The 54,357-nt window shown below is 66.7% G+C and carries 66 protein-coding genes and 1 pseudogene (2 of these 67 only partly in view); 52 read left to right on the plus strand and 15 right to left on the minus strand.

Annotated features, from left to right (window positions below; genetic code table 11):
* The 3 genes from WG924_RS22490 to WG924_RS22500 all read left to right on the plus strand — a co-directional run.
* A protein-coding gene (locus tag WG924_RS22490) for an SLC13 family permease (RefSeq protein ID WP_345935291.1) crosses the window boundary here: on the plus strand, positions 1–969 show its 3' portion. Its footprint begins 420 nt before the window's first position; 969 of the gene's 1,389 nt are visible here — the last part of the coding sequence; its start codon lies beyond the left edge, outside the window; it ends in the stop codon at positions 967–969.
* Positions 970–1,097: 128 nt separating this feature from the next.
* Complete coding sequence (locus WG924_RS22495) at positions 1,098–1,667, plus strand: MarR family winged helix-turn-helix transcriptional regulator (protein WP_345935292.1); 570 nt, start codon at positions 1,098–1,100, stop codon at positions 1,665–1,667.
* Between the two features lie 271 nt (positions 1,668–1,938).
* Complete coding sequence (locus WG924_RS22500; protein WP_345935294.1) at positions 1,939–3,018, plus strand: Glu/Leu/Phe/Val family dehydrogenase; 1,080 nt, start codon at positions 1,939–1,941, stop codon at positions 3,016–3,018.
* A 46-nt stretch (positions 3,019–3,064) separates the two neighbouring features.
* Here WG924_RS22500 and WG924_RS22505 read toward each other — a convergent pair whose 3' ends face one another.
* Together WG924_RS22505 and WG924_RS22510 are read right to left on the minus strand one after the other, a co-directional pair.
* Entirely contained in the window at positions 3,065–3,472 is a 408-nt protein-coding gene (locus WG924_RS22505) for a LysR substrate-binding domain-containing protein (RefSeq protein WP_345935295.1), read from the minus strand.
* Between the two features lie 528 nt (positions 3,473–4,000).
* On the minus strand, positions 4,001–4,231 hold the full coding sequence (locus WG924_RS22510; protein WP_345935296.1) for a helix-turn-helix domain-containing protein: 231 nt from the start codon (positions 4,229–4,231) through the stop codon (positions 4,001–4,003).
* Between the two features lie 173 nt (positions 4,232–4,404).
* Here WG924_RS22510 and WG924_RS22515 point away from each other — a divergent pair, with 173 nt between their 5' ends.
* On the plus strand, positions 4,405–4,623 hold the full coding sequence (locus WG924_RS22515; protein WP_345935297.1) for a hypothetical protein: 219 nt from the start codon (positions 4,405–4,407) through the stop codon (positions 4,621–4,623).
* A 61-nt stretch (positions 4,624–4,684) separates the two neighbouring features.
* Here WG924_RS22515 and WG924_RS22520 read toward each other — a convergent pair whose 3' ends face one another.
* The 3 genes from WG924_RS22520 to WG924_RS22530 form a co-directional block, all read right to left on the minus strand.
* Positions 4,685–4,948, minus strand: a complete 264-nt coding sequence (locus WG924_RS22520) for a helix-turn-helix domain-containing protein (RefSeq protein ID WP_345935298.1) — start codon at positions 4,946–4,948, stop codon at positions 4,685–4,687.
* Between the two features lie 264 nt (positions 4,949–5,212).
* On the minus strand, positions 5,213–6,016 hold the full coding sequence (locus WG924_RS22525; protein ID WP_345935299.1) for a DNA adenine methylase: 804 nt from the start codon (positions 6,014–6,016) through the stop codon (positions 5,213–5,215).
* A 72-nt stretch (positions 6,017–6,088) separates the two neighbouring features.
* Positions 6,089–6,796: a S24 family peptidase gene (locus WG924_RS22530; RefSeq protein ID WP_345935300.1), complete on the minus strand. Its 708-nt coding sequence runs from the start codon at positions 6,794–6,796 to the stop codon at positions 6,089–6,091.
* 84 nt (positions 6,797–6,880) lie between these two features.
* On the opposite strand from WG924_RS22530, the gene WG924_RS22535 reads away from it, so the two are divergent.
* From WG924_RS22535 to WG924_RS22735, 41 genes are all read left to right on the plus strand, one after another.
* Positions 6,881–7,159, plus strand: a complete 279-nt coding sequence (locus tag WG924_RS22535; RefSeq protein WP_345935301.1) for a helix-turn-helix domain-containing protein — start codon at positions 6,881–6,883, stop codon at positions 7,157–7,159.
* 65 nt (positions 7,160–7,224) lie between these two features.
* Positions 7,225–8,076, plus strand: a complete 852-nt coding sequence (locus tag WG924_RS22540; RefSeq protein ID WP_345935302.1) for a ParB/RepB/Spo0J family partition protein — start codon at positions 7,225–7,227, stop codon at positions 8,074–8,076.
* Positions 8,076–9,047 carry a phage Gp37/Gp68 family protein gene (locus tag WG924_RS22545; protein ID WP_345935303.1) on the plus strand — a complete coding sequence of 324 codons (972 nt, stop codon included), beginning with the start codon at positions 8,076–8,078 and terminating at the stop codon, positions 9,045–9,047. Before WG924_RS22540 ends, WG924_RS22545 begins: the two co-directional genes overlap by 1 nt.
* The gene (locus WG924_RS22550) at positions 9,038–9,256 is read left to right on the plus strand and encodes a hypothetical protein (protein WP_345935304.1); all 219 of its coding nucleotides are present in this window, start codon (positions 9,038–9,040) and stop codon (positions 9,254–9,256) included. Before WG924_RS22545 ends, WG924_RS22550 begins: the two co-directional genes overlap by 10 nt.
* A gap of 3 nt (positions 9,257–9,259) precedes the next feature.
* The gene (locus WG924_RS22555; protein ID WP_345935305.1) at positions 9,260–9,484 is read left to right on the plus strand and encodes a hypothetical protein; all 225 of its coding nucleotides are present in this window, start codon (positions 9,260–9,262) and stop codon (positions 9,482–9,484) included.
* Positions 9,477–9,830 carry a hypothetical protein gene (locus tag WG924_RS22560; RefSeq protein ID WP_345935306.1) on the plus strand — a complete coding sequence of 118 codons (354 nt, stop codon included), beginning with the start codon at positions 9,477–9,479 and terminating at the stop codon, positions 9,828–9,830. Before WG924_RS22555 ends, WG924_RS22560 begins: the two co-directional genes overlap by 8 nt.
* Before the next feature lie 8 nt (positions 9,831–9,838).
* A complete protein-coding gene (locus WG924_RS22565) occupies positions 9,839–12,076 on the plus strand; it encodes a Mu transposase C-terminal domain-containing protein (RefSeq protein WP_345935307.1) in 2,238 nt (745 codons plus the stop codon).
* A 37-nt stretch (positions 12,077–12,113) separates the two neighbouring features.
* Positions 12,114–12,890, plus strand: coding sequence for an AAA family ATPase (locus WG924_RS22570; protein ID WP_345935308.1), 777 nt, complete (start codon positions 12,114–12,116; stop codon positions 12,888–12,890).
* Complete coding sequence (locus tag WG924_RS22575; RefSeq protein ID WP_345935309.1) at positions 12,890–13,414, plus strand: hypothetical protein; 525 nt, start codon at positions 12,890–12,892, stop codon at positions 13,412–13,414. Before WG924_RS22570 ends, WG924_RS22575 begins: the two co-directional genes overlap by 1 nt.
* Complete coding sequence (locus WG924_RS22580; RefSeq protein ID WP_345935310.1) at positions 13,408–13,977, plus strand: hypothetical protein; 570 nt, start codon at positions 13,408–13,410, stop codon at positions 13,975–13,977. Before WG924_RS22575 ends, WG924_RS22580 begins: the two co-directional genes overlap by 7 nt.
* Positions 13,970–14,161: a hypothetical protein gene (locus WG924_RS22585; RefSeq protein ID WP_345935311.1), complete on the plus strand. Its 192-nt coding sequence runs from the start codon at positions 13,970–13,972 to the stop codon at positions 14,159–14,161. Before WG924_RS22580 ends, WG924_RS22585 begins: the two co-directional genes overlap by 8 nt.
* 43 nt (positions 14,162–14,204) lie before the next feature.
* Complete coding sequence (locus WG924_RS22590; protein WP_345935312.1) at positions 14,205–14,393, plus strand: hypothetical protein; 189 nt, start codon at positions 14,205–14,207, stop codon at positions 14,391–14,393.
* Complete coding sequence (locus tag WG924_RS22595; protein ID WP_345935313.1) at positions 14,383–14,787, plus strand: hypothetical protein; 405 nt, start codon at positions 14,383–14,385, stop codon at positions 14,785–14,787. The genes WG924_RS22590 and WG924_RS22595 overlap by 11 nt, the downstream gene beginning before the upstream one ends.
* 5 nt (positions 14,788–14,792) lie before the next feature.
* Positions 14,793–15,458 (plus strand): DUF3164 family protein, encoded by a 666-nt coding sequence (locus WG924_RS22600; RefSeq protein ID WP_345935314.1) that lies wholly within the window; start codon positions 14,793–14,795, stop codon positions 15,456–15,458.
* A gap of 9 nt (positions 15,459–15,467) precedes the next feature.
* Positions 15,468–15,902, plus strand: a complete 435-nt coding sequence (locus tag WG924_RS22605) for a phage protein GemA/Gp16 family protein (RefSeq protein ID WP_345935315.1) — start codon at positions 15,468–15,470, stop codon at positions 15,900–15,902.
* A complete protein-coding gene (locus WG924_RS22610) occupies positions 15,899–16,306 on the plus strand; it encodes a hypothetical protein (protein ID WP_345935316.1) in 408 nt (135 codons plus the stop codon). Before WG924_RS22605 ends, WG924_RS22610 begins: the two co-directional genes overlap by 4 nt.
* An 88-nt stretch (positions 16,307–16,394) precedes the next feature.
* Positions 16,395–17,030, plus strand: a complete 636-nt coding sequence (locus WG924_RS22615) for an N-acetylmuramoyl-L-alanine amidase (protein WP_345935317.1) — start codon at positions 16,395–16,397, stop codon at positions 17,028–17,030.
* A 1-nt stretch (position 17,031) separates the two neighbouring features.
* The gene (locus WG924_RS22620) at positions 17,032–17,328 is read left to right on the plus strand and encodes a hypothetical protein (RefSeq protein ID WP_345935318.1); all 297 of its coding nucleotides are present in this window, start codon (positions 17,032–17,034) and stop codon (positions 17,326–17,328) included.
* Between the two features lie 56 nt (positions 17,329–17,384).
* Positions 17,385–17,633 (plus strand): hemolysin XhlA family protein, encoded by a 249-nt coding sequence (locus WG924_RS22625; protein ID WP_345935319.1) that lies wholly within the window; start codon positions 17,385–17,387, stop codon positions 17,631–17,633.
* Positions 17,620–18,123, plus strand: coding sequence for a DUF1804 family protein (locus tag WG924_RS22630; protein ID WP_345935320.1), 504 nt, complete (start codon positions 17,620–17,622; stop codon positions 18,121–18,123). The genes WG924_RS22625 and WG924_RS22630 overlap by 14 nt, the downstream gene beginning before the upstream one ends.
* Complete coding sequence (terL, locus tag WG924_RS22635; protein WP_345935321.1) at positions 18,120–19,775, plus strand: phage terminase large subunit; 1,656 nt, start codon at positions 18,120–18,122, stop codon at positions 19,773–19,775. The genes WG924_RS22630 and terL overlap by 4 nt, the downstream gene beginning before the upstream one ends.
* Positions 19,772–21,157 (plus strand): phage portal protein family protein, encoded by a 1,386-nt coding sequence (locus WG924_RS22640; RefSeq protein ID WP_345935322.1) that lies wholly within the window; start codon positions 19,772–19,774, stop codon positions 21,155–21,157. The genes terL and WG924_RS22640 overlap by 4 nt, the downstream gene beginning before the upstream one ends.
* 59 nt (positions 21,158–21,216) lie before the next feature.
* The gene (locus tag WG924_RS22645) at positions 21,217–22,758 is read left to right on the plus strand and encodes a PBECR2 nuclease fold domain-containing protein (protein ID WP_345935323.1); all 1,542 of its coding nucleotides are present in this window, start codon (positions 21,217–21,219) and stop codon (positions 22,756–22,758) included.
* Between the two features lie 92 nt (positions 22,759–22,850).
* Positions 22,851–23,438: a phage virion morphogenesis protein gene (locus tag WG924_RS22650; RefSeq protein ID WP_345935324.1), complete on the plus strand. Its 588-nt coding sequence runs from the start codon at positions 22,851–22,853 to the stop codon at positions 23,436–23,438.
* Positions 23,439–23,674: 236 nt separating this feature from the next.
* On the plus strand, positions 23,675–24,835 hold the full coding sequence (locus WG924_RS22655) for a hypothetical protein (RefSeq protein WP_345935325.1): 1,161 nt from the start codon (positions 23,675–23,677) through the stop codon (positions 24,833–24,835).
* Positions 24,836–24,841: 6 nt separating this feature from the next.
* The gene (locus WG924_RS22660; protein WP_345935326.1) at positions 24,842–25,192 is read left to right on the plus strand and encodes a hypothetical protein; all 351 of its coding nucleotides are present in this window, start codon (positions 24,842–24,844) and stop codon (positions 25,190–25,192) included.
* A gap of 28 nt (positions 25,193–25,220) precedes the next feature.
* Positions 25,221–26,180: a major capsid protein gene (locus tag WG924_RS22665; RefSeq protein WP_345935327.1), complete on the plus strand. Its 960-nt coding sequence runs from the start codon at positions 25,221–25,223 to the stop codon at positions 26,178–26,180.
* Entirely contained in the window at positions 26,177–26,548 is a 372-nt protein-coding gene (locus WG924_RS22670) for a hypothetical protein (protein ID WP_345935328.1), read from the plus strand. Before WG924_RS22665 ends, WG924_RS22670 begins: the two co-directional genes overlap by 4 nt.
* Before the next feature lie 6 nt (positions 26,549–26,554).
* Positions 26,555–26,974 carry a gp436 family protein gene (locus tag WG924_RS22675; protein WP_345935329.1) on the plus strand — a complete coding sequence of 140 codons (420 nt, stop codon included), beginning with the start codon at positions 26,555–26,557 and terminating at the stop codon, positions 26,972–26,974.
* Positions 26,974–27,408 carry a phage tail terminator protein gene (locus tag WG924_RS22680; protein ID WP_345935330.1) on the plus strand — a complete coding sequence of 145 codons (435 nt, stop codon included), beginning with the start codon at positions 26,974–26,976 and terminating at the stop codon, positions 27,406–27,408. The genes WG924_RS22675 and WG924_RS22680 overlap by 1 nt, the downstream gene beginning before the upstream one ends.
* Positions 27,405–27,584 carry a hypothetical protein gene (locus WG924_RS22685; RefSeq protein WP_345935331.1) on the plus strand — a complete coding sequence of 60 codons (180 nt, stop codon included), beginning with the start codon at positions 27,405–27,407 and terminating at the stop codon, positions 27,582–27,584. Before WG924_RS22680 ends, WG924_RS22685 begins: the two co-directional genes overlap by 4 nt.
* Entirely contained in the window at positions 27,581–28,504 is a 924-nt protein-coding gene (locus WG924_RS22690; RefSeq protein WP_345935332.1) for a hypothetical protein, read from the plus strand. The genes WG924_RS22685 and WG924_RS22690 overlap by 4 nt, the downstream gene beginning before the upstream one ends.
* An 8-nt stretch (positions 28,505–28,512) precedes the next feature.
* The gene (locus WG924_RS22695) at positions 28,513–28,893 is read left to right on the plus strand and encodes a hypothetical protein (RefSeq protein ID WP_345935333.1); all 381 of its coding nucleotides are present in this window, start codon (positions 28,513–28,515) and stop codon (positions 28,891–28,893) included.
* Positions 28,894–28,958: 65 nt separating this feature from the next.
* Complete coding sequence (locus tag WG924_RS22700; protein ID WP_345935334.1) at positions 28,959–29,276, plus strand: DUF1799 domain-containing protein; 318 nt, start codon at positions 28,959–28,961, stop codon at positions 29,274–29,276.
* Positions 29,273–33,688, plus strand: a complete 4,416-nt coding sequence (locus WG924_RS22705; RefSeq protein ID WP_345935335.1) for a phage tail length tape measure family protein — start codon at positions 29,273–29,275, stop codon at positions 33,686–33,688. The genes WG924_RS22700 and WG924_RS22705 overlap by 4 nt, the downstream gene beginning before the upstream one ends.
* Positions 33,685–34,104, plus strand: coding sequence for a hypothetical protein (locus WG924_RS22710; RefSeq protein ID WP_345935336.1), 420 nt, complete (start codon positions 33,685–33,687; stop codon positions 34,102–34,104). Before WG924_RS22705 ends, WG924_RS22710 begins: the two co-directional genes overlap by 4 nt.
* Entirely contained in the window at positions 34,101–34,643 is a 543-nt protein-coding gene (locus WG924_RS22715) for a hypothetical protein (protein ID WP_345935337.1), read from the plus strand. The genes WG924_RS22710 and WG924_RS22715 overlap by 4 nt, the downstream gene beginning before the upstream one ends.
* Positions 34,640–35,065, plus strand: coding sequence for an NlpC/P60 family protein (locus WG924_RS22720; protein ID WP_345935338.1), 426 nt, complete (start codon positions 34,640–34,642; stop codon positions 35,063–35,065). The genes WG924_RS22715 and WG924_RS22720 overlap by 4 nt, the downstream gene beginning before the upstream one ends.
* The gene (gene gpJ, locus WG924_RS22725) at positions 35,062–38,385 is read left to right on the plus strand and encodes a TipJ family phage tail tip protein (RefSeq protein WP_345935339.1); all 3,324 of its coding nucleotides are present in this window, start codon (positions 35,062–35,064) and stop codon (positions 38,383–38,385) included. The genes WG924_RS22720 and gpJ overlap by 4 nt, the downstream gene beginning before the upstream one ends.
* Positions 38,386–38,396: 11 nt before the next feature.
* Positions 38,397–40,013, plus strand: a complete 1,617-nt coding sequence (locus WG924_RS22730) for an SGNH/GDSL hydrolase family protein (RefSeq protein WP_345935340.1) — start codon at positions 38,397–38,399, stop codon at positions 40,011–40,013.
* A gap of 1 nt (position 40,014) precedes the next feature.
* Positions 40,015–40,758 (plus strand): hypothetical protein, encoded by a 744-nt coding sequence (locus WG924_RS22735; RefSeq protein ID WP_345935342.1) that lies wholly within the window; start codon positions 40,015–40,017, stop codon positions 40,756–40,758.
* A gap of 125 nt (positions 40,759–40,883) precedes the next feature.
* Here WG924_RS22735 and WG924_RS22740 read toward each other — a convergent pair.
* Positions 40,884–41,384: pseudogene (locus tag WG924_RS22740) on the minus strand (LysR family transcriptional regulator); the annotation flags it as partial.
* Positions 41,385–41,481: 97 nt separating this feature from the next.
* On the opposite strand from WG924_RS22740, the gene WG924_RS22745 reads away from it, so the two are divergent.
* A complete protein-coding gene (locus WG924_RS22745) occupies positions 41,482–42,417 on the plus strand; it encodes an MBL fold metallo-hydrolase (RefSeq protein ID WP_345935343.1) in 936 nt (311 codons plus the stop codon).
* A 59-nt stretch (positions 42,418–42,476) separates the two neighbouring features.
* On the opposite strand, the gene WG924_RS22750 is transcribed toward WG924_RS22745, so the two are convergent.
* Positions 42,477–43,649 carry an MFS transporter gene (locus WG924_RS22750; RefSeq protein WP_345935344.1) on the minus strand — a complete coding sequence of 391 codons (1,173 nt, stop codon included), beginning with the start codon at positions 43,647–43,649 and terminating at the stop codon, positions 42,477–42,479.
* 103 nt (positions 43,650–43,752) lie between these two features.
* Here WG924_RS22750 and WG924_RS22755 point away from each other — a divergent pair, with 103 nt between their 5' ends.
* From WG924_RS22755 to ybaK, 3 genes are all read left to right on the plus strand, one after another.
* Positions 43,753–44,649 carry a LysR family transcriptional regulator gene (locus WG924_RS22755; RefSeq protein WP_345935345.1) on the plus strand — a complete coding sequence of 299 codons (897 nt, stop codon included), beginning with the start codon at positions 43,753–43,755 and terminating at the stop codon, positions 44,647–44,649.
* A gap of 73 nt (positions 44,650–44,722) precedes the next feature.
* Positions 44,723–45,346: a 2OG-Fe(II) oxygenase gene (locus tag WG924_RS22760; protein WP_345935347.1), complete on the plus strand. Its 624-nt coding sequence runs from the start codon at positions 44,723–44,725 to the stop codon at positions 45,344–45,346.
* Positions 45,346–45,858 carry a Cys-tRNA(Pro) deacylase gene (gene ybaK / locus WG924_RS22765; RefSeq protein ID WP_345935348.1) on the plus strand — a complete coding sequence of 171 codons (513 nt, stop codon included), beginning with the start codon at positions 45,346–45,348 and terminating at the stop codon, positions 45,856–45,858. The genes WG924_RS22760 and ybaK overlap by 1 nt, the downstream gene beginning before the upstream one ends.
* 12 nt (positions 45,859–45,870) lie before the next feature.
* Here ybaK and WG924_RS22770 read toward each other — a convergent pair whose 3' ends face one another.
* The 4 genes from WG924_RS22770 to WG924_RS22785 all read right to left on the minus strand — a co-directional run bounded on the left by WG924_RS22770 (position 45,871) and on the right by WG924_RS22785 (position 50,218).
* Positions 45,871–46,536, minus strand: a complete 666-nt coding sequence (locus WG924_RS22770) for an alpha/beta hydrolase (RefSeq protein ID WP_345935349.1) — start codon at positions 46,534–46,536, stop codon at positions 45,871–45,873.
* Between the two features lie 10 nt (positions 46,537–46,546).
* Positions 46,547–47,653, minus strand: coding sequence for an NAD(P)/FAD-dependent oxidoreductase (locus tag WG924_RS22775; protein WP_345935350.1), 1,107 nt, complete (start codon positions 47,651–47,653; stop codon positions 46,547–46,549).
* A gap of 250 nt (positions 47,654–47,903) precedes the next feature.
* The gene (locus tag WG924_RS22780) at positions 47,904–49,211 is read right to left on the minus strand and encodes a flavin-containing monooxygenase (protein ID WP_345935351.1); all 1,308 of its coding nucleotides are present in this window, start codon (positions 49,209–49,211) and stop codon (positions 47,904–47,906) included.
* Complete coding sequence (locus tag WG924_RS22785; RefSeq protein ID WP_345935352.1) at positions 49,208–50,218, minus strand: NAD-dependent epimerase/dehydratase family protein; 1,011 nt, start codon at positions 50,216–50,218, stop codon at positions 49,208–49,210. The genes WG924_RS22780 and WG924_RS22785 overlap by 4 nt, the downstream gene beginning before the upstream one ends.
* Positions 50,219–50,379: 161 nt before the next feature.
* Here WG924_RS22785 and WG924_RS22790 point away from each other — a divergent pair, with 161 nt between their 5' ends.
* Positions 50,380–51,021, plus strand: a complete 642-nt coding sequence (locus WG924_RS22790; RefSeq protein ID WP_345935353.1) for a TetR/AcrR family transcriptional regulator — start codon at positions 50,380–50,382, stop codon at positions 51,019–51,021.
* Between the two features lie 9 nt (positions 51,022–51,030).
* Here the strand turns inward: WG924_RS22790 and WG924_RS22795 are convergent, their stop codons facing one another.
* Positions 51,031–51,639 carry a TetR/AcrR family transcriptional regulator gene (locus tag WG924_RS22795; protein ID WP_345935354.1) on the minus strand — a complete coding sequence of 203 codons (609 nt, stop codon included), beginning with the start codon at positions 51,637–51,639 and terminating at the stop codon, positions 51,031–51,033.
* 150 nt (positions 51,640–51,789) lie between these two features.
* Here WG924_RS22795 and WG924_RS22800 point away from each other — a divergent pair, with 150 nt between their 5' ends.
* On the plus strand, positions 51,790–52,254 hold the full coding sequence (locus tag WG924_RS22800) for an ABA4-like family protein (RefSeq protein ID WP_345935355.1): 465 nt from the start codon (positions 51,790–51,792) through the stop codon (positions 52,252–52,254).
* Entirely contained in the window at positions 52,251–53,117 is an 867-nt protein-coding gene (locus WG924_RS22805; protein WP_345935356.1) for a hypothetical protein, read from the plus strand. The genes WG924_RS22800 and WG924_RS22805 overlap by 4 nt, the downstream gene beginning before the upstream one ends.
* 11 nt (positions 53,118–53,128) lie before the next feature.
* Here WG924_RS22805 and WG924_RS22810 read toward each other — a convergent pair whose 3' ends face one another.
* From WG924_RS22810 to WG924_RS22820, 3 genes are all read right to left on the minus strand, one after another.
* Entirely contained in the window at positions 53,129–53,827 is a 699-nt protein-coding gene (locus tag WG924_RS22810; protein ID WP_345935357.1) for an RES family NAD+ phosphorylase, read from the minus strand.
* Positions 53,824–54,243, minus strand: coding sequence for an MbcA/ParS/Xre antitoxin family protein (locus WG924_RS22815; RefSeq protein ID WP_345935358.1), 420 nt, complete (start codon positions 54,241–54,243; stop codon positions 53,824–53,826). Before WG924_RS22815 ends, WG924_RS22810 begins: the two co-directional genes overlap by 4 nt.
* Before the next feature lie 78 nt (positions 54,244–54,321).
* Positions 54,322–54,357: the final stretch of a TetR/AcrR family transcriptional regulator gene (locus WG924_RS22820; protein WP_345935359.1), read on the minus strand. It continues 561 nt past the right edge of the window; the window shows 36 of its 597 coding nt (coding positions 562–597); the start codon falls outside the window, past its right edge; it ends in the stop codon at positions 54,322–54,324.

A 54,357-nucleotide genomic window follows, 5' to 3' on the forward strand; every position in this document is an offset into this window, starting at 1 on the left:
GCGGCGGTGGGGCGGGTGGCGCTGCTGGTGCCGATCGCCCTGGCGCTGGCCGATCGCGCCGGCTATCCGACCGGGCATCCCGGCCGCACCGGGCTGGTGCTGGCGGCGGCGCTGGGCACGTTCTTTCCGCCCTTCGGCATCCTGCCGGCCAATGTGCCGAACATGATCCTGACCGGTGCGGCAGACACCCTGTACGATCATCATTTCGGCTATGGCGACTGGCTGCTGCTGCATTTCCCGGTGCTGGGCATGGTGAAGGCGGCGCTGCTGGTGGGGTTGCTGGTGCGCCTGTTTCCGGCACCGCCGCCGGTTGCGGCCGATGCCATGGCGCAGACGGCACCGGCCGATCCACGCGCGCTGACCCGGCTGGCGGTGATCCTGGGCGCGACCCTGGCCCTGTGGGCGACCGACTGGCTGCATGGGTTGAAGCCGGCCTGGATCGGTCTGGCCGCGGCAGCCCTGATCCTGACCCCGCGCCTGCGTCTGGTGCCGGCGGATTTCATCCGCACCGGCCTGCCGGTCGGGACCCTGCTGTTCATCGCGGCCATGCTGTCGCTGGGCGCCGTCATCGCCGCCAGCGGCCTGGGCGATGCCATGGGGGCGGTGATGATCGCCATTGCCGGCTTCGAGCCTGGCGCCGATGCCGCCAATGTCTACAAGCTGGGGTTGATCTCGACCGTCGTCGGGTTGCTGGGGTCACTGCACGGCACCCCGGCGATCCTGGCCCCGCTTGCCGAGCGGATGGTGGCGGCAACCGGCCTGCCGCTTGATACCGTGCTGATGACCCAGGTGCTGGGCTTTTCCACAGCGCTTCTGCCCTATCAGTCGCCGCCTGTGATCGTGGCGCTGGGGCTGTCGGGCATCGGCCAGCGCGCGGCGGCGCGCGCCATGCTGGCGCTGGGGCTGATCACTCCGCTGTTGATCTGGCCGCTGGATCTGGTGTGGTGGACCCTGCTGGGCCGGATCTGACGGATGGTGGCCGCCGGCCGGATACCGCGCACAAGTTGCATATTCTGTTCTCTGCCGCTATCTCCGGAAACATTCCTCATGCTATCGTCATAACGTGAGACGGCATTGGCTTTGGAATGGATGAACCTATGGTGTCTATCGACGGAAAGCGGCTTCCGCCGGAGGCACGCCCGGCCGCAGAGGTTTATGAGCGGGCGGCAGCGGGCGACGACTTCGCCCTGACCGACAGCATCGGTTATCTGGTGCGCGACGCCCACCGGGTGTTCCTGCGCGCCATGCAGATGCGGGTTTCGGATACCGAAATCACCATGGGCATGTGGTTCTTTCTGCGCATTCTGTGGCAGGAAGAGGGGATCAGTCAGCGCGACCTGAGCCGGCGCATCCGCATGATGGAGCCGACCACGGTGACGGCGCTGCGCCTGATGGAACGGCGCGGCCTGGTCTATCGGGAGCGTGACACCAGCGACCGGCGGCGCAGCCTGGTCTATCTGACCGATCGGGGCCGGGCGCTGCGTGCGGAACTGCTGCCGCTTGCCGCTGAAACCAACCTGGTGGCCATCGCCGGCCTGAACAGCGGCGAGATTCTGAACCTGCGCCGGATGCTGACCGCCGTGATCGCCAATCTGGACCGCGACGTTGCCAGCCGCGGGGCCGACCCTGGATTGGTCGAGGACGACATCGCCGATCACGACCCCTGATCGTGGCCGCCGGACAGGCGGACCACGGCGGGCGGACCATCGATCAACCTGTCGCGTAATTTTATTACCGGCCGATGCGGTGTCTTTCGGACAGAAAATGCCCACGAAGTCAGGCTTCGTAAGATTCCCTCTATTTTAAACCGCGTCCCGCACAGTGATTGAATCGCAGGCGGTGCGGTGACAGATTATTTTTCAGCAGACCAAGATCAATCAGAAAAATCCGATGTATTGAATTCGGCCACAGTCAAATGGTGGCCGCAAGGGGGGAACCATGTCCGTTTTTTCTTCGACGGCCTTTGATGGTCATGAACAGGTTGTGTTCGGACATGATCCGGACACCGGCCTAAAAGCGGTCATTGCCATTCATTCAACCGTGCTTGGCCCCGGTGTCGGCGGCTGCCGGATGTGGGCCTATGGCGACGAGGCGGCGGCGGTGACCGATGCGCTGCGCCTGTCGCGGGGCATGACCTACAAGAACGCGATGGCCGGGCTGGCCTTCGGTGGCGCCAAGGCGGTGATCCTGGGCGATGCCCGCCGCGACAAGACGCCGGCGATGATGCGGGCCTTCGGCCGGGTGGTCGACCGGCTGGCCGGCCGCTATATCACCGCCGAGGATGTCGGCATCGGCACCGAGGATATGGCACAGGTCCGGCGCCAGACCACCCATGTTCTGGGCCTGGCCGACACCAGCGGCGATCCGTCGCCCTTCACCGCGCTCGGCGTGTTTCTGGGCATCAAGGCGGCGCTGGCCCATGGTGCCGGCGCATCATTGGGCGCAGATGACGGTCTTGCCGGTGTCACCGTGGCGGTGCAGGGGTTGGGTCATGTCGGCGCCGATCTGGCGCGCCGGCTGCACGAGGCCGGCGCCAAGCTGGTTGTGGCCGACATCCATCAGGATGCGGCGGCGCGGGTGGCGCGGCTGACCGGCGCGCGTATCGCCGACCCGGCCACCATCCATGCCGAGCCGGTGGACGTCTATGCCCCATGCGCGCTGGGCGGGGTGCTGAACGACCGCACCATCCCCGAGATCAGGGCCCGGATCGTCGCCGGCGCCGCCAACAACCAGCTTGCGGAACCGCGCCATGCCCGGGTGCTGGCCGATCGCGGCATTCTGTATGCGCCGGATTACGTGATCAATGCCGGTGGCGTGATCAACATCGCGGTCGAGCATGACGCGGCAGGCTATGATGCCGGCCGGGCCACCGCGCGCGTGCAGGGCATTTCCGAAACCATGGCGCGGATCTTCGCCGAGGCGGCGGCAAGCGGCCGCACCACCGCCGAGGTCGCCGACGCGATGGCCGAGGCCCGGATCGCCGCCCATGCCGCGTCGCGCGACGCCAGCGCCGCCTGACTGCCAGCCTGCTGCCCGACCACCAGCCATCCGGCGCAGATCCCGATCAGGCCAGCATGTCCTGGATCAGACCGCGCAGCCACAGCGTCGCCGGGTCGCTGTCGAGCCGCAGCGGCCAGACCATCCGCACCGGCGGGAAGTGCAGATCGAGCGGCACCGGGCTGACGACCAGCCCCAGCCCGGGCGCGTATTTCCGCGCGACCCGGCTGGAGATGGTGGCGATCACCGGGGCCTCGGCCGCGGTCGCCAGCACGGTGAGGAAGTCGGGCGCCGCGGTGACCACGTCGAGATCGGCATCGATGCGCTCCAGCGCCTCGTGCACGCAGCCGCGCAGATCGTCGCTCTGCGACACCACGGCATGGCGGGCGGCGAGATAATCGGCGGTCGACACCGGCACCGGCAGGGGCAGCAGCGCCGGATTGAAGCAGCAGGATACCGCGCCCGGAAACAGCACCGCCTGTAGGGGGGGATTACCTTCTGGACTCGGGGATGTGGGCGCTCGCGTGGCCTTAGGCTCTTGAAAAGAGGCGGAAAAATGCCCCTGTAACGGGCTGGGGCGATGCGCGGGCCGTGCAAAGTGGGGCCTAAATCCGGGCCTGGGCATGGCGGCTGGGTATCATCTGATTGCAAATGGGCCTCAATCGGCCTGCATTGGCTATCAGCCCACGATCATTCAGAAAACCGCGCCTGGGACCGCTGACGCGAGGGCCTCGACAGTGGCGGTGATGAAGCGTGGTCGAGGCCGAACTCCGAAATCGGTTCGGAGTTCGGAGTTCGGCGATTTTCGATCGGAAATATATTAAAAATCAGTCGGTTATATTAATTTCACCGGTCCCGGCAGCGGTTCTGGAACTCCGAATCGCGTATCGTAAAAATTCGGGCTGAGAACCGCTTCTCAGCCCGAATTTTTAACGGTCTATCACCGCCCACGGCGCGAGCCGGTCGTCGGTGAGCATGGTGATATGCGTCAGACAGGCGGCGGTCATGACCGGTGTTCCTTTGTGCGTACCGCCTCGACAACAGCGGTCACTTCAGCCAATCGGCGCTCTGCGACCTCGGCCAAGGCGCGCTCGACCTGCGCCGAAACGGTCGCCTCTCCTGTCACGATGCGGGTGACCGTGCGCCGGCTCACGCCCGACGCCTCGACGAATGCCGTCTGCCATGCGGTGCCGAAAAGCACGCGGGCATACGCGACGAAGTCCTCATTTGTCATCGGCTATCCTCGCCGCCGAGAAGTCGCTTCCGGCGAATGCCCGGCTGCACTCGTCACGATGGTCATGTGTTGCCTCCATTTTCTATTTATGGCGCATTTTTGCGCCATAAATAGCTGTACGTCAACGACGAAATGGCGCATATTTGAGCCATAGAAAGACAGCGAGGTACGCCATGAAGATCATGATCACAACGAGAAATGGAACGAAGGTCGATTACGCCCATGTGCTTAAGCACATGGACAACAGCCTACGTGAGAAACTTCACAAGGCAATCATACCGATTGGTCAATATACCCATCAAGATTTCTACAACTGTTATATCGGCATGCATCGAACGGTGCATGGAACAGAATTTGAGATCGAGACCCTGACGGCTCCACCCGCACCCTGAACGACCAACGGCCCCGCTCACACGGGGCCGTTTTCGTTTCTGACGCCTCGCATCCCGAGTGTCAGTTGTCGCCGCGGATCAGCGCGGCGAGGTCCAGGGCCTCGCGCCGCACTGATGGCGCGGCGCGCATCGGGTCGCGGTGTTCCGCGGCCGCGGCGAGCGACAGGCGTTCGAGCGCCAGAACATGCCAGCGCCGGACGGCGCTCGCCCCTGCCTCGATGTCGACGATGGTGCGGCGGCCCATGCCTAGGGCGTCGGCCAGCTGCGCCTGTGTCAGCCCCAGGGTCTTGCGGGCGGCCGTGAAGTCCGAAGCGGTCATGGTCATCTTGAAGCTGCCCCCGGATCGTGGGATTATGCCGGGAGGCGCCGCCGAGCTGGTACCTCGGCGGCGCCCCTCCGGGGCTTACCGGCTGATGGAGATCTTGATCTTGATCATCCATCCGCCGACCCGGACCTTGAGGCGGAGCATGAAGCTCATGGTGTCCCTCTTGGTCCTGAGTGTCAGGCACCATTACCTGACCACTTCATAATGCGCAAATCCCGCACTTTTTTCAACAGAAAAGTGCGGGATTTGCGTTTTATCTGCAAATTATCGGGTGATGATCAGTTCTCCACGCTGTCCGCCCGCCTCGCTGATCCGGCTGACCGTATAGGTCGTGCTGACGGGGATGACGTCGAAGGCCGCGAAGATCTGACGGACCTCGGGGCGGTCGTTGATCGACAACACGAAGCGTCCCTGGATGCCGGCAAGGACATCGGCGAGGCGCTGGAAGTCGGCGCGGGCGAACATCTGACGGCCGTAATAATCCTCGCAGCCCCAGTACGGCGGGTCGACATAGAACAGCGTGCCGGGCGCGTCATAGCGGGGGATGAAGTCGCTCCAGTCCAGGCACTCGATCACCACACCGGCCAGCCGGCTGTGCAGATCCTCAAGCATCGGCTCCAAAGTCGTCAAATTGAAGCGGCTCGGCTTGTCTTTGCTGACGCCGAAGGTCCGGCCATTGACCTTGCCGCTGAACGCGGTGCGCTGGAGATAGAGGAAGCGGGCGGCGCGCTCCAGGTCCGTCAGGGTGTCGGGATCGACGGCCACCAGGCGCTGAAACTCCGCGCGGGTGGTGAGCTGGAAGCGCAGCACGTCAAGGAACTGGATGTAGTGCCGCTGCAAGATCCTGAACAGGGTCGCGACGTCGCGCGAGCGGTCGTTGATCACCTCGGCGCGCGGCCGGCTTGACCGCCGCAAGAACACCCCGCCCATGCCGATGAACGGCTCGGCATAGGTGGTATGCGGGATCGCCTCCAGCATGAGGCAGATGCGTTTGGCGAGATTCCGTTTGCCGCCCACCCATGGCGCTATGGGTGGGACTGGGTCTACCGGGGAGAGTGGCGTGATCATTGTTGTCCTCATGGTTAAAATGAGAACCTAACATGAACATCGGCGCCAAAGGTATCGTCAGGAACGCCCGGGTTACGGCACCCGACAGAAATACACCACGCGGCCGACCACGCGCAGATGCTCAAGGTCTGCCGGCCGAAGTGCCTCAACGGGATAGATTGGATTGTCAGACACGAGTTCGACGAAGCTGTCCAGGCGACGTCGCAGCCGTTTGACAAGCAGATCCCCGCCGAGATTGACGACATAGATGCACCCGTGAACCAGCTCGATCTGGCTGTGGTCGATCACCAGGATCGATCCGTCCGGGATGGTGGGAACCATGCTGTCTCCGCGCGCCCAGATCACGGAGCAGTGATCCGGGGCGGCGCCAAGGTCGCGAAGAAAGCCGCGCTCGAAAGCGATGATGTCTGTCACCAGTTCGCTTGTCACATTGATGCCCGCGCCGGCCGATGCCTGCACGTCATAACGCGGCAATCGGACGAAATCTGGTCCCGCCTCAACAGTTCGGTGTAGTGCGAGTGCTCGGGATCCGAACGCTATCTCGTCCAGCGTGACACCCGCTGCGCTGGCGATTTTTGCAGCATTCGCAAATGACGCAGTAGAAGACTGTGCCACGTATTTGCTCAGTGTTCCGAGCGGTATACCGGTCTTGTCCACCATGGCACTGACGCCACCGCCCACGGCTATTGCATCCGCCACGCGTGACCGCAGCGCCTGCTCTGAACCCATATTTGGATGCATCATGGGCTTAACGTCCTTATTTGGGTTGATGTCATCCATATTTGGATGTACTTTCAAAACAGCGTCGCGCGATGGCGTTCCGCGAACGCGTACAGCGCAAAACAGGATGACTGAGGTGTGCCCATGGCGGCGAAGTCCTGGTCGAAGGAAGAGATCAAGTGCGCCATCCACAAGAAAGGGATGACGCTTTCCGGCTTGGGCGAACTCCATGGCGTCCATCCGGGCAACATGCGTGCCGTCTGGTCCAGGCCGGTTCGCGCGGCCGAGAAGGCCATCGCAGAGTTCCTCAACGTCCCCGTTAAGGATTTGTGGCCGGACCGGTATCCGATCCGGAAGGCGAGCATTCTTTCTAACGAAAATGCACAGCTGATCGCGAGTCGAAAAGCAGCGCGTGCTGACTGATCGCAGCGGTAGCGCCAGCGCCAGTTGTGGCGCGTCAGGATAGGCACTGACTTATGGATGCACTCATGACCACCCCGACCATCATCGACATCTGCCTAACCGACATCGATGTGCCCGCCGATCGGGCGCGCGATTTCTCGGAGGCGGGTGCCGAGGCTCTCGCGCACATCATCGCGGCTCAAGGGTTGCAGCACCCGATCCGCGTTCGGGCTTCGGGCGATCGCTACACGCTGATTGCGGGTCTTCATCGTCTGCGCGCCTTCGAGCGCCTGGGGCAGGAGACCATCCCCGCGATCCTGTCCGGGGCCGGAACTGAAGATGAAGCACGGCTTGAAGAAGTCCTCGAGAACCTGGGGCGGAATGAGCTGGCGGCGCTCGATCGGTGTCATCACCTCTACGAACTGAAACAGGTCTACGAGCGGATGTATCCGCAGTCGGGGCACGGCGGCGATCGCAAGAGCATCAAGAGGCAAACTTTGCATCTTGATCCGCAGGCCGGATCGTCCGCGGAAATCTTCGGGTTTGCGCGGGCCACGGCCGAGAAAATTGGCCTGTCTGAACGGGCGATCAAGCTGGCAGTGACGATCTGGACCCGGCTGTCGGCCCGGTCGCGGCTCAAGCTGGCCGGCACGCATCTCGCGGAAAAACAGACGGAGTTGCAGAAGCTCTCCGAACAGACGGCAACGGTGCAGGACAAGATCCTGAACCTCGTCCTGAGCGACGAGCATCCGGACATCCAGAACGTTGCCGCCGCCCTTGCCCACCTTGAGGGCGGGGTGACGCCCACGCGGATTGAGAAGGACTTTGTCCGGCTGCGGGATAGCTTCGTGAAACTCCCGGATACGACCCTGGACCGGCTGATCATTGAGGTCGAGGACCGCGTGATCGCATCGCTCAAGCGGCGGGGGCGGATCTGATGGCCGACAAAACCTTGATCGAATGGGCCGACGCGACAGCCAACGCCATCAACGGCTGCTCGGTTATCTCGCCGGGCTGCAAGAACTGCTATGCGATGCGGCTGGCAGGGACGCGGCTCCGCGATCACCCATCCCGCGCCGGCCTGACGGTCGACAGCGTGTCGGGGCCGGTCTGGACCGGCGAGATTTCGTGGCGGAAGGACGTTCTGCTCCAGGTCATCGGCTGGAAACGGCCGAGGCGCGTCTTCTGGAACGCGCACGGCGACATGTTCCACGACAACGTCGATCCCGAGATGGTGTGGAACGTGTTCGGGGCCTGCGCACTGTCGCCACAGCACACGCACATCATCCTGACTAAGCGCCCCGAGCGCATGGCGATGATGATGGGAAACCGCGGCTCCACCATTGCCGTCCGTGAAAAAGGGGGCAACCGGCCGGTTATCGAGCGTCCCTGGCCACTGCCGAATGTCTGGATCGGGGTTTCGGTTGAGGATCAGCGCCGCGCCGACGAACGGGTGCCGGTGTTGATAGAGACCCCGGCAGCCTATCGTTTCGTGAGCGCGGAGCCGCTGTTGGCTGCCTTGAACCTCGAAAAGTGGCTGCGCCGCTGCCGTGCGGGTCGCGATGGCGACTGCATCGACGCACGGTGCCCTCAGACGAGGGATGACGAACCTCACAAGACCGGTCGCCACTGCCCCATCGACACGGCGAGCTATGACGACCGGCCATCACTGCCGCTGCTAGATCTGGTGATCGCCGGCGGCGAGAGCGGTCCGAGCTCCCGGTCCATGCCGATCGAGGCGATACGCAGTCTGCGTGATCAGTGTCAGGCCGCAGGCGTGCCGTTCCATTTCAAGCAGTGGGGTGATTGGGCGCCGAACGAGAACGGCGTCATGGTCAAGGTCGGGAAGAAGGTGGCCGGCCGCGTGCTGGACGGCCGCACCTGGGATGAGGTGCCGTCATGCCTCTGAGCAATGAAATCCGCAGCGTCGTCGCCGAGCTGGACGCGGCCGCGGCCGGCCATCCCCGGGGTGTCATCCCCGGGTACCGCTGGGAAGGCGCGGCGGCCGTGCTGTTGGCGATCGCCACCAACCTCCGCGAGCAGGAACTAGCGGAGGAGGTTCGGGAGCCGGCGCCGACGCAGCAGACATCCAATGTCATCCCGCTGGTGAGGTTCTGACCGATGGCCGATCACCAGCCCACTGACCGCCTGACCGACATCGAACGCCGCCTCGCGGCTCTCGAAGCCGTCAGCGCCCCGCCGGCGCTGTCACAGGTCGACATCGTGATGGCGGCCGAGAGGCGGGTGGTGGAGCTGGTCGTGGCGCAGGTGGGGCGCGCGTGGATGCCGCCGGTGCTGCGGGCGGCCGTGGAATTACTGGAAAATCTGAGAGGCACCCATGAGTGACAGTCCGGACGACGACTATCAGTGGCTGCAATCTGAGTTCACCACGGCCTTGCAGGTGGCCCGTGCCAATGATGCCAGCTTGATCATTGCCGTCATTGGCACCGCAGGGCGTCACCACGTCCGGTCGCGTGCCACATCGGACGGGATGATGCGATGTGCACGTGAAGTGGCGTTGAGCGCCGCAGAGCACTTCGAAGCCGACCCGGCCTATGCCGGGGTCGCCGACGAATTGCGGGAAGCGGATGCGGCCTTGACCCGTGCCATTGCGCTGCTCGCAGCCGTCGACCGGCTGCGGGATGCCAAGGCGGACATGACGGACGATAACCGTCCGGCCATGGTGCACTAAAGGAAACCATGGCCATGCAGGAATGGTGGTCCGCGAAAGAGCTGGCAACGCTGGCGAAGGACCGGGGGATCAACGCCTTCCCCGGGTCCGAGCGCGGTGTCCAGCTGCATGCGAGCCGCGAGGGTTGGGCGGAGCTTGGCCCAAGCCGCTGCCGGCGCCGCGCCGGGCGTGGTGGCGGGCTCGAATATCACTACCTGCTGCTGCCGGACCCGATGCGTGCCGCGATCGAGCTGCGGGACACCCGGGCGCAGTTGGCCGTGCGCCACGAGGCCGAGGTGGCGCGAGATGATCGGCGGGTGGCGGCACTGCGGGCCTCGGCCCTGCCGGCCCGGGAGCGGGCGGTGATGGAGGCGCGGGCCGAGGTGCTGCGGTCGATCGAGGGCTATGCGATCGCCCAGGGGCAGACGCGGGCCTGGGCGATCGCGCAGTTTCTGGAGGCGGTGGCAGATGCCCTGCTGCGTCAGGATCTTGAGAGCCGGCGGGATGACGGCCTGCCGTTGACTGAGCGCGAGGTGACGAGCCTGGGCCGGCCGCTGGTGTTGACGGCGGTGGACGGCTTCGACCTGTCCGTCCGGCGCTTGATCGATGCCAATGACCGCCGGGGCACGGCGTCGATTTCGCGGGCCACGCTCTATACCTGGTTCAAGGACCGGGACGAGGGAGGTGTGCCGGCCTTGGCGCCGGCGACGACGAAGAAGGCGCAGCCGGTTCCGGCGTGCTTCGCGACCTTCCTCAAGTTCTACGCGATGCCGAACAAGCCGACGGTCAGCGACGCCTTGGATCAGTACAAGGCCGCTCATCCAGAGCCGGAGATGCAGCTCACCATCGATCAAGTGCGCTACATCCTGCGCACAAGAATGAACAACATCGAACGCCATGTGGGTCGAGAAGGGCTGCTGACGCTACGGGCGCGTCTGCCCTATGTGACGCGGACAACCGAGGACATGTGGCCAACGACCGTCTATACGGCGGATGGCAAGACTTTCGGTGCCGAGGTTCTGGATCCGGTCTCGAACCGTCCGATCCGGCCCGAAATTACGACCGTGCTTGATGTCGTGACGCGTAAGGGCGTCGGTATCGCAGTATCTCGCAAAGAGAACGTGATCGCGGTCACGGAGGCACTGAGAAAGGCCTGTGCCCAGTATGGAATACCGGCGATTTTTTACGCCGACCGGGGGCCGGGCTACAAGAACAAGACGTTCGATGCTGACGTTTCGGGCCTGATGGGCCGTCTCGGCATCACCAAAATGCATGCCAGAGCCTATAACTCGCAAGCGAAGGGCCTGATCGAACGCCCGAACAGCACGATCTGGGACGTTCTCGCCAAGCGCATGCCGTCCTATATCGGCGACGATGCCGACAAGGAGGCGAAGAAGAAGGCGCATCAGCAGTCGCGCCGTGATCTGCGCACGATCGGCAGCACAAGAACCATGCCGACCTGGGACGAATTCCTGAGCATCTGCGAGGCCTGGATCGAGCGCTACAATGACCAGCCCCATCGTGGACTGCCTCGCATCGAAGACCCGGAAACCGGCAAGCGCCGTCACATGTCCCCCAACGAGGCGTGGGAAGCGCATGCCCGCAATGGCTTCGAGCCGATCACGATCTCGGCTGATGAGGCCGATGACCTTTTCCGGCCGTACGAAGTCAAAACCGCTCTGCGCGGTTACGTCTCATGGAACAACAACAAGTATTTCGATCACGCATTGGCGCCGCTGCACGGCACGCGGGTCATGGTCGGCTACGACTATGCCCAGGCTGACCGGGTTTGGGTCCGCGAATACGACGTGGAGAGCGGGCAGCCGGGCCGGCTGATCTGTGTGGCGCGCTTCGAAGCCAATTCGGCGCGCTATGTCCCTCTCACCTATGAGAGGGCGGCGCTGGAGAAGCGCGCGAAGACCCGGATCGGCCGACTGGATAAGCATCGGGCCGCCGCGATCGCCGAACTGCGCGCGCCACTGCTGGAGGCGCCCGTGCAGGCGCCGATGCCGATCATCGAGAGCGTGCCAGCGGCTGAGCCTGTGCCAGTGACGTCGATCGCGCCGGCGGCGGCAGCCACCCGGCGACGGGTATTCGCATCTGACGAGGATTTGGCGGCCTGGGCACTGTTGCACCCGGGCGAGGTCACGGCCGGTCAGGCAAGGGTGTTGAGGCGATGCCTCATGACCGAGACGGGCCGAGATCTGCTGAGAGTGTCAGGCGTCGACACGGATGCGCTGCGAGACGTCCTCCGAGCCGTCGCCTGACACGTGTTCAGTGACCAACCGAACAAGGAGACGATAAATGAAATCCGGATATGTCGAAACTGAGAATTACAGGCGTTTCCTTGCCGCCCTGCACAGCCTGGATGAACGGGGCGCCGAAGAGAGCTGCATCGTCATCATCGACGGGCAGCCTGGGCTCGGAAAATCAACCATGCTCTCGCGCTGGGTGGTCCAGACCAGTTCCGTGTACATCCGCACCACTCAGGGGTGGGACTATTCGTGGATGATCAAGGATCTGCTGGCGGAGCTGGGGGTGGACCCGGAGCTGATCCGCACGACGCGAGGGCGGTTCCAGAGGCTGCTTCAGGAGCTTCAGATCCGCCAAGAGCGCGCGGCGCTGGCCGGGCGTCCGTTTGGCCTGGTCGTTGACGAGTGCGATCAGGTGGCGGGCCGCCGCGAGATTATCGAGGGGCTGCGCGACATCAGCGACCTGCTCTACCTGCCGACGATCCTGGTGGGCATGGGCACGCTGCGCGATTCACTGAGACGCTACCTCCAGGTCGGCAGCCGGGCCCCGAACCGGGTCACTTTCGCGCCCCTGGCGGTCGACGACGTCAAAAAGCTGATCGCCGGCAAGTGCCAGGTGCCTGTCGCAGATGATCTCTGCGAGTTCGTGTGGCGGGCCTCCCGAGGATATTCACGCGAGATCCTCGACGCGATCAGGTCGATTGAGACCTTCGGTGAGCGCCTTGTTGATGACCTGGGAGGCGGGGTGACACTGGCCGATATGGCCGGCCAGCCCCTCATGATCGACCGGGCGAGCGGTAGCTCGGTTTATGTCCCGCGAGGTGCGTGATGGAGGCGTCAACACACGTTCTCGACATGCTGCGGGACGGCCGGTACCACACGCTGGACGAGATCGCAGCCGGCGTTGGCGGCGAGCGCCTGCACGCCATGACCGTGGTCAAGCACTTATGCAGGGCGGGATATCTGGCCAGGGACGAGGCGGGATACCGCCTGACGACGGCTGGAGAACAGGCGTCCGACGCCGGTCCGGCACTCAAGCCCGGCCCGCGCGGACGGCGCGGCGAGGCGCTGTGCCATCGGCTGTGGCAGTCGATGCGCATCCGTAAGCGTTTCACCATCGACGGCCTGCTGGACGATGCCCTGCGGCCTTCCGACCACAAGCCGGCGCGGCTGGCCATGACCTACATCCGGCCGCTGGTGCGCGCAGGATATCTGGTCGAAATGCCACGCCCACCGACCGGCGGCGACCGGATTTGGCGCCTGATCCGGGACACCGGGCCATTGGCCCCGACGGTGCGCACCAAGGTGCGTATCGTGCATGACAACAACACCGGGGAGGATTTCCCGTGCTGACAAACATCAAAGACCGCATTGACGATCGGGTGGGCGCGCTGTGCCAGCGCGTCGCCGACCGTCTGCCGGCCCGGGTGATCCGCTGTGCGGACGGCCGTCCGTATCTCGTGCGGCACCTGATCTGCCGCCTGCCGGGCGGGCGGCGGCTGTATCTGCACAAGTTCGTGGGTTCAGACGATGCCAACGTCGTGCACGACCATCCGTGCCGGTTCGTCTCGCTGATCCTGGCGGGCTGCTATTCAGAGCAGCGGATGACGCACCTGCCCGATATCAACGGGCCGGTGCTCCGTGACCACTGCCATAGCCGCGGCAGCATCAATTGCATCCCGGCCGAGCGGTGGCACCGACTGGTGCTGGTGACGCCCAGCGTGTGGTCGCTGGTCTATCGCGGCCGGACGCGCCGGCAATGGAGCCTGCGTCGGATCATCTGGGCCAGCGCGGCCGAGGGTCGGTGGCCCTATCGCGACAGGCCGATGCCGCCGGCGACGGATGCGGATTGGGTGGGTGGGCCGGATGGCCGGATGGTCCGCCGGGACCTGGAAGGGGAGATGAGCAATGGCTGACTATAATGCGGCCTATGAGGCGTGGGTCGAGACGCTAGTGGTCGAGTCCACAGCCAAAGTGAAAATGCTCAAGGCGCGGCGGGTCGCGGCCCGTGCGGATGCAGCCTGGGACAAGGCCTGCAAGATTGAGCAGGCAGCCAGAGAACGCATGATTGCGGCGCGGGAGTCGACCAATGCCGGTTGACGCCCCGCTCATCACCACGCCGGATCCCGACCGGAGATTAACAATGGATGACGATCTTAAGAAGCTGCGCGAGGCGAGGGCCATGACTGCGCGCATGAAGTCCCGGATGCTCAAAGCGCAACAGGTCGCGGAATATAGCAAAAGGATGTTCTACAAGGCGCTGGATGAGGAGGATAAGACCTTCCACCGCGTGATAGATGCCAAGCTTAACGGGGGCCGCAATGCCGACTGAGCGGCCCCTGATCCCGGCCGACGAGCCGGAATGGATCGCGATCCTCAAGCAAGAGGTCGCGAAACCCGGGCGGACGATCACCTCGATTGCCGCCGAGATCGACATGTCACGGCCGGCGCTGTCGATGCTGCTCAGCGGGTCCTATCCCGCCAGGCTCGACAAGATCAGCCGGCGGTACAGCGGCACTGTTCTTGGCCTGTATCGCGGACAGGTCGCCTGCCCGCATCTGCGCCGGGGGATCACCCAGGCGGAGTGTCAGCGCCACGCCGGCGCGCCCATGAGCACCAGCAATCCCGACAAGCTCAGGCAGTGGCGCGCGTGTCAGCGCTGCCCGCTGTCGCCGTTCAACACCGCCGAGGAGGCCGCCGGCCTCCAGGCATCGACTGGAGCATGACGACGATGACCGAGACCAGGACCACCAGCTTCACGCCGGTCCCCGTACCTGACGGCCGGGTGACCTTCGAAGGCCGGGAATACCTCCGAGACGGAAAGGGCGGCATGCGGGCGATTGAGGTGATCCGGCCGCAGGATCTTCTGCAGGACCAGCTCGTGCGCAGCGAGTTCGGTTGGGCACTCGCCCTGGCCGAGCAGGTCAAAAGGTTCAAGGGCCACGCCTATGAGCAGCTCGGCGCATTTGACGCCCTGCTGGCCGAGAAATACGGGGTGGCAAAGGGAGGGACCAAGGGTAATCGCAGCTACGCGACCTATGATGGGCTGATGCAGATTGAGGTTCGGGTTCACGACCGGATCGTGTTCGGTCCCGAAATGCAGATTGCCAAGGCGCTCATGGACGAGTGCCTGAACGAGTGGGCAGCCGATACCAGGGCCGAGTTGCGGTCTTTGGTGACACGCGCTTTCGAGACCGACAAGGAGGGCTCGATCAACCGGAGCCATGTCTTCAGCCTGCTCCAGATCGAGAGTGATGATCCCCGGTTCCAGCGGGGTCAGCAGGCAATCCGGGACGCCATCCGCGTGGTGGGTGCCCGGCAGTACATCCGCTATCTGATGCGCGACAATGCAGATGCGCCATGGACGGCGGTCACCATAGACCTCGCTAAGGCGTGAGGTTGCGCCATGGACATCATCGCCGTGATCAACATAGCCAAGGCGCAGCTCGGCATAGAGGAGGCCGATTATCGGGCGATGCTCGTCCAGGTGACGGGCAAGACGTCGCTGCGGACGATGACGCCGGTCGAGCACAAGCTCGTATTCGACCGGATGAAGGCGCTCGGCTTCAGGCTGCGCGTCGGGAAGAAGAGGCTGCCGAAAGTGGCCAAACCGCAGGTGCGGCGGATCTATGCGCTGTGGTACTCGTGCCATCGGCTCGGTGTGATCGAGAGCCGTACCAACGAGGCCCTGCGCGCTTTCTGCAAACGGCTGATCGCGCGGGATCAGGACAGCGTCATTGTCGACCCTGACCTGCTCAGCACCACACAGGCCTCGACAGTTATCGAGGCCCTGAAGGCGATGGAAGCCCGCGGCCTCGCCGCCCAGAGGGCTGCCGGGTGACCCGCCGCCCGCCCGTCTCCCCCGAGAGCCTCCCCGCGTCGCTGGTCGACGTGGCGGAGGCTCTTGGTGTTGATGTGGCGCTGGCACTCATGGACCTCTATGGTGGTCAGGACATCCAGATCCCCCGCCGGCCGCGCGCCGACCACCCGGTGATCAAGGCGCTGGGTGCCGAAGTGGGGTATGCTCTGTGCCATTACCTCGGCGGCGGCCGCATTTATGTGCCGCACGGCCGTCAGCGTCGGTCAGCCCGCCGTGATGTTCTGACGCTTCAGGCGGCGGGTCGCACCCGTCGCGAAATTGCCATTCTTCTGGGATTTTCAGAGCGCCACATTCGGCGCATGGCCAATCAGGCCGCCAGCGCCGATCCGGCGCAGCTCCCGTTGTGGGGCACCGGCGAGGACTGATCTCCGCACCGGACGTCAGGTCCGGGGGATAAAAAGCCGCGCACAGGGCACCTTCAGATCGTGCTTATCACGATCGGATGCGCCCGTCATGTCTCAGCCCATCGCCCACATTCAGTCCGCGCTCCGCGACCTCGGCTACGATCCGGGGCCGGTCGACAACGTGTTCGGCCCGCGCACGGAGGCCGCCGCCGATGCGTGGCTGGACGCGCGCGGTGCGCCTGCGGTTGCCAGCGCTTCCCCGCCCACTGCCACGGCTCCTGGCCCGACGATCATCCAGGGTAATGGCCACGCCGTGCGGGAGATCATCATCCACTGCAGCGCCACGAGGCGCGACTGGATGGCGAACGCCTCCCCAGCCAAGAAAATGGCGGAGATCCGCCGCTGGCATGTCGAGGGCAACCGCTGGTCCGACATCGGCTATCACTGGGTAGTCGATCGAGACGGAACCCTCATGCGTGGCCGACCGGAGACTGTCGTCGGCGCACACACCGAGGGTCGCAACACCGGGTCGATTGGCATTTGCCTGATTGGCGGTTTCGGGTCCAGCGCCGACGACGGCTTTCGCACCCACTTCACGTTGGCGCAGGACACGACTTTGCGCCAACAGATCCAGGCGATCGGCATGCGCACGCCGATCGAGCGTGTGTCCGGCCACAATGAACATGCGGCCAAAGCCTGCCCGGGCTTCCGGGTGGGCCCCTGGTTGATGAAGAAAGGGGCCTGACATGGCCGAGACGAAGACCCCCTCACCGCTGCCGCCGCTGCCGGTGTGGCAGGCGCGGAGCACCTGGGCTCAGGCCCTGCTCGTGGCATCGGTCGTTGCAAATGCAGCCGGCATCGACCTGTTCGGCGCGCTGGCCGAGATCGGCCTGGGCACCAGCCCTGACCAGGTCGTCGAGACGGGTGTCACCATCTGGCAGACGGTGGCGCCGGTGGCATTTGGCCTGTGGGCATGGCTGGAGCGGAGGGCGCCGTCTTACCAGCTCGTCTGGCCGTGGACCTCGGATAGCGGTCACACCTGACCGTCAGCCATCTGGGCTTTCAGGCCCTCTCACCAGATGCCCGACGGAGAGGGCCCGTGACCGAGATCATCTCGCACACCATCACCCGCATGGACGAGGCGCATAAGCGCCTCGACGTGCATGAGCAGCGCATCGGACGGCTCGAAACCCATATGGCGGTCGAGACCGAACGGAGCCGCCATATCCAGGCCAGCCTGGATGATATCCGCTCGTCCATCAGCTGGGTGATCCGGCTCGTGCTCGGCGGCATCATCGCCGCCGCCATGGCCTTCGTGATCGGTGGAGGCCTCAATGGCGTCCACTGAGGAGAAGAAGCGCAAGGCGAGGGCCGACTACATCTATCGGCGGATGACGCTTAAGACGATCGCCCTGGCTCAGGGGGTGAGCGGGGCCACCCTCACCCGCTGGAAAAAGGCAGCAGCAGGCGCTGGCGATGACTGGGACAAGGCACGTGCCGCCTCCGTCATCGCCGGAGAGGGCATTGAAACCGTCGTCTCGAGCGTGGTGGAGGATTTCGTCCTTCAGGCGCAGGCGCTTCTGGAAGAAATCCGGGCCTCGCCCGAGATGCCCGTGAAAGAGAAGGTTGACCATCTGGTCGCCCTCGCCGACGCAATGACGAAGATGACGTCATCGGCGCGGAAATTGGCTCCGCGCATTTCCGAACTTGGGGTGGCTCAGGACGTTATGGGGCGCTTGCTCGATTTCGTGCGACGCTATTTCCCGCAACATGCCGCGGCGATCCTTGAGATCATCCAGCCGTTCGGCGAGCAGCTTTCGGGGATGTACGCCTCGTGAGCAAGCGGCCGCAGCTCAAAGCCCGACTGAGTCGGACCGCATTCCGCGACGCCATCGCGGACATGGCCGCCGAATTCGGCCAGTGGATTGAGCTGTCGGTTGACGCCTTCGATCCGGACCCTGCGGCCCGTCAGGCGCGGCTTGACCTGGTTGCAGATCCGGGCGACGGCTTCCGCTTTTTCATGGAGACCTATCTGCCGCACTATATTCGCGGCGAGGCCAGCCTGTTCCACGAGGCGATTTTCGCCCGGGTGCCGCAGATCATGGCCTCGGACAAGGGCGTCCGCGACATCTTCGTCGCGCCGCGCGGGTCGTCGAAATCCACCCATATCAGCCTCGGCATGGTGCTGTACCGCATCGTCATGCGGCACGCACGGTTCGTCGTCGAGGTCTGCGACGTCGCCGCGCAAGCGGCGCTGTTGATCGAGGCCATTAAGGCCGAGCTGACCAACAACCCGCGGCTTCGGTCGGATTTCCCGGATGCGTGCGGCAAGGGGCGGGTCTGGCGCGAAGGCCAGATTATTACCCGTACCAACGTAATGATCCTGGGCCTCGGCGCCGGCCAGAAGGTGCGCGGCTTGCGACACGGTCCATACCGACCCGACCTTCTGATCTTCGACGACCTGGAGAACGACGAAGCTGTCCGCGTGCCGGATCAGCGGGACAAATTGGAGCGCTGGATCTATCGAGCAGCACTCAAGCTCGGCCCAGCGGACGGATCAATGCACGTTGTGTGGGTCGGAACGATCCTGCATCACGACGCGGTGCTCGTCCGCGCGTGCAGGAAGAGCGGATGGCGGGTCACAAAATTTCAGGCGATCGTCAAGTTCCCCGATCGGATGGATCTGTGGGAACGTTTCGAGGAGGCCTACCACGCTGACGGTGAAGAGAGCGCACTGGATTACTACACGGCGAACAAGACTGAGATGGACCTCGGCGCAGTCGTGAACTGGCAGGCCGTGCAGCCGCTCGTGCAGCTGATGCTTGAGCGTGCGATCTCGCACGATGCCTTCATGACGGAATACCAGAACAGCCCGATCGCGGCCGGTAACCCGTTCGGCAAGATCTCGTTCTGGGTCGAGACGCGCCGGGATCTCGTCTATTTCGGGGCGATCGATCCGTCGCTCGGAAAGCGGAACAAGAGCCGTGACCCATCCGCCATCCTGATCGGTGGGATGGACCGGCTGACCGGCAAGATGGACGTGGTCGAGGCATCAATCCGCCGCCGTCTGCCGGACATGATCATCGCGGATACCATCGCGCTTCAGCGAGAGTATCGGTGTCTCTTGTGGTTCGTGGAAAGCATCCAGTTCCAGGAATTCCTGAGGACCACAATGATGCGGGATGCGGCCAAGCAAGGCGTCGGGATCTCGGCAGTGCCTGTGATGCCGACGGCAGACAAGACATTGCGGATCGAGCGCCTCCAGCCGCCGATCGCAGCCGGGCTGATCCGGCTGCACCCGACACAAACCACGCTGATCGAGCAGCTCCAGCAGTGGCCGGATGCCGACCATGACGATGGACCAGACTGTCTCGACATGCTCTGGCAACACGCCCTGCGCTATTCGGGCGGTGTCGGATCGATCACCGGGATGATGGTTGGGGGCGGTCGTGGCGCTGGCGGACGCCTATTCGGGGATTACAGATTATGAGCCGGAAACGTCAGCCCCGAGCCTCGTCCTTCGCAGCGACTGTGCCGGCGCCCGTCCCGGCCGGCGAGCGGCGCAACCTGCCGGCCAGTGCCCGGCATCTGATTGCCAATGCGCGGAATGACATCACGATCCCGTATTACTCGGGCGCGATGCGGCCGCAGGACGAGACATTGGCCGCACGTGGTGGCGGCAAGGGACTGAAGATCTATGAGGAAATCGAGCGCGATGGCCGAGCGTTCGCGGCCCTCGAAAAGCGCAAGAAGCACCTCATCGCCCGCGAATGGGAGGTACGAGCGGCGTCGACGTCGGCACGGGATGTCGCCGCGGCTGACCTGGTGCGGGAGATCCTGGGCGGCATGCCGTTCGATCGCCTGTGTGATGATCTTCTTGACGCCACATTGATGGGCTATGCCGTTTCTGAGATCGTTTGGGATCGACGCGATAGCCGCATTGTTCCGTCGGCTGTGGTCAAGCACGATCAACGGCGCTTTGTCTTTGACGCGGACTGGCGGCTGCGGATGCGGACGCCGGCCGCAATGAACGATGGTATAGAGCTGCCTGACAGGAAGTTCATCGTCCACCGCTTCGGGACCAAGGGTGGCGACCCATACGGCCGCGGATTGGGGACACGGCTGTTCTGGTACGTGCTGTTCAAGCGCGAGGGCGTCGCGTTCTGGCTGCACTTCCTGGATAAGTTTGCCGGCCCGACCTTGGTGGCGGGCGTGCCATACGGCACGCTATCCGAAGAACAGCGGCTGCTGATGCAGATGCTGGAAGAGGCTCGTACGTCGTCCGTTCTGACCGTCCCCATTGGGGTTGATGTCAAATTCCTGGAAGCCAGCCGGGGCGGATCTGTCAGCTATCGCGAATTTCTCGATTACTGGGATCGCGAGATCGCGATAACGGTTACCGGTGAAACCTTAACGACCGATATCGGCAATGTCGGATCGAAGGCGGCGGCGGACACCCATCACGAGATCCTGGAGCTGCTGGTTGATTCGGATGGCGATCTGCTGTCCATCACCATCGTCTCGACGATCATTCAGTGGATCATCGATTACAACCTGCCTGGGGCGTCACCGCCGACGGTCTACCGCGTGCGGCGGAAGAACGAGGCCGCAGAAGCGGATCTCCGGCGGAAGAAGGCCGAGGCGGCCCTGGCGGAGAACCAGACCCTCCGTGCCGTGATGCAGGTTTCCGCTCTGATCCCTGACGATGCGGCGGCGCGCGCCTATGTCGTCGCGACTGGTGTGGTCGACGACATGTCTGACGACGTGATCGATACGCTGGTCAGCATCCGTGCGCAGATTGCCGGGCTCAGCGGCAGCGGCAGCCGCACACCGGACCAGACGCCCGGGGAGACGCCGGTGGAGCTGCCATGATCGGGTGTCGGCACTGCGGCGCGGCATTCGCGGCGGGGTCCGATCACCCGGTAGCCCGAGTGACCGATCAGCTGATGGAGGCCACCCAGCCGCATATCCGCCGACGGCTCGCGGCGGCGCGGCGGATACTGGAAGCCGTCGACGGTTACGAAGCGGCCGGCCGCGGGCTGCTGGAGCTGGCAAGCCGCTGGACGCCGGATGCCCTGGCCGGGCTGCTGCGGCCGGCGATGGATGTCGCGGCCTATGAGGGCCGTGAGGCCGTATTCGTCGACTTTGACGATGAGGGGCTGTCGCTCGGCGAGGATGGATCTGCCGCCTTCGCCGAGCCTGAGATCCGGCGAGCGTTCACCGAACAGGTGGCCTTCCTTGCTCAAAAAAGGGTGTCGCCGACCCGGAGCTGGCGCGACGCGCTGCAGGGCGATCACGACAGGGCTTTCGTGGTCGCAGGGGCGACCGACGTCTCGATGCTGGAGGAGATCCACGCCGCCGTGATCGAGGCGGCGGAGACCTATGACTATTCCGCGTTCAAGTCGCGCTTGACCGAGGTCATCGAGCGCTACGACTGGCAGCACAGCGGCCAGAGAGAGCGCCGCATCCGGACGATCTACGAGACCAATATCCGCAGCGCGTACATGGCCGGCCGGCTCCGGCAGATGACCGATCCCGATGTCTTACGGCTGATGCCCTATTGGCAGTATCTGCACGCGGAGACCCGGGTGCCGGCGGACCCGCGGCCGCAGCATCTGGCCTGGGATGGCGTTACCCTGCTGTGGGATAATACATGGTGGATAACCCATTTCCCCCCGAACGGCTGGTTCTGTTCGTGCGGCATTCGAGCCCTGTCCGAACGCCGAGCGAAGAAGCAGCCGCGCTGGGGCGAGGATGCACCCGCGGACGTCATGCGCAAGGTCTGGGATCCGGCGCGGGGCGCCGAGATCGAGGTGCCGCAAGGCGTCGACGTCGGCTGGGACTATCAGCCCGGCGCGCTCTGGAGCAAGGGCCTGACGCCGTCCGCGCTGATCGACCCGGCGGATGGCATGCTGGAGGTCACCGGCCGTCATGTGGTGGAGGTTGATACGCCGGCGCCACTGGACGATCTGCTGGCGGCGAGCAAGCCGTTCACTGCCGATGCACTCGGCGACGATCTGGACCCCGAAGACTATGTCCGCGGGTTCCTTGCGCCCTTCGGGGCGGATATAGGTGCACCCGCGCTCTGGGAGGACCAGACGGGCGAGAAGTTGCCGATTTCGGAAGAGTTCTTCCAAACAAGAACCGGGGAATGGAAGATCGGGAACCGTGACCGGGCGACCATGACGCCGCTGCTGGCTGAGACGCTCCTAGATCCCGACGAGATCTGGCTGGGCGTCGCGGCCAAGATAAATCCGGCCAATCCGACACATGTCGATCTCGTCATGGATCGGCGCTATGTCCGGACGGATGGCAAGCGCGGCCTGATCGTCGTGATGGAGGTCGGTCGCCGGTGGTGGCAGGCCGTCACCGCATTTCCGACGGTCGGCAAAAAGGGCCGACCGGACCTGCGGGCGCTGAACAAGCGCCGTGGCGGGAAATTGCTGTGGAAAAGAAATGACCGGTCGGGGTGATCCGACCGGTCTGCCGATGGCCTACCAGGACCCATCACCAGTCTCGTCCTCTCGGCACCTGATATGTAGCCTCTGACCGCGGAGATTTCCAGATGACCGGGCACGGCACTGTGTTTTCAGTCGATGTAGACGACCGCGAGGCCCAGGCCTATCTCCGTGAGATGATGCGACGTATGGATCATCGGCGCGGGTTTTATGAGGGCGTGCGCGAGACCCTTCACGTACGCACCCAGGACAGCTTCCGGGCCGAGACCGCCCCGGACGGCACGCCCTGGGCGCCCCTGAAGCCTGCGACAATCCGTGCGAGGGAGCGGCAGGGGCATACGCCGATCACGATCCTCCGCCGCAATAAGAGTACTGCGAGCCTTGCCGGCTCAATCAACTTCGACGCCACCGACGACCGCGTCAGCGGCCATACGACGACGGTCTATGGCGGTGTCCATCAGACCGGCGCCACCATTCAGATCCCGGCTCGGTCAGGAAAGGTTTACAGCCACTATGACCCCGCGAAGTCCGAGCAGGACTGGCGCTTCACGACGAAGAAAAAAGCGACGCTGGAAAGGGACGTGCAGATCCCGGCCCATGCTATTACGATCCCGGCCCGGCCGTACCTCGGTGTGTCGAAGGCCGATGAAGACTATATCGTCGACCTCGCGACAGATTGGATCGGCTTGGAGTGACCGCTCAGGCGCCCGGTGGGGTGCCGACCCGGTCGAGCGGGCCGGATGGACCATAACGGGCGACATGGCCCGTTAAGATGCCGTTAGGATGGCGTGTCAGCCCGCTTCCGCCGGTGTCGGGGCATGGCGGCCGGGGATCTCACCAGAGCGACCAGATATCCCCCGGACGTTGCGTCCGGGTGAACGGCACCCGCCGATCGGGCACGATCCGCCTGTGATCAACAGGCAGGCACCCGATGACCGGCACCCAGACCCCCACGATCGAAGTTTTCCGCTCGGGCACCTTCACGAGCATGGAGGGGCGCCGGATCACCTATACGCCGGCCCAGCTGCGGGCGATCGCGGATGCCTATGACCCCGCCACCGCACCGGCGCCGGCCGTGGTCGGCCACCCCGATCACACGGCGCCGGCGCTGGCATGGGTGCGCAGCTTTGCCTACGACGCTCAGGCGGATCGGCTGCGCGCCACCCTTGAGGATGTGCAGCCCGAGCTGGCTGAGGCCGTGGCCGCCAAGACCTATCGGCGGGTCAGCCTGTCGATGTTCGATCCCGATCATCCGGCCAATCCACGCCCCGGCACGTGGTACCCGCGCCATGTTGGTTTCCTCGGCGGGGCGGCGCCGGCCGTGACGGGCCTGCGTCTCGTCGAATTCGCCCTGCCGAGCTCGGAGGCGACGACGATCGAGGGTGACCTCGCCTCGTTCGGCGATGGGAGTGCGGCGGCGACCGCCAGCATCGTCCGCCGCCTGCGCGACTGGATGATCGAGCAGTTCGGCCTTGATACGGCTGACCGCGTGCTCCCGGGCTACGAGATCCAGTGGCTGTCCGATATCGGCAGTCAGCCGGCCACGCCGGGCTTCGCATCCCCGCCCCTTCCCGATCCCGTTCCCGATCCGACACCCACGGAGGACAATCCCGTGACCACCACGCCCACACCCGCCCCGGCCCCGTCGCCGGATGCGGCCGACCTCGCGCGCCGCGAGGCCGCGCTGGCCCAGGCACAGGCCGCACTGGCCGCAGAGCGGGCGGTCAGCTTTGCGGAGCGGCTGGTCGCCGACGGCCGCCTGATCCCGGCATCGCGCGATCAGGTGGCGGCCCTGCTAACGGCGTTGTCCGGCCCGGAGGCCGGCACGGCGACTGTCTCGTTCGCGGCCGGAGCGCCGGCCATCGCGCCGGCGGATGCGCTGCGGCGCATTCTGGAGGCGCAGCCGCGTGTCGTCAGCTATGGCGCCTATGCGATGCCGGCCGATACCGAGACCGGCGCGGTGGCCTCGTTTGCTGCCGGCGACGGTCGACCGGTCGACCGAGACCGCATGGAATTGCATCACCAGGCGCTGGCCTTCCAGCGCCAGCATCCCGGCACGTCCTACGCGGACGCCGTCCGGGCCGTTTCGTGAGGTCGCATGACGATGCAGCTCTACTACGACGTCCTCTCGTTCCCGGTGGTTGCCTCTGGCCTGTTCAGCGACGGCGCCCTCGTCAACTTCGCGGGCGCGCAGGTCCTGGCCGATGACGCTCCCGTGGCCGGTATCGCAATGCATCCGGCCACCGAGGTGGGGATGCCCATAACGGCCATGGGCCTCGGCATCGCCACGCTGACGGCGTCCGGCGTCGTTGGCGCCGGCAATCGCGTCGTGTCTGCGGCAGCCGGAGGCGTGAAGGCGGCTGGCGCCGACCCCGCCAACGTGCTCGGCTTCGCGCTCACCCCAGCCGCGGATGGCCTGGGCGTAAAAGTGTTGTTCATGCCCCGCTGATCCGGGCCAGACTTAAGGAGTGCTCGGCATGACCGGCATCAACATCCGGACGGCAGGCGTCGTCGACCCCGTCCTTTCCACGCATGCCCGCGGCTATCGCAACCAGGCTCACGTCGCCAGTGCGCTGTGTCCCCGTGTTCCTGTCCCGTCGCGGTCGGACAAGGTGATCCGGTACGACAAGAGCGACTTCCGGGCGATCTCGGCGCGGCGGGCGCCCGGTGGCCCCACGCTTCGACTGCAGTTGGGGCACGCCTCCGACACCGTCACTCTGGACCAGGACTCTGTCGAGATCGTGGTGCCGAAGGAGCACCTGCAGGAGGCCCAGAGGCAGCCCTCGCTGGTGCGAGCGATGACCAACACGTCGAGGGTTATGAAGCGCTTGGATCTGGGGCTTGAGATCCAGGTCGCCACGATGGCGCGCGCACCGGCCACCTACAGCGCCAACAACAAAATCACGCTGACCGGCAACGATCGGTGGACCAGCGGCGACAGCGATCCGCTGGATGACGTCCTGGCTGGTCAGAACGCCATCAGCCGCAGCATCGGGCAGAAGGGCAACGTCCTTCTTGTTGGACCCACCGTCCTGCAGGCGCTGCAAAAGAATTCTGCCATTCAGAGCCGGTTCACGTACACGACTCCCGGACTGATCACGACCACCATGCTGTCGACCTATTTCGGGGTCCGCGTCGTTGAAGGCGGCGCGGTCTACCTGCCCGAGGGCGCACTCGACACTGATCCGGCTCTGCCCGTGTGGGGGGACGACGCGATCCTGGCCTATGTGCCGGAGGTACCGGAGGCAGAACAGGACATGGGCGAACCGGCCTACGGCTACATCTATGAGCTGGAGGGGTATCCCACGGTCGAGACGCCTTATTACGACGACAACAGGAAGTCCTGGATGTATCCGATGACCGTCGAACGGCGCCCTTACATCGTCGGCGCCGAGGGTGGCTTCTTGTTCGCGGGCGCGGGAGCACCGGCGGCATGACCACCATGCAGGAAATGACCATCACCCTGACGGGCCCGGCCAAGATCGGCGGCACGCGCTATCGCGAGGGCGCGAAGGTTACGGTGTCCGCGGGCATGGTCAAACAGCTCCGGCGCGACGGTCTGGTGCGCGACACTGTCGTTGACGTCGCCGAAATGGTCCGTGAGGGCGTGGACCGCGCCCGGCTCCGCGAGCTTGAGGCGGAGAACGCCGACCTCAAGCGCCAGCTGGCCGAGGCTCGGGCCTCTGCGGAAGCCCCGCCCGCGCAGCCGCCCACCGAGCCCGATCCGGATCCCGGTGCCAGCTTGGACGATGATCCTGCCCAGACCCCCGCGCCGACGAAGCGCCCCCGCACCAAGGCCGGATGATCAACGATGCCCCACTACGCCACTCTCGACGACCTGACGGCCGCGGCCGGTGCTGTCGAGATACTCGACGTCGCGGACCGCGATCAGGACGGCGTGCCGGACCCGGACGTCGTCGAGAGTGCGCTGGCTCATTCCGATAATGTCATCAACGGGTACTTGAGCGCCCGGTATCAACTGCCGTTCGGCACGATCCCCGATCTCGTCCGGACGTGGGCCGTCGCGATCGCGCGATACAAGCTGCATCGCCATGAGCCGGAGGAGCGCGTCCGGACGGATTATGAGGACGCTCTCCGCGCGCTCAAGGATGCTGCCCGCGGCTTGATCAACATCCCGGTCGAGGACGGTAGCCTGCCGACCGTCGCGGGCGGCGGCTCGGTGATGGCGGTGCATCCGCCACGTCCCCGCTTCACCCTGGAGGGGTGGTGATGCTCGAGGCGATCGAGCAGCGGCTGCTGACCGGTGTGCCGGACCTTTTTCGGCGAGTGACGGTCGTGGAGAGCGTCACCGCAATGTGGCGCGGTCCGGCCTTCGAAACCGGAGACCTCATCCTGGCGCCCCACCGGGAAGAGGCCAACCTCAACGAATTGGCCACGGGCGGCTTCCGGCAGCTCTGTGAGGTCGAGTTCGTCACGGCGATCATCATCCGGCAAGCCGACGATCCGCGCGGCAGCAGTCGTGCGCGGCGCTTTGATGCCTACAAGACCGGGCTCCAGCGACTGTTGCTCGGGTGGACTCACGAGACGATGGATCAGCCGATGTCGCTCATCGGTGGCGTCTCCAACGAGGTGCCGAGCAAGGGCATCTCGATCTGGGTGCAGACCTGGCTCACCGCCTACTTCCTTTATGGAGACCAGTCATGACCACCAATCCGCGCGCCCGCCCCGCCACCGGCGGCAGCTGGGTGCGCGACCCCATCACCGGCGCGCTCTCGCGGGCCGGTGCAGCCAATCCGCCCGAGCCGGCGCCGGTGCCGGCGGACGTGCCGGCACCGAAAACTGAACCGGTCGATGTCAAGAAACGGGGGGGCGCGCGATGAAGCGCTGGACCAAGCTCGCGGTGCTCCACAAGGTGGAGACGACCGAGCAGACCGACGCCACGCCGGCGGTGGCGGATGCCATCATCGGCAAGAACGTCAGCTTCACGGCCTTGCAAGCCGACCGGAAGTCGCGAGACCTGATCCTGCCCTATCTCGGAAATCAGGGCGTTCTGCTATCCAATGCCTACGGGCGTTTGGAAATGGACGTCGAGCTCGCCGGCTCCGGTACGGCAGGGACCGCGCCGCGCTGGGGCTCTCTCATGCGGGTGTGCGGCTTCGCCGAAACGGCCACCGCCGGCACCGACGTGACCTACACGCTGGCCGAGGACGGTGCTGAGACCGGCAGCCTGTACTTTGTCATGGATCGGCAGCGGCACGTGCTGCTCGGTGGGCGGGCGACCGCGACGTGGACCCTGTCCCGCAACGATATCCCGACGATCCGGGTGACCTACACCGGCATCCTCGGCACGATCACTGACATCGCCAGCATGCCGGCCGTTTCGGCTTCAGCGTGGACGGTACCGGCGGTGGTCGAGAAGACGCAGACGACGCTGTCGCTCCATTCGGTCGCGCAGGTCGCCGAAAGTGCGACCATCCAGCTCGGCAACGCCATCACTTATCGGGACATGATTGGCGACGAGCGCGTTCTGATCACGTCCCGGTCCACCACCGGCACGGTGGTGGTGCAGGCGCCCGATCTGGGTGATCTCGACGTCTTCGGGTTGTCGCGGTCCCGGGCGCGAGGGCCGCTCGCCATCCAGCATGGCACCGCTGCCGGCAATATCATCGAGATCGATGCGCCGGCGGTGGAGATCGGGGCGCCGACCATCGGGCAGACCGACAACATCGTCAACTACAGTCTTGAGCTCGATGTCTGCCCGGTCGACGGGCTGGACGATCTCACCATTACTGTGCGCTGAGGGACATCATGCAGTTCGTGCTCAATTCCGATCCGACATTCTGGTGGCCCGTCCGCGTCAAAGTTCCGGCGCCGGATCCCGATGCGGCGGGTACATATGTCGAGCAAGAGCTCGACCTCCAAATGTCGCCGATGTCACGTGACGAGGCGCTGGCCGATCAGGAGGCCTATGTCGCGCTCACGACCGATCGGGCGCGTATCGAACATGAGACCTGCCGCTACAAGCGTCTTATCCGTGGCTGGCGTCGCGTCCAGGACACCGAAGGCCGCGACGTGCATTTTAGCCCCGAGCTACTTGGCTTGGCACTGTCGTTCCCATGGTTTCGGAGTGCCGTCTCGCTCGCGCTTGCGGAGGTCATCGCTGGGATCGAGCCGCAACGGGGAAACTGATCGCGGCTGCCCGTGCCTGGGCCCTGTCGACGACCGGGCGCGCGGACAGCCGCCGGCCGATCGAGATGGACGAGGAGCTGGCGGCGGACTTCGGGGCGATGGGTGCGGAGATCGCACCATCATCCGCATCTGCCGCCGCCGATCGGGACGTCTACGAGGTCTGGCCCTGCAACTGGGAGGCTTTGCGGGTGTTCATTGGGTGTCAAACGCAATGGCGCATGCTGGCCACGCCTGCCGGCCTCTACCACCTCGGCCTCGACTATCCTGCCATCGATGTCGTCATGCGCCGTCTTCGAGTGTCAGATCCTGACGGTCACGTGTTCGACCAGATCCAGGATATGGAGGCCGCCGCCCTGTCCGCCTTCGCAGAGGGTCGTCAATGACCGCGTCCAGATCATTTTCGGTGGAGCTGCTGTTCAAGGCGGATACGTCGGCTCTGTCGACTGCCGTCTCGCAGATCACCACCGATCTGGGACATCTGGGCACCCAGTCCGGGGCGGCAGCCGCCGCGGCCGTCCAGCTGGAAGCTGCCACCACGCGCGAGGCGCGGGCGACCGCGCAGGCCACCGCTGCCGTCAAAGATCGGGTCACGGCTCAGCAGCAGCTCCGCGCCACGGCCGGGGCGCCGGCCGGCCAGACGGCCGACATACCAGTTCCCGACACCGGCCCGACGCAGGCAGCGCTCGATGATCTGCGTGCCGCCTATGTGCCGGTCTATGCGGCTCAGCGGGCCTATGAGGCTCAGATCGAGCGCATCAAGGCGGCTGAGGGTCAGGGCGCGATCAGCACCGAGGAGAGCGCGGCGGCGCAGGCGCGGCTCCAACGGGCCTATGATCAGACGATGGACCGCCTCCAGCGTGCGGACGGTGCTGTGGTCGCACAGACCCGCAGCCTCGACGAGCTGCGCGCCGCCCATGTTCCGCTCTATGCGGCCGAGCGCCGTCACGAGGCGGCCCTCGCTGACATCCGGGCCGCGCAGGAAGCCGGCGCCCTGTCGGCGGATGAGGCGGCGGCAGCGATCCAACGCCAGCAGCGCGCTCACGATCAGACGGTGGCGCGGCTTCAGGCAGCTGATCAGGCGACCCAGCAGCAGGTGCGCAGCCTGGACGAGATGCGTGCCGCGCACGATCCGCTCTATGCGGCCGAGCGGCGCCATGAGGCGGTGCTGGCTGACATCCGCACCGCGCAGGCAGCCGGCGCCCTGTCGGCCGATCAGGCGACGGCCGCCATCCAGCGCCAACAGCGCGCGTATGATCAATCTGTGGAGCGGATCCGCCGGGCGGACGCGGCGCTGCTCGCATCCGCCGACACGCTCGACGACCTTCGGGCCGCCTATGTGCCGACGATCGCCGCGCAGCGGGACTACGAGGCGCAGGTCAAGCGCATTCAGGATGCGGAGGCGGCTGGAGCACTAACCCGGGACGAGGCGGCGGCCGCCCAGACACGGGTGCGCTATGCCTATGACGAGACGATCGAGCGCATCCAGCGTTCTGACGCCGTGATGATAGGTCACGCGTCGTCGATGAAACTGACGGGCCACGAGGCCCGGAACTTGACCTATCAGCTCAACGATGTCTTCCAGAGCTTGGCGCTCGGCATGTCGCCAACGCAGGTCCTGCTTCAGCAGGGGCCGCAGATCGTCCAGATCTACGGATCGGTCGGCGCCACCATGCAGGCTCTGACGTCCGCTCTGACGCTGACCCGGGTCGCCGTCGGTGGCGTGACCGCCGTGGTCGGCGGCGGGCTGCTGGCCTGGAGGTCGTACCTCACATCGACCAAGGAGGTCGCGACCGCCGCGCGCGGCCTGGGCGCCGCGGTCGCAGGATCCGCCGGCGAGATGGAGGCGGCAGCCCGGGCCGGGGCCGATGCGGCCGGGATCAGCATCGCCGCAGCCCGGAGCATGGAGGCCGCCTTCCTTCGCTCGGGGCAGATCGGCAGCGAGGTCATCGCGGGCCTGATCGGCGTGTCGAAGGACTTCGCCGCCACGATCGGTATCGACGCGGCCAGTGCGGGCGACGCACTGGCCGAACTGTTCAGCGACCCGGCCGCGGCCGCCGAGAAATTGTGGCGGCAGTACGGGTTGATCGACGGGGCGACTGCGCGCTATGCGACGCAGCTCGCCAGTCAAAATCGGCTCGTTGACGCGCAGTCAGTGCTCCTCGCCGCGCTCCCGAAGCGGCTGGCGGATGCTGCGGAGGCGACGACGGCCTGGGGGCGTGCCTGGGGTGCCGTGAGCCGTGGTGCTTCGGACGCCTGGCAGTGGGTCGGCGAGACGATCGACCGGGCGATCTATGGCCCGTCCGATCTGGAAGAGCGCATCAGTCGTATCCAGGGGCAGCTGGATAAGTGGCAGCCGCGCCAGAGCCAGTCGGCGCGGCAGGCGCTTCAAACGGAGCTCGACGGCCTGCTCGCGGAGCAGGCCCGGCGCGATGAAGCGCAGCGGCAGGCGCGCCTCGGCCGCCTGGGCACGGCCGCGTCCGGGATCGCCGACCAGTCACCGGCGACGGCGCGCCGCCGGCAGGCGGAGGGACTGCGCAACGACATCACGGCCCTGCAGGCAGGGCTCGTCGATACCGGGCTCGACGCGACGCAGGTGGCGGATATTAACCGGGCGATCGAGGCCAAGAGCAACGCGCTCGCCGGCCTCGAAACCCGTCAAGCCCGTCTGGTGGAGCTGGATCAGCTCGATGTCCGGATCGCGGCCGAGCGCAACCCATTGCTCCGCGCTGAGCTGGAGGCGCGGCGGACCCGCCTCCAGATGGCAGACCAGGAAGTCTCGACCGCCGAGGCGGAGACCTCGGCAGCGCGCGCCCGGGCCAAGGTGATCGCCGAGACCCTGGCGACGGCCGGCGCCCAGGCCGAAGACCTCCGCGCCGAAGCTGACCTCCGTGCCGGACTGACGGCCCAGGTCGCGGCCGGGACCATGACCCAGGACGAGGCCAACACTCGCCTGCAGGCCGAGCTGGCGCTGCGGCCGCTGGTGGCCGCGGCCGTGATCGCGGAAGGCCGCGACCGCGAGGGGCTGCTGGCTGTCATCGAGCGCACCCGGGCCGCCTACGCCGGAATGGCGTCGGCCGAGCGCATGATGTCCGCGGTCGGCAATCTGGCCGATCTGAGTGCGGAGACTGAAGTTCGGGCGCGCCTGAATGCCGAGGTGGCGGCCGGGGCTAGCACCCAGGACGAGGCCAACCGCCGCCTGCGCGAAGAGATCGAGCTGCGGCCGCTGGTGATCGCTGCCGCTGCCGCCGAAGGCGCTCAGCGCGAGGTGCTGCTGCGGATCATCGAGCGCACCCGGGCCGCTTCCGCTGCCGCAGCGCGGGCCCAGCAGATCGGCACGGCAACCGGCCAGCTGGTCGACCTGCGCACCGAGACCCAGATCCGGGAGCGGCTGGCGCGGCAAGTCGAAGCCGGGGCTGTGCGGGCCGAGGACGTCACCCGCTTACTGCAGGAGGAGGTGACCCTGCGGGCGCTGGCGACGGCGGCGGCCGCCGCCGAAGGGGACCAGCAGGCGACGCTGCTGCGGCTGATCGCCGAGACCAGGTCCGCTTATGAGGGCCGGGCCATTGCTGAGCGCGAGGCGACCCGGTCGACCGGGTGGCAGGATTACATTCGGGCCCACGCCGAGGCGCTGGAACAGCTGCGGGTCGAGCGCGCCCTCATCGGGGCGAGCAACGAGGACCGCGAGCGTGGCATCGCGCTCCTCGAAGCCGAGCGCGAGATCCGGCGGCAGCGCATCGACCCGCGCTCGGATCGGGCGGACCAGATCCGAGCGGAAACCCGCGCGTTGGCTGAGCAGCGGCGCGAGGTCGAGCGGCAATCGGAGGCATGGTCGGATTTTCGAGGCGCTGCGGAAGACGCCATCGATGGGGCGGTTGAGGCGCTGCGCAAGGGCGATCTCGGCGGGCTGGGTGACAGCTTTGCCCAGGATCTGACGTCTTCGCTCTTTAAGCAGGGGATTTCGAACCCGATCAAAAACGCCGTCCTGGGCACGGACTACGCGACTGTCGGCGATATCGGCGGGCTGTCCAGCATCTGGGATCGCCTGACCGGCGGAAGCGGCGCAGTCGATGCCGCCGCAGCCATCGACCCGCAGCTGTCCACTGCCGCGGCCGCGATGTCGACCGCCGCCATGACCGTCACGGCCGGCACGGTGACCGTCACCGGCGCCGGGGTGGTCGGGGCGGCCGGGCCGTCGCTGGTGGGTGGCGCGGCCAACGACGTCGTCGACGAGGCCTCGGCCAAGGCGGCCGAGGCCATGGGCGATCTGGGCGCCGCGGCCAAAGAGAGCTCGTCGGGGCTCGGCCTTTTCGGCCAGGGGCTCGATTGGCTGGGGTCGAGCCTGAGCAGCCTGTTCAGCGGCGGCGGCGGCGGCGGGCTGATCGGGTCGCTGATCGGGTCGATACCGGGCTTCGCATCGGGCGGCCATCACTCGGGCGGCCTTCGCCTGGTGGGCGAACAGGGGCCCGAGATCGAATACACGGGGCCGTCGACGATTGTGCCGGCCGATCTCACCCGTCAGATCCTGACAGCGCGGACGCAGCTGACGGTGATCAACGCGGCCGCCGCGGCAACGACCGGTCAGCAGCAGGCGCAGCAGCCCGTTTCGATCTCGGTCCACAACTACAGCGGGGCGTCCGTGGAAACGCGCGAGCGCACGGACGCGCGGGGACAACGTCAGATCGACTTCGTGATCGGCGAGCGGGTCGGCAAGGCGGTGTCTCAGCCCGGCGCCGGTGCCCAGCGGGCCATGGCGCAGACCTATGGCCTCAAGCCTCTGGGGGTCGATCGCGGATGATCATGATCTGGCCCGTCACCCTCCCGCGCCCGGATCGATCGGGCTGGCAGTACCGGCCGCAGGACCCGCGGCAGGCCCGGCAGGCCGATGCCGGCCCGACCGGCTACAGCCGGCGGTACAGCGCCGTCGCGACCGATGTCACGATGTCGCTGACGCTCACCCGTCAGCAGCAGGGCGTGTTTTGGGAGTTCTGGCGGGACCGTTGCCGGCACGGATCACTGATGTTCGAGATGCCGGACCCGACCTCGGACGGATGGCCACTGCGCTCCGCCGACGGGGCCCCCCTGCTGACCGGCGTCGGCTCGCCGCTGCTGATGGCGCGCATCTGGACCTGCCTGTGGGGCCGTGATGTCCCGTCCGAGGCCATCAATGGCAATGAGTTCGTGATCTCCTTCGGCGTGCAGGTGCTGCCATGAGACGAGTATCGCTCAATGTGAGGGCCTCTCAGGAGGCGCTGACCGACGATCAGGTGCAGGTGGTGCTGATCGAGATCCGGCACCCGCTGCTGACTGGCGACCCGGTTTTCGGGGACGCAATCCGGCTCAGCACTGACAATGCCGACGAAATTCAGCGCGATCCTCACGTGCGAGGAACCCGCTCCAGTTGGCGCGGGGCCAATCCAATCACCCAGCCCTTCATCTGGGTGATGGCGTCGGCGCTCGTGCCGTCGGATATCGACGACCAGCCGGCACAGGCGCGGCTGGTCCTGGAAACAATCGATCCGGCGATGATCGACATCTGCAGGTCCTTCAGGACACCGGCGACCGTGACGATGGGAGTGGGCTTCGCCTCCACGCCTGACGCCATGGAGCAGGAGTGGACCCAGCTGCAGTTAACGACGGCCGACGCGTCGGCCGGCGAAATCGTCCTCTCGATGTCTCGCGAGCATATCGAGCTTGAGAGGTACCCGTCGGGCCGGATGTCGAGAAGCCGGTTTCCGGGGCTGTATCTATGAGTCAGGCGATGTGGAGCAATGGATATGTCGGCCTGCCGCATTTGGATCACGGCCGAACCCGCGACGGTCTCGACTGCTGGGGCCTGGCCTGTCTCATCTATCGCGAGCAGCTCGCGATCGAGCTGCCAGCATACCAAGGGTATGCGTCGACTGATGAGCTTGTGGAGGTTCAGGCGGTGATCGCGGGTGCGACGTCGTCGCCGCTCTGGGTCGCCGTGGACGTGCCGCAGCCATTCGACATCGCGGTGTTCCGCCGCGGCCGACTGGAGACCCATCTTGGTGTCATGGTCCGCGCGGGTCTCATGATTCACGTCGCCGCGGGCACTGCCTCGGTTCATGAGCGCTACGACCAGGCGCCCTGGCGGGCGCGCCTCGCCGGGCACTATCGGCACTCGGCCCTGGTGTCGAGGGCCGAGGCATGACCAAGACCCTCACAGTCTCACAGTTTGATCCGGGCAGCCGCCGCATCGTGTTGGACCTGCCGGAGGGTCTGACGGTCGCCGAGATCGTCTCGGCCGCTGTCCCGCACCTGCCCCCCGCGGTCGCTCAGCAGCAGTGCCGAGTCGCTTTGGTCAGCGATCAGGCGTCTGACATCCTGCTGCCGGAGCTGTGGCACCGGGTTCGGCCACGGCCCGGTGCGCGGGTGATCATCCGGGTGATCGCCGACAAGCTCGACTTGCGCACCATCCTGACGGTGGTGGTCGCGATTGCGGCCGTCGCGGCGGGCCAGTACTGGGCCGGGACGGTTCTCGGTCTCGAAAGTGGGACGGTAGGCTACGCGGTGGCGGCCGCCTCCGCCGCTGTCGCGGTGACGGCCATCGGCACACTGCTGATCAACGCGCTCATCCCGCCGGCGACGCCGGAACGTCAGGAGACGCGGAACACGTATCAGATAAGTGGGTGGCGCAACGAATTGCGTGAAAACGGGTCGGTCCCGGTGGTGCTCGGCACCATGCGCTACGCGCCGCCGTTCGGGGCGCTGCCCTATACGGAGATCGTCGGCGACGACCAGTACGTCCGCGGTCTGTTTATCGTCGGTGAAGGGCAGGTGTTGATCTCCGATGTCCGCATCGGCGAGACCTCGATCGCCGATTATCGACACATCGAGATCGGGATCCGCGAGGGGCTGTCGACCGATGCCCCCTTCGCCCTCGTCCGAGATCAGGCCGCGGAGGCTCGGGTCGGCGTGGAGCTGACGAGGCCGCTGCCGCGCGACGACCGAGGCGACGTGATCTCAGGTGAGCCGGCGATCGAGACGCCGGTCGTGCGCAACGCCGGCGCCGACGCGGCCGGCGCACGGCTGATCTTCGGATGGCCGAGCGGCCTGTTTCGGTACAACGACAAGGGTGGGCGGCAATCGGAGACCGTATCCATCCGGATCGACCAGCGGCCGGTCACTGCGGAGGAGTGGCAGCTTGTCGTGACGCTTGAGGTGGCCGCCTCGAAGTCGTGGACCTTCTATCGGTCCTACGAGTGGCGCTTCCCCACGCGCGGCCGCTGGCAGGTCCGGTGTACCCTGCTGACCCCAGAGAGCACTGACAGCAAGATACAGCGCCGCGTGTCCTGGGCGATCCTCCAAACGCTCCGGCCTGAATACCCGATCGCCTATGACCGGCCGCTCGCGGGCTGGGATATGCGGGTCATGGCGAGCTATCAGCTGTCCGGGCAGCTCGACAACGTCTCCGGCTTGTGCAGCCGTATCTGCTGGGACTGGGATCACGTCAGTCAGAGCTGGGTCTGGCGGGCGACCCGCAATCCGGCCAGCCTCTATCGGCATGTGCTTCAGAGCGGCCATAAGCCGGTGCCCGACAGCGAGATCGACCTCGATCAGCTTCGGCGCTGGCACGACTTCTGCCGGGTGCGGTCTCTGACCTATGACTCGGTCGCTGAGAGTGACAGCACCACCGTCAGCGACATCCTCAGGGAGATCGCGGCGGCCGGTCGGGCACTACCGCGGCATGACGGCGCTCGCTGGACGGTCACGATCGACGAGCCGCAGGAGCTGATCGTCGATCATTTGACGCCGCGATCCTGCTGGGATGTCCGCGTCACGAGGACCTATGTCGAGCCGCCGCACGCATTCAGGGTCCGCTTCCGGGATGCCTCGGCGGACTATCAATGGGCCGAGCGGATCGTCCGCTGGCCGGGCTATGACGGCCCGATCGAGCTGACCGAGGCCCTGTCTCTGCCCGGCCTCACCGACCCGGCGATCGTCTGGCGTGAGGCCCGGCGCCGGCAGTATGAAGTGATCCACCGCCCCGACATCTATACCGCCACTCAGCAGGGGGCGCTGCGGGTGGCGACCCGCGGAGACAAGGTCCTGCTCGCGCACCACCTTTTTGGGGCGGCGCAAAGGGACGCCCGCGTCAAGTCGGTCGTCGGCTCGCTGATCGAGCTCGACGAGACCGTCACGATGGAGGCAGGGCAGCATTACGGGCTGCGGTATCGCGTGTTCGAGAGCGACGAGGACACTGTCGGGACATCGGTCCTTCGGATCGTTACCACCCAGCCGGGGGAGACCAAGGTCATCGTCTTCGCCGGACCAGGGCCGGACCCGCGCCCCGGGTCCATCGTGCTCTTCGGTTCGACCACGGAGGGCGTCTATCCCGTCATCGTCACCCGCGTCGAGGCGACAGAGGACGGCGACAGTATCTTGAGCATGGTGGACGAGGCGCCCCAGATCGACCAGCTGCTCGACGCCGACGAAATCCCCGAATGGACCGGCCGGGTCGGCGCCGAGATCCCGGCCGAGGAGATCCCGCCCAGCACCCCGCGCTTCACAGCTGTCGCGAGCGGGGTCGTCGGCACCGGCACGTCGACCCAGATCGACTATCTGATCGAGGCGGGCACCGGCGCAGTGCCCACTGCCAGCTTCGAAATCGACCATCGCCTCGCGGGCGGGGCGACCTGGACCACCGTCACGATCCCGGTCGCCAATGGCGGCGGCAGCCTGACCAGCTATGCAGCCGGCCAGGCCGTGGAACTGCGGGCCCGCGGCCTCTCGGTGCTCGGGATCGCCAGCCCCTACACCCCCGTCATCACCGTCACGATCGGCGAGGACGATGCGGCTATTCCGGCGGCCCTCGACCCCGACGCGATCGAGGTGACGGCCGTGCTCGGCGGGGCGGTGATCACGCTGGCGGCGACGGACCCTGCCACGACGCAGGTGCAGGTCTACCGGTCGACAACCCCTGTGCTAAATCGCGATACGGACGCGGTCGGTGCCCCCTACGCCGCGCCAGCCGGTCAGACGGTGACGGCCAGTATCGGCGACACGACCCGCGTGCCGCTGGTCTCTGGGACCTTCACTTCCTCCGACTGGACGGCCGGTGCCGGCTGGTCGATCAGCGGCGGTGCTGCAGTTCACAGCGCCGGGACGGCTGATGCCGTCGCGCGCGCGGTCGCGGGCCTCGAAGCCGGGAAATGGTATCGCATCGCCTATCGCATGACTGGACGCACCGCAGGCAGCGTCACCCCGCGCCTGACCGGCGGCTATCCCCGGCCGGCGGCTACCGTGTCGGCGGATGGGCTTCAGGTCGATCGCATCCAGGCGGTCACCGGCAACGACGCCGTCGAGTGGCTCGCCGATGCCGACTTCGACGGCACCGTCTCGGAGCCTGTGCTCTACCTCGAGACCACCGCCTGCCTGGCGCAGGGCACGCACTATGTCTGGATTGAGCCGCTCAATGCCGACGACGTTCCTGGGCCGGTCGCCGGCCCCTATGCACTCACTATTATATAGAGGAGGCGGCTATGACCGGCGTCACCACGACCACCGTTCCCACCACATCAATCTCCGATGAGGTCCTGGTCAATCGCTTCGGCTCGACCGCGCGTCAGCCGATCGCGTGGCTTAGTACGCAGATGGCGGCGGACGGACCGATCGCAGCGCAGCTGGCATCTCTGGGGTCGTCAGTTCAGGCACTCACCGGGGCGGCATTCCCCGGCGTTGAGGCGGTTGCGAATGCCTATCTGGGCTTCGATGAGGCCTCGGCCCTTGTCGCAAAAGACATTCCGGCGCTCGACGAGGTCGGGCGGTCCCTCCGTGCAGCGCCGGCTGGGATTGGCGCTGCGCGCGTGCCTCTGATCGCCGACCGCGGCGATCTGCGGCGACACCTGCTGTGGGCAGCGCGCGCCGAGGCAGGGTATCTGCCGACCGCATTGGGATTTGAGGTCGATGACGCCCTTCGGATGGAGGTCAGCCGCGCGGCTTATGCCAGCCCCTTCATGTGGCGCGGCGGCGACGGCCGCGTCTTCATGGGGTACGACCCTGCGATCCGAGAGATGGTGTGGTACGGCGCCGTCGCTCGGCAGCCCGAGGCAGCCCCGCGGCCAGCACCTCTGATTTCAAGCGGCGCAGGACTTCGCTCCTGGCGGGAGAGGCGGGCTCAGATGGCAGTCATCGGCACAGGCGTTGCGCGCGTGATCATCACCGGCGACAGTCACACAGAGCGGTATTTCGTGCCCGGCGAGATTAGGTCGGCTCTGGTCGATGCCTGGGGCGAGGGCGGCTCCGGATGGATCGGCATGAACGCCGACCTCTCTGCGCTGCAGGCCCCCCTTGGCGGGGTGACCTTCGCGAAGTCAGGGTGGACGCTGTCAGACATGGATGGCGCCGCCGCGGCCATCGACGGTTTCGCGCTCTCCTCCACCGGGACATTCAGCACCATCGCGATCACAGGTCTCCGGTGTATAGAGATCTGGCACTGGTATCGCGACACGATCGGGCGGCACACGATCACCGTCGACAGTGGCGCGCCGGTGGTGATCGACGGGGCGGGTACAGGCGCTGTGCTGCGACACGTGATCAGCGGGCTGGATGGCGGCTCGCCACATTCTCTGACGGTCGACACCCTCGGCAACGCAGGGACCGTAGAGCTTCACGGCTTCTATGCTGCCGGCGGTGCGGGCATGGAGGTCTCCAAGGCGGGTAACGGCGGCAGCACTGCCTCCGACTTCCAGTCGTGCTGGGGGGCAGTGGCGGCTGCCCAGATCGCGGCCATTGAGCCTGAGATCGTGATCTACTCCATCGGCACCAACGACCGCAGTGCCGGCGATCCAGGCGCGGACTTCGAAGCGTCGGTCCGCGCCTGGATCGCTGCCGTTCATGCGGCTGTCCCGCGCTGCTGTGTGATTCTCGTGCCGCCGCCCCGCAACGGCGAGTCAGCGTCACCGGAGCTGTCGGTGTATCGCGATGCGATGGCGGCGATCGCCGCCGACACCAACCACGTCGAGTTCATCAATGCGCACGATCTGATCGACGATTACCCGGCCGCAGCTGCGGCCGGGCTCTGGTACGACAGCCGGCACCCGTCCAGTGTCGCCGGGCACATCTATGCGATGGCCGTCCGCGGCCTGATGGAGGTCTGACATGAGCTACAACGGCGCAATCCTGACCGTGATGGGTGCGGACCTATCTGGAGGCGACTACCCGACCGACGCGGATTTTACCTATCCGGTGCCGACGACGGGTCTCGTCGACGTCTGGACCGCGGACCACGGCCTCACCCTCGACGGGTCGACGGTCTTGTCCTGGCGCAGCCGCGGCCGTCGCCGGCTCGCGATGGCCCCTTCATCCGCGGCCCGACCGACGTGGTCAGCGACGGCCGCGGATGGCGCACCGGGCGTGATATTCGACGGAGCCGATGATGTGCTGATCGCGCCTGTGCTTCCGTCAACCAGCGGCTACGTCGCAGTTGCTGGGCGTATGCCAGTACCCCTGATCCTCGGTACTGCGCAGACATATCTCGGGTCGGAGACCACATCGACCACCCGCCTGCGCCTCGGCTGGGCCGGGTCTGCTGGCGTGGCGGCTATCGGCAATCTGACCTATTCGGATCTCACAACCGGTGGGGGGCTCGGCGCTGGGGCCGCGTTCGTGCTCGGGCTACGATACGGCGGCGGAGCGGCCTATTTGCGGCGTGCGAGTGCAGAAGTCGACAGCGGTGCCTATACCGGCGGCGTCGGGACCGCCCCATTCGCAATCGGCGGCAACAGTACGCTTTCGAGCTACTCGGCGGTCACGATCGCGGCCGTCGCGATCTACAGCGGCACCATTTCGGCCGAGGCTGCGACGGAGATCGATCTCGCGCTTGCCGCCCGTATGGGGGGCTGATAGCCCTCCCCCCACCGTCAAAAAATTTGAAGGCCGGCGCTTCCCAACGTCGGCCTTCAAATTTTTTTGTCCAGAAGGTGTTGCGCGGATGTCTAAAAGCTGGCGCCGCGCAACACCGCCCCGCGATGACGGCTGGCCGGTTCAATGGCGCAGCCGACGGCAAGGTCGATCACGCCGGTATCGATCATCGCCTCGACCTGATGGGTCGGGGCCATCCGGGCATGCAGGCGGATGCCCGGCGCCCGGGTGCTGAGCCGGGCGGTGAGCGCCGGCAGCAGCAGAAGTTCAAGCTCGCTCGTCATGCCGAGCCGGAACACCCGGTGCTCGGTTTCAGGGTTGAAGCGGTCGCGGGTGGCCAGCGCCGCCTGAGCCTGGGCCAGCGCCGCGCGCACAGGGCCTGCCACCGCCAGCGCGCGGGCGGTGGGCTGCATCGCCTGGCCCACCCGCACGAACAGGTCGTCGTCGAGCAGCAGGCGCAGTGTCGACAGCGCATGGCTCATCGCCGGCTGGCCGATCTTCAGCCGCCGCGCCGCCGCGGTGACGCTGCCGGCCTCGACCAGCGCGTCGAAGGCGACCAGCAGATTGAGGTCGAAGCTGCGTAAATTGAAATGGTCGATGGATGTCATGAGCCGTATCGATTTGATTGCTGACCCAGCCATTGATACCTGACGCATCAGCCGCCGCAAGCCCTGCGGGGCGGATCGCTTCAGAAAGATCCTTGTCATGACACGCAGACCGATTGCCATCACGGCCCTGCTGGGCGTGTTCCTGGCCACGGCCCCGGCCATGGCGGATGACCTGCCGGCGCCCTATCGGCTGGATATCGGCCGCATCGCGGTGACGGCGCTGTCGGACGGCACTGTGCCGGTGCCGCTGACCGAAATTATGCATGGCGCGCCCAAAGCCGCGATCGAAGCGGCGCTTGATCGCGCGGGCCAAGCCTCACCCGTGCCGCTTGCGGTCAATGCCTATCTGATCGGGATGCCGGATGGCCGGCTGGTGCTGGTCGATACCGGTACCGGTGATCTGCTGGGGCCGCAACTGGGCCATCTGCCCGAGACATTGGCGGCAGCCGGTCATTCCGTGACCGAGATCGACGATGTGGTGCTGACCCATATCCACGCCGATCATTCCGGCGGCCTCGTCCGCGATGGCGAGGCGGTATTCCCGAACGCGCGCGTGCATGTGGCCAGACGTGACGCCGAATACTGGCTGAGTGCCGAGGCACGGTCCGCCGCACCCGAGGGCGCCCGGGCAAGCTTCGACGAGGCCCTGGCCGCGACGGCACCCTATCGCGCCGAAGGTCGCTTCCAGACCTTCGCCGATGGCGCCGAGCCGGTGCCGGGGCTGGGGTCGATCCTGCGCGCCGGCCATACCCCGGGTCATTCCTCGATCGTGGTCGCCGATGGCGGTGCGCGGCTGGTGATCTGGGGCGACATCACCCATGGCGAGGTGGTGCAGTTCGCCGACCCGGATGTCACGATCGACTTCGATGTCGACCAGCCGCAGGCGCGGACGACGCGGCGGGCGGCGCTGGCCGAGGCGGCGGAGCAGGGCTATCTGGTCGCCGGTGCCCATATCACCTGGCCGGGCATCGGCCGGGTCCGGGAGGGGGCCACGCCCGGCATCGCCTATCACTGGGAGCCGCTCGCCCGCTGACCGGCGCCATCGGCCATCAGCCATCGGCCGCAGACCTCGGCCGCGGCTGATGGCCGGCCTCAGGCCGGCCGGCGCCCGCGCGAGACCTGAAGCGCCAGCAATGCCAGAGCCGTGAAGATCAGCGATGCCACCGGCAGCATGCCCGGACCATAGCTGCCGTGAACCGCGACCCCGGCACTGGACCCGGCCGAGATGCCGACATAGAGCGCCGAGGCGTTGAGCGCCAGCGCCAGCCCGGCGCGGTCGCCGGCCAGATCGACCAGGCGCTTCTGCTGCGGGGCCATGAACGACATCGCGGTGACCGCCCAGACCCCCATCAGCACATAGAGCGGCCACAACCCGCCGGGTACCACCAGCGCCGCGGCAAAGCCGGCGCCAAGGGCGATCAGGGTGATGCGCAGGGTGGCGAAGGCGCCGACCCGGCGCTCGATCCAGGCGCCCAGCGCATTGCCGACCAGCCCGCCGGCGCCATAGATGAACATCGCGGTCGGCACGGCACTGGCCGGCAGGCTGCCATCGGCATTGCCGATGACCGCCGCCATCCATGGACCCAGAAGCGCATAGGTTGCGAACACCGCCGACATCTGCATCAACGGCACCAGCAGCGCCATGCCGAGCTTGCGGTCGGCCAGCATGCGCAACATCATCCGCGCGCCGGTGCGCACGCCACGGGCGGTGCGCGGCACGGTCGCCCAGGCGGCCAATGCCGTGGCCAGGGCGATGCCGCCGATCAGCCACATGACACCGCGCCAGCCCAGGCTGAGCCCCAGCACGCTGCACACCGGGACGCCCACGACCACGGCGGCGGTCATGCCGCCGAACACCAGGGCCAGGGCCGCGCTGCGTTCATGTTCCGACACCAGCGCCGCGCCGGTGGCCGAAACCGTGGGTCCGACCAGGCCGGCCCCCAGCGCCATCACGATCCGCCCCGCGACCAGCACGCCATAATCGGTCGACAGCGCGCAGACCGCACAGCCGGCGAAAACGATCACCAGGCCGGTCATGATCAGCCGCCGCCGGGCATGGGCGCCGAAGAAGATCTGCATCGCCGGCGCCGCCAGCGCATAGGTGATGGCGAAGGCGGTGACCAGCCCGCCCACGGCCGATGCCGGCATGCCAAGCTCCACCGTCAGCGGCACGCTGAGGCCGATCACCGACATCGAGGCGATACCGACCACGAAATAGCCGGCGGCAAGCGCCAGCAGGGTCGGCAGATGGGCGTTGCGGCGCATACGGATGTCCTTGTGAGCGGAAGCGCTGAGGATAGCGGCATTGAAGCTGCATCGCCTGCTGCCATAATTCCAATCGATAGTTCGTATATGAAAGATAACCTGAATGGATTTACCGCGACATGACCTGGGCCTGCTGCTGTCGCTGGATGTGCTGCTGGCCGAATTGAGCGTCACCCGTGCCGCGCGGCGGCTGGGGATCAGCCAGCCGGCGCTGTCGGCGCAACTGGCGCGGTTGCGGGATCTGTTCGACGATCCGCTGCTGGTGCGATCGGGGCGCGGGCTGGTGCCGACCAGCCGGGCCGAGGCGCTGCGCGCGCCGCTGAACCGGCTGCTGGAGGAATTGCAGTCGCTGGTCGCGGCCGAAATGCCCTTCGACCCCACGGCCGGGCCGGTGGCGGCGCGGGTGATCGCGACCGATTATGTCCATGCCACCGCGACCAGCCGGTTGGTGCGGAGCTTTCAGATCCAGGGGCTGGCCGCGCGGGTGGTGATGATGTCGCATGATGCCCAGCGCAGCCGCGGCGATCTGGAGGAGGGGCGCGCCGATCTGATGATTGCATCCGAGGCGCTGCTGCCGATGGGGCTGCGCCATGAGCCGCTGTTTCACGAGGGCTTCGTGGTGGTCCAGCGCAAGGGCCATCCGCGCGGCACGCTGCCCTTCGATCTCGACAGTTTCTGTGCCTGTGACCATGCGCTGGTGGCGCCGGTCGGCGGCACGCTGAAGGGGGTGACCGACGAGGTTCTGGCGGCGCTTGGCCGCAGCCGGCGCATTGCCGCCTTGCTGCCGAGCTTTCTGCAACTGCCGCCGCTGATCGTGATGACCGATCTGATCGCGGTGGCACCGCGCCGGCTGGCCATGGCCCGTGCCGATGACCTGGACATGTTCGCGCCACCGGTCGATCTGCCGGGCTTCACCATCCATCTGGCCTGGCATCCGCGTCGCGACCACGACCCGCGGGTGTCCTGGCTCCGCTCAAGGATGCGGGCGCTCGATTTATGAGCAAGGCGGGCACTGCCCGATCCGGCCCGCCATGGTATATCGGCCTGATCATGCAATGACCGCGGAAGACGACATGTCGCGCAAACACATGCTGCCCCATCTGATCGAGGAGGGTCTTCTGAGCGAGGCGGAGCGTCGGGCATTGTTCGATCTGGTGATGGCCGACCGGGCCGGGTTTGCGTCGGGCGACCTTCGCGGCGGCAAGCGGCACACCGTGAAGCGCGTGGCGCAGATCATGGCTGTGCCGCCACCGTTCCAATCCGTGCTCCGCGAGCGGCTGCTGGCCCGGGTGCCGGGCTGGGCTGCGGCCCTGGGCATGGGGCGGCTTGAGGTGGGCGAGATCGAGCTGCAATGCGCCGCCCATGGCGACGGGGCGTTCTACCGCCCCCATATCGACATCGAGACCGGGGACAAGAGCCGCCCCAGCCGGTGGCGGGCATTGAGCATCGTCTACTATGTCCACGGCCCCGAGTCGGGGTTCACCGGCGGTGCCCTGCGGTTCCATGGCTTCATGTCGGGCGGGGAACGGCCGTTCGTCGATATCGAGCCACGATCGGGGCGGATGGTGATCTTCCCGTCTTTCGCGCCCCATGAGGTGCGGCCGGTCAGTTGCCCCTCGGGCGATGCCGCAGACTGGCGGATGGCGATCAACTGCTGGGTGCAGAGGTGCTGTACCGGCGACGGGCAGGAGGCATGATGGCGAAGACAGGTGGATCGACGGCGCCGACATCGAAGACGACGGCATCGACCCGTGCCACGCAGGCGCTGGCAAAGGCCGGTATCGCCTTCCAGACCGTGAGCTATACCTATGATCCGGGGGCGGAGCGGATCGGGCTTCAGGCGGCCGAGGCGATCGGCGAGCCGCCGGCGCGGGTGCTGAAAACCCTGATGGCCATGGTCGACGGCCGGCCGGTCTGCGTGGTGGTGCCGTCGGATCGCGAGGTCAGCATGAAGAAGCTGGCGGCAACTTTTGGCGGCAAATCGGCGGCGATGATGCGGCCGGCCGATGCCGAGCGCCTGACCGGCTATCATGTCGGCGGGATCAGCCCCTTCGGGCAGAAGAAGCGGGTGCCGGTGGCCATGGAGCAGGCGGCGCTGGCGGAACCCCATGTCTATATCAATGGCGGCCAGCGCGGGCTTCAGGTCAGGCTCGATCCGGCCGACGCGGTCAGGGCGCTGGAGGCGCTGACCGCGTCGCTGACCGGTTGATCCGGCACCCGGTCAGGCGCCGGCAGGCCCCAGATGACGGGTCAGGAAGCGGCCGGCCTCGGCGGCGCCGGCCTGCGAGATGGTGTGAACCAGCCCCGGCTCAAGCCCGGCGGTGACGTCGGCGCCGGCCGCGTGCAGCCGGCGGGCCGCCTGGCGGGTTTCATCGGCCGGCACCACCGGATCGGCCTCGCCATGGATCAGCAGCAGGGGCGTGGGTCCGGGGGTGAGCGGATCGGGCGTCACCAGCCGGCCTGAGAAGGCGATGCCGGCCCCGACCGTCCAGCGCCCAGAGGCGATGGCGTCGAGCAGCATCATCGAGCCTTGCGAGAACCCGACCAGCGCCACCCGGTCGTGTCTGTCGGTGAAGCCATGATCGGCGATGATCGCGGTGATCAGCCGGTCGAAGCCGGCGCGTGCCGCGGCAAGCCGGCGCGCGCGGTCGTCGGGGCTGATCGCGCCGATGCTGAACCACTGGAAGGCCCGCGCGCCGGCGCCGGCCATGTCCGGCGGTATCTGGCCCGGCGGCACCTGATCGAAGGGCTCCGGCGCGTCGGGCGACACGAACACGGCCCCCGGCAGCACCGCCTGCCAGAACCGCCCCAGCGGTTCGAGATCGGCGCCGTTGCTGCCGACCCCATGCAGCATGATGACCAGGGCAGGCTGAGGCGCGTCAGGCACATCAGACACGTCAGGCACCGGGCACCCCCTTGGTGGTGGAGTATTCGAAATGCATCACCTCGCCGGGGCGGCAGATCTCGCGGGCGGCATGCACGGCCGAGGCGGCCTCGGCGAAACCCGACAGAATCAGCTTCAGCTTGTGGGGATAGCGGGCGATGTCGCCGATGGCGAACACGCCGGGCAGGCTGGTGGCCATGGTGGTGGGTTCGGCCGTGATGTGGTGCTGGTCCAGCGCCAGGCCCCATTCCAGGATCGGCCCGAGATTCATCGACAGGCCGAAGAAGGGCAGCAGAATATCGGCATCCAGCCGGCGGACATTGCCGTCCAGATCGGCGACGGTCACGACATCCAGCCGGCCGGCTGCCGGGTCGCCTTCCAGGCCGTGAAGCTGATAGGGCACCACCAGTTCGATCTTGCCCTGGGCCGCCAGCGCATGCAGCTTCGCGACGCTTTCCGGCGCGCCCCGGAATTTGGGCCGGCGATGGATGACCATGATCGCGGCGGCGATATCGGCCAGTTCGATCGCCCAGTCGAGCGCGCTGTCGCCGCCGCCCGCGATCACCACCCGCTTGCCGCGGAAGGCTTCCTTGCGCGCGACCCGATAGAACACCGAGCGCTCTTCATAGTTCTCGATGCCGGTCAGCGGCGGGCGATTGGGGCCGAAGGCGCCGACGCCGGCGCCGATCAGAACCGCTTTCGCCCGGATCTGCGTCGCCTTGTCGGTGCCGACCAGCCAGTCGCCGGTGTCGGTGTCGCGGGCCATCGACACCACCTGCTGGCCCAGATGCCAGACCGGATCGAAGGGGGCGGCCTGGCCCGCCAACTGGTCGATCAGGGCCTGAGCCTCGATCTTCGGCCAGGCGGGGATGTCGTAGATCGGCTTTTCAGGGTACATGGCGCTGCACTGGCCGCCGATATGGGGCAGGGCGTCGATGACATGCGCCTTCAGTTTCAGCATGCCGGCCTCGAACACCGAGAACAGCCCCACGGGCCCGGCGCCGATCACGGCGATATCGGTCTGGTGCTGCCCGCCGGGCGGGGTTGCCGCGATGTCGCCGGCAGCACCGGGGGTGATGCCATAGACGGCGGGATCGAAGGTGGTCGAGGTCGCGGTCATCGGAATCCGAGCATCCGTTTGAGAGTGGGCGGTGACAGAGGCGGTGACAGACAGCAAGTGCCGGCGCGGGCATCACCGGCCAGATGGGGGCGATCTTGGCGTCAGTCCATCCGGCTCGGCAACCAGAATACGCGCTCGTCATCGGTCGTCGGTTCCGGCAGCATGCCGCCCGCCGGGAGGTTTTTCACGTAAAAGTTGATGAATCTTGTCGATTATCTATCGTGACATGCAAATCAGCCCGCCGATGCCGTCATGTCCCCGCCCGGCCGCGGCGCCGATCGGCCGCCATCTGCCGGATATAGGTTTTGAAATCCACCTCCAGCGCATAGCGGGCGGTGTCGAGATAGCTGCGGCGCTGCCGGTTATGGTGGCGGGCGATCTCGCGCAATTGTGTGGCGCGGTCGGGCAGGCGGATGTCGCCGGCCAGCATGGCGGCCAGCCAGCGGGCCTGATGTTCGACCAGCGGAATGGTCGGGCCGATCGGCTGAACCAGCCCGGCGAAGATCAGCCCCGGATGGTCGGGCGACAGCATCCGGCGGTACAGGCTGATCGGCTGGTCGGGATCGAACAGGGTCTTGTCCAGGAACGGCATGGTGGTCTTGTAGCCGGTGGCATGGATGATGGCATCGATCCGCTGCCGGCTGCCATCGACGAAGCAGACGCCGTCGCCGTCGAGGCGGGCGATATCGGGGCGGGGCGTGATCCAGCCATGGCCGATATAGGGCAGCAGCTCCTGGCTGAGCGTGGCATGTTCCCGCCACATCGGGTGCGCCGGGCGCGGCAGGCCGAACCGGCGCTGGTCGCCCACCCCCAGCCGGATCAGCCGGGCCATGATCATCCGGGTGATGCGGGTGGGCAGGTGCAGGCGCCGGCTGATGGTGGCGGACCAGCGGTCGACCGGTATGCCCATCAGATATTTGGGCATGATCCAGGCGCTGCGTCGGGTGGAGATGGTGACGCTGCGGGCCCGTCGGCACAGATCGACCGCGATATCCACCGCCGAATTGCCCAGGCCCACCACCAGCACGTCCCGATCCTGGAACGGATCGGCGGTGCGATAATGATGGGCGTGGATCTGGGTGCCGTCGAACCGGCCCTGAAAATCCGGCCAGCGCGGATCCCACAGATGACCATTGGCGACGATGACGGTGGCATAGGCGGGGCTGCGGCCATCGGACAGGCGCACCTGCCACCGACCGCCGGCGGCCGGGGTCACGGCCTCGACACGGGTCCGGAAGGTGATGTGGCGGCGGATGTCGAAACGGTCGGCATAGTCTTCCAGATAGGCCAGGAACTGCGCATGCGACAGAAAGTCGGGCAGGTCGCGTGGGATCGGGACATCGGAATAGCCGAGATTGTCGCGGCTGGTGTCGATATGCAGGCTGGCATAGGCCGAGGACAGGCCGTTGTCGTTCTGATACCGCCACATGCCGCCGATATCCGAGCCCGCCTCGAAACAATCGAAGCCGATGCCGCGCTGTTTCAACGCCTTGGCCACCGCCACGCCCGATGATCCGCCGCCGATGATGCAGACCGGAGCCGTTGCCGGGTTGGTCATGACAATGTCTCCGCCAGGAAATCGGCGATGACCGCCTCGATATCGGCATCGGCGCCAAGGCCCAGCCGGCTGGCATCGGCCGAGACGAAGCCCATGGGCCAGCCACGGATGATCCGGTCGAGCGCCGGGTCGGGGGCGATGCTGATCCGGCCGGGGGCCTGAGCGGTGCCGTCGGCTGCGCTGTGCCGGCGGACGGCCGCGATCATCTGGCCGATGGTGACGGTGAGCGAGGGCAGGTTCATCGCCCGGCCCGGGGGCAGGACGGCTTCATCCAGATCATGCAAGGCGATGAGGGCGGCGGCGACCGCGCCGGCCGACGCCACCGGAATCGCGACATCGGCGGCCAGCGGCGCGACGACATCGCGGCCACAGAGCGGTTCACGCAGGATGGCGGCGATGCGATCTGACACAGCGGGGTTGGCGGAAACGGCAGGGCTGGCGGCGCCTGGCCGGGTCAGCACGATCGGCAGGCGCAGCGACCGGCCGTCGATCCGGCCCAGGCGGCTGTCATCGGCCAGCATCAGCTCGGCGATCGCCTTCAGGCTGCCATAGGTGGTGGCGGGACAGGGGCGGATGGTGTCGTCGACCACCGCCGGCAGTCTGCCGCCGAACACGGCGATCGAACTGGCGAACACGATCCGGGGGCGGTTCGGGGCCAGATCGATCAACCGGCGCAGCGGTGCCACATTGACCGCCCAGGCCGCCCGCGGGTCGCGTTCGGCATCCAGCGTCAGGCTGGCCGCCAGATGAAAGATGCTGTCGAAGCCCTGCCGACCCAGATCATCGGCCACCGCCGGATCGGCGATGTCGGCGGCGATGGTGTCGACAGGGCAGGTACCGGCCGCGGCATCGGGCATCGCCACGGCGACGCGGTCCATCAGGCACAGCCGGGTGATCGGCTGTGGCGCGCCGCCGCCGGATGGTTGCAGCCGGCCGGCGCGCAACAGCGCATCGGTGAGCCGTCGGCCCAGAAAGCCGCCGGCGCCGGTGATCAGAACGCTGACCATGGGATATCGATCTCCTCCCGAGAGGGCATTCCGCCATCTTTTCTATGTCGTTATGAAACATACTACCCAGTAGGATGTTTATCGGCAACAGGCATCGGGCGCTGGCATGGGTGCCGGCCATCGACTACCATGGCGCCGGCATGGTGCAGGGGAGCAGAGGTGTGGCGCGACAGAAATCCAGGGGCGAGGCGATGGACCCGCAGGCCCGCAAGGTGGAGATACTGAACAGTGCCGCCCGATGCTTCATGGAAAAGGGCTATCACGCCACCAGCATCGACGATGTCGCGCGGGCGCTGGGCTGCACCAAGGGCTTCATCTATCACTATTACGCCTCGAAGACCGATCTGTTCTTCGATGTTCATCGCGAGGGCATGGACCGGCTGTTCGCGGCGGTGATGCCGGCGACCCAGGCGGTCGGTGGGCCGCTGGCGGTGCTGATCGCGATGCTGACCGCCCATGCCCGGGCGATGATGGACCATCACGCCTTTGAAACCGTGGTCGCCCAGGGCGTGCAGATCCACCGTTTCGGCGCCACCACCCCCGACCAGCGCCGCACTCTGGACGAACTGATCGCCAGCCGCGACCGGTTCGAGGATCTGTTCAAGGACCAGGCGCATGCGGCCCGTGCCGTCGGCCAGATCGTGGCCGACGACATCTCGATCGCGGTCAAGATGATGCTGGGCGCCTTGCAGTGGTCGATCTTCTGGTATCGGCCGGAAGCGGATGACGGCCCGGATGCCCGCGACCGGCTGGCCGCACGGATGGTGACCACGATCATCGACGGGGTGCGGGCGCGGAACTGACCGGGCCGGTCACCCGGTGGCGGCGTCCAGGCCACGGATGAAGGCGTCGAGCGCGCGCGCCACCATCACGTCCGGGTCGCCTTGCAGCTCTGGATCGGGGCAGAGCTTGCCTTCCAGCATCAGGCTGGCATAGCCATGGGTGAGCGACCAGATGGTCGCGACCCGGAAGCTCAGCTCCTCGGGCGTTGCCGGACCCAGCGCGGTCACCGCCTGCACCAGCGTGTCATAGGCGCGGGTGCTGGCCACATCGAGCGCCGGGGTTGGATCGCTGAAGCTGTCGCGATCGAACATCAGCCGGAACATGGCGCGGTTCGCGGCGGCAAAGCGCAGATAGGCCCGGCCCATCGCCGACAGGGCGGCAGCGGGATCGGCCGCGCCGGCGCGGGCATCGTCCAGCGCCCGGGCGAACTCGTCGAAACCATCGGCGGCGCAATCGCCGAAGAAAGCGTGCAGCGAGGCGAAGTGATGGCCGGGGGCTGCATGCGAGACCCCGGCGCGGCGCGCGGCCGCGCGCAGGCTGATGGCGCGCGGGCCGCCTTCCTCCAGCAAGGCCCGGCCGGCGGCGATCAGGGCTGCCTTCAGATCACCATGATGATAGCGCGCGGGTATGTCTGCCATGCGTGTGATCCCTCAGTGACCGGCCTTGAACGGCCGGGACCATGCGGCGGCAAGGGTGGTCTTGTCATTGACAAGATGCAAGCCGCGGCACAATCTTGTCAGTGACAAGATAAACTGTGACGGGGCGTCACGGATGGGGGGAGAGTGAGGATGGCGATTGCGGATGTGATGCAGCCGGCGGTGCTGTTCGGCCATGCCGGCACGCTGGCGATGATCGGCTGGTTGAGCCTGATCGCCGGTATTGCCCTCCGGCGGCCCTGGCTGCGTGACCGGGTGGCGGGGCTTGGGGTGCCGGTGGCGCTGTCGCTGGTCTATACCGCGATCATCGCCGGCCATTGGGTCGGATCGGAAGGCGGCTTCGACAGCCTGGATCAGGTGGCGGCGCTGTTCCGGTCCGACTGGCTGCTGCTGGCGGGCTGGGTGCATTACCTGGCCTATGACCTGTTCATCGGTGCCTGGATCGCGCGGGATGCAGACCGGCGCGGGCTGCCCCGGCTGCTGCTGGTGCCGGTTCTGCCGCTGGCCTTCCTGTTCGGGCCGGGCGGGCTGGTGCTGTGGATGCTGATCCGTCTGTCGGCGCCGCAATGGCACGGCAATGTGGCGGCGCGGTCATGAGCGACATGATCATGGCCGGGCAGGGCGCGCCCCCGGCCATGGCATGGCCGCGGCGGCTGATGGCCACTGCCGCCGACGGCAATGCCGGTCTGGCCTGGCTGGGGCTGTTCATGGTGTTGGCGATGCTGCCGACGGCGCTGGCGGCGCTGGTCGACACCCGCCAGATCGACAGCATCGCCATCTGGATCAAGCCGCTGAAATTTCAGGCGTCGGTGGGGCTGCATCTGCTGTCGACAGCCTGGATGGCCTGTCTGTTGCCGCTGGCGGTGCGGCATGGGCGGCGCATGCGCGGGCTTGCCGGCATCATCATCGCGACCGCGCTGTTCGAGGTGGCCTGGATCGCGTTTCAGGCCGCGCGTGGCCGCGCCTCGCATTTCAACGCCGACAGCGCCCTGGAGGCTGTGATGTTCACGGCGATGGGCGTGGGCGCCCTGGCGCTGGTGGCGGCCAGCGCCGTGGTAGGGCTTCTGATCCTGCGCCATGGCGATGGCGGCCATAGCGATGGTCGCCGGCTGCTGGTGACCGGCGCCGGGCTGGGCCTGCTGCTGGGCGGGGTGCTGGCCGGGATCACCGGCATGGCGATCGCCGGCAATGGTGGCCATTGGGTGGGGGGCATGGCCGATGATGCCGGCGGCCTGCCGGTTTTCGGCTGGTCGCGGAGCGGCGGCGATCTGAGGGTGGCGCATTTCATCGGGCTGCATCTGACCCAGGCCCTGCCGCTGGCGGCGCTGGTTCTGGGGCGCCTGCTGTCGCCGCGCCCGGCGCGGGCGGTGCTGTATGGCGTGGCGGCGCTGGGCGTGCTGGCGACCGTGCTGGCGCTGATCCAGGCGCAGGCCGGATTGCCGCTCTGGCCGGCGGGGTGACCGGCGCAGGATCAGGTCAACAGACGCTTTTCATAGACCAGGCTGATCCGCCGCCCGTCCCAGACATAGCAGAGATGGGCGCCCTGGCGGACATTGCCCAGCACCGGCGGCCGGAACACCGCCGCGCATTCGCCGCCGGGGTGGCGGACACTGTCATAGGCGATGCCATCGGCACCCTGGCGGCGCAGCCCGGCGGCCAACGCCTGTCCGGCGCTGTAATCGCTGTGGTGATAGACGGCGGCATGGCTGTGGCCAAGACCGCGCAGATCGTGAAGCCTGCCCGCCAGATCGACCAGATAGACCCGCATGTCCAGCTCCATCGCCGGCTCGGCGGTGGCGGCCATGAAGCGGGCGCGGTGATGGCTGGTCTCGGCGATCGCGGTCTCAAGCGCGCGGGCGGCATAGAAGGCGCCGATGCTGCCATCGGCGAACCGGCTGCCCGCCGGGTTGGGATGGGTGAAGGCGGCCATGATCACGCTCGATCCCGGCCCGCTGACCCGGTCGGCCGGGGCGACCAGGGCGATGTCGCCGGCCTCGTCGCGCAGGCGCGGATTGGTCATCGCCTCGATCGCGAACACCGCCTCCAGATCGGCGGGGTCGGCGATGCGTTCGAACAGGTGTATCGGGGGAAACCGGCTGGGGATGATCCGATAGGCCGGCAGCCACGCCACCGCCACCACCGGCGGCGCTGCCGCATCGGTACCGCTCATGCCCAGCCGCCGCGCTGGGCATCCAGATACTGGCGCACCGCCAACAGGTCGGCGACATTGCCCGACAGCATCCGCGCCAGGGCCGGCCTGCCGCCGAACGGCGCCGCCTGATTTGGGCGCCGCACCCAGGTGTCGGCGGCGGTCGGGTCGGGCAGCAGGATCTGCAAGGCCTTGTAGATGCCCAGGATATAGCTGATCCGCTCGATCGTGTCGCGCGACAGCCGCACGCCCGCGCCCTGGGTCTGCCGCCACTTGAAATAGGTCGACCGCGCGGGCGCACCCAGCAGGATGATCTGCTCATCCGTGGTCAACTGCCACAGCCCGGCGATCCGGAAAAAGCTCCGCAAGGCCGGGCCGGACAGGTCGGCGGTGGTCCCGACCGGTTGAGGCTGGATGGATCGTGCGGTGGCGGTCATCGGCGGCGATCTCTCAAATCGGACATTTATAGAAATCTAGTCCGCATATGGACAATCTGCAAGGCCCCGCTGTGCGCGTCATTGATGCGCCCGCCCGCGCAGCAGCGCGACCAT

The sequence above is a fragment of the Tistrella arctica genome (assembly GCF_039630945.1).
Classification (GTDB): domain Bacteria; phylum Pseudomonadota; class Alphaproteobacteria; order Tistrellales; family Tistrellaceae; genus Tistrella; species Tistrella bauzanensis.

Coding starts and splice junctions, on each gene's coding strand:
- WG924_RS22510 (WP_345935296.1), bottom strand. CDS start 4,231: ATGACAAATGAGGACTTCGTCGCGTATGCCCGCGTGCTTTTCGGCACC.
- WG924_RS22775 (WP_345935350.1), bottom strand. CDS start 47,653: ATGACCGCGACCTCGACCACCTTCGATCCCGCCGTCTATGGCATCACC.
- WG924_RS22685 (WP_345935331.1), top strand. CDS start 27,405: ATGACCACCAATCCGCGCGCCCGCCCCGCCACCGGCGGCAGCTGGGTG.
- WG924_RS22525 (WP_345935299.1), bottom strand. CDS start 6,016: ATGATCACGCCACTCTCCCCGGTAGACCCAGTCCCACCCATAGCGCCA.
- WG924_RS22585 (WP_345935311.1), top strand. CDS start 13,970: ATGGCTGACTATAATGCGGCCTATGAGGCGTGGGTCGAGACGCTAGTG.
- WG924_RS22565 (WP_345935307.1), top strand. CDS start 9,839: ATGGCCATGCAGGAATGGTGGTCCGCGAAAGAGCTGGCAACGCTGGCG.
- WG924_RS22815 (WP_345935358.1), bottom strand. CDS start 54,243: ATGACCGCCACCGCACGATCCATCCAGCCTCAACCGGTCGGGACCACC.
- WG924_RS22540 (WP_345935302.1), top strand. CDS start 7,225: ATGACCACCCCGACCATCATCGACATCTGCCTAACCGACATCGATGTG.
- WG924_RS22655 (WP_345935325.1), top strand. CDS start 23,675: ATGACCGGCACCCAGACCCCCACGATCGAAGTTTTCCGCTCGGGCACC.
- WG924_RS22515 (WP_345935297.1), top strand. CDS start 4,405: ATGAAGATCATGATCACAACGAGAAATGGAACGAAGGTCGATTACGCC.
- WG924_RS22640 (WP_345935322.1), top strand. CDS start 19,772: ATGAGCCGGAAACGTCAGCCCCGAGCCTCGTCCTTCGCAGCGACTGTG.
- WG924_RS22550 (WP_345935304.1), top strand. CDS start 9,038: ATGCCTCTGAGCAATGAAATCCGCAGCGTCGTCGCCGAGCTGGACGCG.
- WG924_RS22710 (WP_345935336.1), top strand. CDS start 33,685: ATGATCATGATCTGGCCCGTCACCCTCCCGCGCCCGGATCGATCGGGC.
- WG924_RS22605 (WP_345935315.1), top strand. CDS start 15,468: ATGGACATCATCGCCGTGATCAACATAGCCAAGGCGCAGCTCGGCATA.
- WG924_RS22715 (WP_345935337.1), top strand. CDS start 34,101: ATGAGACGAGTATCGCTCAATGTGAGGGCCTCTCAGGAGGCGCTGACC.
- WG924_RS22810 (WP_345935357.1), bottom strand. CDS start 53,827: ATGAGCGGTACCGATGCGGCAGCGCCGCCGGTGGTGGCGGTGGCGTGG.
- WG924_RS22545 (WP_345935303.1), top strand. CDS start 8,076: ATGGCCGACAAAACCTTGATCGAATGGGCCGACGCGACAGCCAACGCC.
- WG924_RS22520 (WP_345935298.1), bottom strand. CDS start 4,948: ATGACCATGACCGCTTCGGACTTCACGGCCGCCCGCAAGACCCTGGGG.
- WG924_RS22760 (WP_345935347.1), top strand. CDS start 44,723: ATGTCGCGCAAACACATGCTGCCCCATCTGATCGAGGAGGGTCTTCTG.
- WG924_RS22735 (WP_345935342.1), top strand. CDS start 40,015: ATGAGCTACAACGGCGCAATCCTGACCGTGATGGGTGCGGACCTATCT.
- WG924_RS22500 (WP_345935294.1), top strand. CDS start 1,939: ATGTCCGTTTTTTCTTCGACGGCCTTTGATGGTCATGAACAGGTTGTG.
- WG924_RS22590 (WP_345935312.1), top strand. CDS start 14,205: ATGGATGACGATCTTAAGAAGCTGCGCGAGGCGAGGGCCATGACTGCG.
- WG924_RS22555 (WP_345935305.1), top strand. CDS start 9,260: ATGGCCGATCACCAGCCCACTGACCGCCTGACCGACATCGAACGCCGC.
- WG924_RS22800 (WP_345935355.1), top strand. CDS start 51,790: ATGGCGATTGCGGATGTGATGCAGCCGGCGGTGCTGTTCGGCCATGCC.
- WG924_RS22795 (WP_345935354.1), bottom strand. CDS start 51,639: ATGGCAGACATACCCGCGCGCTATCATCATGGTGATCTGAAGGCAGCC.
- WG924_RS22705 (WP_345935335.1), top strand. CDS start 29,273: ATGACCGCGTCCAGATCATTTTCGGTGGAGCTGCTGTTCAAGGCGGAT.
- WG924_RS22730 (WP_345935340.1), top strand. CDS start 38,397: ATGACCGGCGTCACCACGACCACCGTTCCCACCACATCAATCTCCGAT.
- WG924_RS22675 (WP_345935329.1), top strand. CDS start 26,555: ATGCCCCACTACGCCACTCTCGACGACCTGACGGCCGCGGCCGGTGCT.
- ybaK (WP_345935348.1), top strand. CDS start 45,346: ATGGCGAAGACAGGTGGATCGACGGCGCCGACATCGAAGACGACGGCA.
- WG924_RS22620 (WP_345935318.1), top strand. CDS start 17,032: ATGGCCGAGACGAAGACCCCCTCACCGCTGCCGCCGCTGCCGGTGTGG.
- WG924_RS22695 (WP_345935333.1), top strand. CDS start 28,513: ATGCAGTTCGTGCTCAATTCCGATCCGACATTCTGGTGGCCCGTCCGC.
- WG924_RS22690 (WP_345935332.1), top strand. CDS start 27,581: ATGAAGCGCTGGACCAAGCTCGCGGTGCTCCACAAGGTGGAGACGACC.
- WG924_RS22720 (WP_345935338.1), top strand. CDS start 34,640: ATGAGTCAGGCGATGTGGAGCAATGGATATGTCGGCCTGCCGCATTTG.
- WG924_RS22680 (WP_345935330.1), top strand. CDS start 26,974: ATGCTCGAGGCGATCGAGCAGCGGCTGCTGACCGGTGTGCCGGACCTT.
- WG924_RS22660 (WP_345935326.1), top strand. CDS start 24,842: ATGACGATGCAGCTCTACTACGACGTCCTCTCGTTCCCGGTGGTTGCC.
- WG924_RS22650 (WP_345935324.1), top strand. CDS start 22,851: ATGACCGGGCACGGCACTGTGTTTTCAGTCGATGTAGACGACCGCGAG.
- WG924_RS22560 (WP_345935306.1), top strand. CDS start 9,477: ATGAGTGACAGTCCGGACGACGACTATCAGTGGCTGCAATCTGAGTTC.
- WG924_RS22535 (WP_345935301.1), top strand. CDS start 6,881: ATGGCGGCGAAGTCCTGGTCGAAGGAAGAGATCAAGTGCGCCATCCAC.
- WG924_RS22630 (WP_345935320.1), top strand. CDS start 17,620: ATGGCGTCCACTGAGGAGAAGAAGCGCAAGGCGAGGGCCGACTACATC.
- WG924_RS22780 (WP_345935351.1), bottom strand. CDS start 49,211: ATGACCAACCCGGCAACGGCTCCGGTCTGCATCATCGGCGGCGGATCA.
- WG924_RS22595 (WP_345935313.1), top strand. CDS start 14,383: ATGCCGACTGAGCGGCCCCTGATCCCGGCCGACGAGCCGGAATGGATC.
- WG924_RS22665 (WP_345935327.1), top strand. CDS start 25,221: ATGACCGGCATCAACATCCGGACGGCAGGCGTCGTCGACCCCGTCCTT.
- WG924_RS22785 (WP_345935352.1), bottom strand. CDS start 50,218: ATGGTCAGCGTTCTGATCACCGGCGCCGGCGGCTTTCTGGGCCGACGG.
- WG924_RS22755 (WP_345935345.1), top strand. CDS start 43,753: ATGGATTTACCGCGACATGACCTGGGCCTGCTGCTGTCGCTGGATGTG.
- WG924_RS22745 (WP_345935343.1), top strand. CDS start 41,482: ATGACACGCAGACCGATTGCCATCACGGCCCTGCTGGGCGTGTTCCTG.
- WG924_RS22495 (WP_345935292.1), top strand. CDS start 1,098: ATGGTGTCTATCGACGGAAAGCGGCTTCCGCCGGAGGCACGCCCGGCC.
- WG924_RS22530 (WP_345935300.1), bottom strand. CDS start 6,796: ATGGATGACATCAACCCAAATAAGGACGTTAAGCCCATGATGCATCCA.
- WG924_RS22615 (WP_345935317.1), top strand. CDS start 16,395: ATGTCTCAGCCCATCGCCCACATTCAGTCCGCGCTCCGCGACCTCGGC.
- WG924_RS22750 (WP_345935344.1), bottom strand. CDS start 43,649: ATGCGCCGCAACGCCCATCTGCCGACCCTGCTGGCGCTTGCCGCCGGC.
- WG924_RS22600 (WP_345935314.1), top strand. CDS start 14,793: ATGACCGAGACCAGGACCACCAGCTTCACGCCGGTCCCCGTACCTGAC.
- gpJ (WP_345935339.1), top strand. CDS start 35,062: ATGACCAAGACCCTCACAGTCTCACAGTTTGATCCGGGCAGCCGCCGC.
- WG924_RS22805 (WP_345935356.1), top strand. CDS start 52,251: ATGAGCGACATGATCATGGCCGGGCAGGGCGCGCCCCCGGCCATGGCA.
- WG924_RS22700 (WP_345935334.1), top strand. CDS start 28,959: ATGGACGAGGAGCTGGCGGCGGACTTCGGGGCGATGGGTGCGGAGATC.
- WG924_RS22670 (WP_345935328.1), top strand. CDS start 26,177: ATGACCACCATGCAGGAAATGACCATCACCCTGACGGGCCCGGCCAAG.
- WG924_RS22575 (WP_345935309.1), top strand. CDS start 12,890: ATGGAGGCGTCAACACACGTTCTCGACATGCTGCGGGACGGCCGGTAC.
- WG924_RS22570 (WP_345935308.1), top strand. CDS start 12,114: ATGAAATCCGGATATGTCGAAACTGAGAATTACAGGCGTTTCCTTGCC.